55 protein-coding genes and 1 riboswitch (1 of these 56 running past the window's edge) are annotated in these 57,671 nt (G+C 41.6%); of the genes, 4 read left to right on the plus strand and 51 right to left on the minus strand.

The features are described 5' to 3' along the window. Nucleotides 1-330: 330 nt before the first annotated feature. Together Q7A53_RS14835 and hpf are read right to left on the minus strand one after the other, a co-directional pair. Entirely contained in the window at nt 331-531 is a 201-nt protein-coding gene (locus tag Q7A53_RS14835) for a hypothetical protein (protein ID WP_411789964.1), read from the minus strand. Nucleotides 532-767: 236 nt separating this feature from the next. Next, the gene (gene hpf / locus Q7A53_RS14840) at nt 768-1,328 is read right to left on the minus strand and encodes a ribosome hibernation-promoting factor, HPF/YfiA family (RefSeq protein ID WP_411790110.1); all 561 of its coding nucleotides are present in this window, start codon (nt 1,326-1,328) and stop codon (nt 768-770) included. A 482-nt stretch (nt 1,329-1,810) separates the two neighbouring features. Between hpf and Q7A53_RS14845 the strand changes: the two genes are divergently transcribed. Beyond that, complete coding sequence (locus tag Q7A53_RS14845) at nt 1,811-3,907, plus strand: LTA synthase family protein (RefSeq protein ID WP_411789965.1); 2,097 nt, start codon at nt 1,811-1,813, stop codon at nt 3,905-3,907. Nucleotides 3,908-3,964: 57 nt separating this feature from the next. On the opposite strand, the gene Q7A53_RS14850 is transcribed toward Q7A53_RS14845, so the two are convergent. The 16 genes from Q7A53_RS14850 to Q7A53_RS14925 form a co-directional block, all read right to left on the minus strand. Then, nucleotides 3,965-4,357, minus strand: coding sequence for a hypothetical protein (locus Q7A53_RS14850; protein WP_411789966.1), 393 nt, complete (start codon nt 4,355-4,357; stop codon nt 3,965-3,967). 3 nt (nt 4,358-4,360) lie between these two features. Then, a complete protein-coding gene (locus Q7A53_RS14855) occupies nt 4,361-4,714 on the minus strand; it encodes a flagellar protein FliT (protein WP_411789967.1) in 354 nt (117 codons plus the stop codon). Continuing rightward, nucleotides 4,714-5,103: a flagellar export chaperone FliS gene (gene fliS / locus Q7A53_RS14860; protein WP_411789968.1), complete on the minus strand. Its 390-nt coding sequence runs from the start codon at nt 5,101-5,103 to the stop codon at nt 4,714-4,716. The genes Q7A53_RS14855 and fliS overlap by 1 nt, the downstream gene beginning before the upstream one ends. A gap of 15 nt (nt 5,104-5,118) precedes the next feature. Next, entirely contained in the window at nt 5,119-6,666 is a 1,548-nt protein-coding gene (locus tag Q7A53_RS14865) for a flagellar hook-associated protein 2 (protein ID WP_411789969.1), read from the minus strand. 12 nt (nt 6,667-6,678) lie between these two features. Further along, nucleotides 6,679-7,044, minus strand: coding sequence for a flagellar protein FlaG (flaG, locus tag Q7A53_RS14870; protein WP_411789970.1), 366 nt, complete (start codon nt 7,042-7,044; stop codon nt 6,679-6,681). A gap of 112 nt (nt 7,045-7,156) precedes the next feature. After that, complete coding sequence (locus Q7A53_RS14875; protein WP_411789971.1) at nt 7,157-8,890, minus strand: flagellin N-terminal helical domain-containing protein; 1,734 nt, start codon at nt 8,888-8,890, stop codon at nt 7,157-7,159. A 125-nt stretch (nt 8,891-9,015) separates the two neighbouring features. After that, the gene (csrA, locus tag Q7A53_RS14880) at nt 9,016-9,243 is read right to left on the minus strand and encodes a carbon storage regulator CsrA (protein ID WP_411789972.1); all 228 of its coding nucleotides are present in this window, start codon (nt 9,241-9,243) and stop codon (nt 9,016-9,018) included. Beyond that, nucleotides 9,230-9,688, minus strand: coding sequence for a flagellar assembly protein FliW (gene fliW / locus Q7A53_RS14885; RefSeq protein WP_411789973.1), 459 nt, complete (start codon nt 9,686-9,688; stop codon nt 9,230-9,232). The genes csrA and fliW overlap by 14 nt, the downstream gene beginning before the upstream one ends. A gap of 14 nt (nt 9,689-9,702) precedes the next feature. Next, nucleotides 9,703-10,350, minus strand: coding sequence for a DUF6470 family protein (locus tag Q7A53_RS14890; protein ID WP_411789974.1), 648 nt, complete (start codon nt 10,348-10,350; stop codon nt 9,703-9,705). A gap of 322 nt (nt 10,351-10,672) precedes the next feature. Continuing rightward, entirely contained in the window at nt 10,673-11,551 is an 879-nt protein-coding gene (flgL, locus tag Q7A53_RS14895; RefSeq protein ID WP_411789975.1) for a flagellar hook-associated protein FlgL, read from the minus strand. A 9-nt stretch (nt 11,552-11,560) separates the two neighbouring features. Continuing rightward, nucleotides 11,561-13,114 carry a flagellar hook-associated protein FlgK gene (gene flgK / locus Q7A53_RS14900; protein WP_411789976.1) on the minus strand — a complete coding sequence of 518 codons (1,554 nt, stop codon included), beginning with the start codon at nt 13,112-13,114 and terminating at the stop codon, nt 11,561-11,563. Between the two features lie 19 nt (nt 13,115-13,133). After that, nucleotides 13,134-13,628 carry a flagellar protein FlgN gene (locus Q7A53_RS14905; RefSeq protein ID WP_411789977.1) on the minus strand — a complete coding sequence of 165 codons (495 nt, stop codon included), beginning with the start codon at nt 13,626-13,628 and terminating at the stop codon, nt 13,134-13,136. A gap of 12 nt (nt 13,629-13,640) precedes the next feature. Then, nucleotides 13,641-13,907 (minus strand): flagellar biosynthesis anti-sigma factor FlgM, encoded by a 267-nt coding sequence (gene flgM, locus Q7A53_RS14910; protein ID WP_411789978.1) that lies wholly within the window; start codon nt 13,905-13,907, stop codon nt 13,641-13,643. Nucleotides 13,908-13,974: 67 nt separating this feature from the next. Next, on the minus strand, nt 13,975-14,403 hold the full coding sequence (locus tag Q7A53_RS14915) for a TIGR03826 family flagellar region protein (protein WP_411789979.1): 429 nt from the start codon (nt 14,401-14,403) through the stop codon (nt 13,975-13,977). A gap of 64 nt (nt 14,404-14,467) precedes the next feature. Continuing rightward, nucleotides 14,468-15,139, minus strand: a complete 672-nt coding sequence (locus Q7A53_RS14920) for a ComF family protein (RefSeq protein ID WP_411789980.1) — start codon at nt 15,137-15,139, stop codon at nt 14,468-14,470. Further along, nucleotides 15,136-16,251, minus strand: a complete 1,116-nt coding sequence (locus Q7A53_RS14925) for a DEAD/DEAH box helicase (RefSeq protein ID WP_411789981.1) — start codon at nt 16,249-16,251, stop codon at nt 15,136-15,138. The genes Q7A53_RS14920 and Q7A53_RS14925 overlap by 4 nt, the downstream gene beginning before the upstream one ends. Here Q7A53_RS14925 and Q7A53_RS14930 point away from each other — a divergent pair. Beyond that, nucleotides 16,210-16,437, plus strand: coding sequence for a hypothetical protein (locus Q7A53_RS14930; RefSeq protein WP_411790116.1), 228 nt, complete (start codon nt 16,210-16,212; stop codon nt 16,435-16,437). The genes Q7A53_RS14925 and Q7A53_RS14930 overlap by 42 nt on opposite strands. Before the next feature lie 532 nt (nt 16,438-16,969). On the opposite strand, the gene Q7A53_RS14935 is transcribed toward Q7A53_RS14930, so the two are convergent. The 3 genes from Q7A53_RS14935 to Q7A53_RS14945 all read right to left on the minus strand — a co-directional run bounded on the left by Q7A53_RS14935 (nt 16,970) and on the right by Q7A53_RS14945 (nt 19,973). Further along, nucleotides 16,970-17,815, minus strand: a complete 846-nt coding sequence (locus Q7A53_RS14935; RefSeq protein WP_411789982.1) for a DegV family protein — start codon at nt 17,813-17,815, stop codon at nt 16,970-16,972. 176 nt (nt 17,816-17,991) lie between these two features. Further along, a complete protein-coding gene (locus tag Q7A53_RS14940; RefSeq protein ID WP_411789983.1) occupies nt 17,992-18,669 on the minus strand; it encodes a response regulator in 678 nt (225 codons plus the stop codon). Between the two features lie 164 nt (nt 18,670-18,833). Further along, nucleotides 18,834-19,973 (minus strand): sensor histidine kinase, encoded by a 1,140-nt coding sequence (locus tag Q7A53_RS14945; protein WP_411789984.1) that lies wholly within the window; start codon nt 19,971-19,973, stop codon nt 18,834-18,836. Between the two features lie 162 nt (nt 19,974-20,135). Between Q7A53_RS14945 and Q7A53_RS14950 the strand changes: the two genes are divergently transcribed. Together Q7A53_RS14950 and Q7A53_RS14955 are read left to right on the plus strand one after the other, a co-directional pair. Next, entirely contained in the window at nt 20,136-20,768 is a 633-nt protein-coding gene (locus tag Q7A53_RS14950; RefSeq protein ID WP_411789985.1) for a YigZ family protein, read from the plus strand. A 114-nt stretch (nt 20,769-20,882) separates the two neighbouring features. Further along, complete coding sequence (locus tag Q7A53_RS14955; RefSeq protein ID WP_411789986.1) at nt 20,883-22,340, plus strand: APC family permease; 1,458 nt, start codon at nt 20,883-20,885, stop codon at nt 22,338-22,340. A 178-nt stretch (nt 22,341-22,518) separates the two neighbouring features. On the opposite strand, the gene Q7A53_RS14960 is transcribed toward Q7A53_RS14955, so the two are convergent. The 30 genes from Q7A53_RS14960 to Q7A53_RS15105 form a co-directional block, all read right to left on the minus strand. After that, nucleotides 22,519-23,814 carry a TcaA second domain-containing protein gene (locus Q7A53_RS14960; protein WP_411789987.1) on the minus strand — a complete coding sequence of 432 codons (1,296 nt, stop codon included), beginning with the start codon at nt 23,812-23,814 and terminating at the stop codon, nt 22,519-22,521. 118 nt (nt 23,815-23,932) lie between these two features. Continuing rightward, nucleotides 23,933-24,055, minus strand: a complete 123-nt coding sequence (locus Q7A53_RS14965; protein WP_411789988.1) for an anti-repressor SinI family protein — start codon at nt 24,053-24,055, stop codon at nt 23,933-23,935. A gap of 24 nt (nt 24,056-24,079) precedes the next feature. Further along, nucleotides 24,080-24,183, minus strand: a riboswitch (cyclic di-GMP riboswitch). Between the two features lie 86 nt (nt 24,184-24,269). Continuing rightward, entirely contained in the window at nt 24,270-24,479 is a 210-nt protein-coding gene (locus Q7A53_RS14970) for a YkvS family protein (protein WP_411789989.1), read from the minus strand. Between the two features lie 335 nt (nt 24,480-24,814). Further along, entirely contained in the window at nt 24,815-25,768 is a 954-nt protein-coding gene (locus Q7A53_RS14975; protein ID WP_411789990.1) for an LCP family glycopolymer transferase, read from the minus strand. A gap of 84 nt (nt 25,769-25,852) precedes the next feature. Beyond that, nucleotides 25,853-26,296 (minus strand): hypothetical protein, encoded by a 444-nt coding sequence (locus Q7A53_RS14980; RefSeq protein ID WP_411789991.1) that lies wholly within the window; start codon nt 26,294-26,296, stop codon nt 25,853-25,855. A 218-nt stretch (nt 26,297-26,514) separates the two neighbouring features. Next, entirely contained in the window at nt 26,515-27,309 is a 795-nt protein-coding gene (gene cysQ / locus Q7A53_RS14985) for a 3'(2'),5'-bisphosphate nucleotidase CysQ (RefSeq protein ID WP_411789992.1), read from the minus strand. A gap of 122 nt (nt 27,310-27,431) precedes the next feature. Beyond that, a complete protein-coding gene (gene cysC, locus Q7A53_RS14990; RefSeq protein ID WP_411789993.1) occupies nt 27,432-28,028 on the minus strand; it encodes an adenylyl-sulfate kinase in 597 nt (198 codons plus the stop codon). Nucleotides 28,029-28,039: 11 nt separating this feature from the next. Further along, nucleotides 28,040-29,812 carry an SLC13 family permease gene (locus Q7A53_RS14995; protein WP_411789994.1) on the minus strand — a complete coding sequence of 591 codons (1,773 nt, stop codon included), beginning with the start codon at nt 29,810-29,812 and terminating at the stop codon, nt 28,040-28,042. Nucleotides 29,813-29,825: 13 nt separating this feature from the next. After that, nucleotides 29,826-30,989, minus strand: coding sequence for a sulfate adenylyltransferase (gene sat, locus Q7A53_RS15000; RefSeq protein WP_411789995.1), 1,164 nt, complete (start codon nt 30,987-30,989; stop codon nt 29,826-29,828). Between the two features lie 36 nt (nt 30,990-31,025). Beyond that, entirely contained in the window at nt 31,026-32,333 is a 1,308-nt protein-coding gene (locus Q7A53_RS15005) for a UDP-glucose dehydrogenase family protein (RefSeq protein WP_411789996.1), read from the minus strand. Nucleotides 32,334-32,347: 14 nt separating this feature from the next. Continuing rightward, complete coding sequence (gene galU / locus Q7A53_RS15010; RefSeq protein WP_411789997.1) at nt 32,348-33,232, minus strand: UTP--glucose-1-phosphate uridylyltransferase GalU; 885 nt, start codon at nt 33,230-33,232, stop codon at nt 32,348-32,350. A 77-nt stretch (nt 33,233-33,309) separates the two neighbouring features. Beyond that, the gene (pssE, locus tag Q7A53_RS15015) at nt 33,310-33,789 is read right to left on the minus strand and encodes a PssE/Cps14G family polysaccharide biosynthesis glycosyltransferase (RefSeq protein WP_411789998.1); all 480 of its coding nucleotides are present in this window, start codon (nt 33,787-33,789) and stop codon (nt 33,310-33,312) included. After that, nucleotides 33,786-34,256 carry a PssD/Cps14F family polysaccharide biosynthesis glycosyltransferase gene (gene pssD / locus Q7A53_RS15020; RefSeq protein ID WP_411789999.1) on the minus strand — a complete coding sequence of 157 codons (471 nt, stop codon included), beginning with the start codon at nt 34,254-34,256 and terminating at the stop codon, nt 33,786-33,788. Before pssD ends, pssE begins: the two co-directional genes overlap by 4 nt. Then, a complete protein-coding gene (locus Q7A53_RS15025) occupies nt 34,257-35,369 on the minus strand; it encodes a glycosyltransferase (RefSeq protein ID WP_411790000.1) in 1,113 nt (370 codons plus the stop codon). 6 nt (nt 35,370-35,375) lie between these two features. Next, nucleotides 35,376-36,833 carry an O-antigen ligase family protein gene (locus Q7A53_RS15030; protein WP_411790001.1) on the minus strand — a complete coding sequence of 486 codons (1,458 nt, stop codon included), beginning with the start codon at nt 36,831-36,833 and terminating at the stop codon, nt 35,376-35,378. 115 nt (nt 36,834-36,948) lie between these two features. Then, nucleotides 36,949-37,842, minus strand: coding sequence for a PIG-L deacetylase family protein (locus tag Q7A53_RS15035; RefSeq protein ID WP_411790002.1), 894 nt, complete (start codon nt 37,840-37,842; stop codon nt 36,949-36,951). A 4-nt stretch (nt 37,843-37,846) separates the two neighbouring features. Then, nucleotides 37,847-39,370, minus strand: a complete 1,524-nt coding sequence (murJ, locus tag Q7A53_RS15040; protein WP_411790003.1) for a murein biosynthesis integral membrane protein MurJ — start codon at nt 39,368-39,370, stop codon at nt 37,847-37,849. A 150-nt stretch (nt 39,371-39,520) separates the two neighbouring features. Beyond that, complete coding sequence (locus Q7A53_RS15045; RefSeq protein WP_411790004.1) at nt 39,521-40,393, minus strand: hypothetical protein; 873 nt, start codon at nt 40,391-40,393, stop codon at nt 39,521-39,523. Nucleotides 40,394-40,416: 23 nt separating this feature from the next. Next, nucleotides 40,417-42,651: a cell wall-binding repeat-containing protein gene (locus Q7A53_RS15050; RefSeq protein ID WP_411790005.1), complete on the minus strand. Its 2,235-nt coding sequence runs from the start codon at nt 42,649-42,651 to the stop codon at nt 40,417-40,419. A 165-nt stretch (nt 42,652-42,816) separates the two neighbouring features. Further along, nucleotides 42,817-43,152, minus strand: coding sequence for an EamA family transporter (locus tag Q7A53_RS15055; RefSeq protein WP_411790006.1), 336 nt, complete (start codon nt 43,150-43,152; stop codon nt 42,817-42,819). Then, nucleotides 43,139-43,486 (minus strand): EamA family transporter, encoded by a 348-nt coding sequence (locus Q7A53_RS15060; protein ID WP_411790007.1) that lies wholly within the window; start codon nt 43,484-43,486, stop codon nt 43,139-43,141. Before Q7A53_RS15060 ends, Q7A53_RS15055 begins: the two co-directional genes overlap by 14 nt. Next, nucleotides 43,479-45,230: a DUF6020 family protein gene (locus tag Q7A53_RS15065; RefSeq protein WP_411790008.1), complete on the minus strand. Its 1,752-nt coding sequence runs from the start codon at nt 45,228-45,230 to the stop codon at nt 43,479-43,481. The genes Q7A53_RS15060 and Q7A53_RS15065 overlap by 8 nt, the downstream gene beginning before the upstream one ends. After that, nucleotides 45,214-46,158, minus strand: coding sequence for a glycosyltransferase family 2 protein (locus tag Q7A53_RS15070; RefSeq protein WP_411790009.1), 945 nt, complete (start codon nt 46,156-46,158; stop codon nt 45,214-45,216). The genes Q7A53_RS15065 and Q7A53_RS15070 overlap by 17 nt, the downstream gene beginning before the upstream one ends. 254 nt (nt 46,159-46,412) lie before the next feature. Next, complete coding sequence (locus Q7A53_RS15075) at nt 46,413-47,237, minus strand: sulfotransferase family protein (protein ID WP_411790010.1); 825 nt, start codon at nt 47,235-47,237, stop codon at nt 46,413-46,415. A gap of 286 nt (nt 47,238-47,523) precedes the next feature. Further along, complete coding sequence (locus Q7A53_RS15080; RefSeq protein WP_411790011.1) at nt 47,524-49,992, minus strand: cell wall-binding repeat-containing protein; 2,469 nt, start codon at nt 49,990-49,992, stop codon at nt 47,524-47,526. Nucleotides 49,993-50,048: 56 nt separating this feature from the next. Continuing rightward, nucleotides 50,049-54,020, minus strand: coding sequence for a cell wall-binding repeat-containing protein (locus tag Q7A53_RS15085; RefSeq protein ID WP_411790012.1), 3,972 nt, complete (start codon nt 54,018-54,020; stop codon nt 50,049-50,051). 400 nt (nt 54,021-54,420) lie between these two features. Continuing rightward, nucleotides 54,421-55,308: a UTP--glucose-1-phosphate uridylyltransferase GalU gene (gene galU / locus Q7A53_RS15090; RefSeq protein WP_411790013.1), complete on the minus strand. Its 888-nt coding sequence runs from the start codon at nt 55,306-55,308 to the stop codon at nt 54,421-54,423. A gap of 292 nt (nt 55,309-55,600) precedes the next feature. Next, nucleotides 55,601-56,293 (minus strand): CpsD/CapB family tyrosine-protein kinase, encoded by a 693-nt coding sequence (locus tag Q7A53_RS15095; RefSeq protein ID WP_411790014.1) that lies wholly within the window; start codon nt 56,291-56,293, stop codon nt 55,601-55,603. Beyond that, nucleotides 56,265-57,032: a YveK family protein gene (locus Q7A53_RS15100; RefSeq protein ID WP_411790015.1), complete on the minus strand. Its 768-nt coding sequence runs from the start codon at nt 57,030-57,032 to the stop codon at nt 56,265-56,267. The genes Q7A53_RS15095 and Q7A53_RS15100 overlap by 29 nt, the downstream gene beginning before the upstream one ends. Nucleotides 57,033-57,211: 179 nt before the next feature. Further along, on the minus strand, nt 57,212-57,671 hold the final stretch of the coding sequence (locus Q7A53_RS15105; protein WP_411790016.1) for a cell wall-binding repeat-containing protein. Its footprint extends 3,710 nt past the window's final position; 460 of the gene's 4,170 nt are visible here — the last part of the coding sequence; its start codon lies beyond the right edge, outside the window; it ends in the stop codon at nt 57,212-57,214.

Below are 57,671 nucleotides of genomic sequence, written 5' to 3' on the forward strand. Positions count from 1 at the left end.
AGGTTGGATAAGTGTCCAACAATCGGGGGTCAGTGTATTTTGCCTTCCGGGATCTCACCTTGTCCTATCCTCCCATAGGAGTCTCGTCATTTCCCCGACCTCTTTATGGTTATTGTGAGAACGGAAATATTAAAAGATGTAGGACTCATAATATCTATTACAAAAAGAAATCTATACAGTTTTCCTCTAAATACTACTGCCACCCTATCGAGAATCGTTTCCCCGTCACCCTTATACTTAACCAGGCAACGAACCTTAGTTATCTCCAAATCGGATACTACGAACAAAAAGGCAGCCCGAGGGAGGACTGCCTTTTTGCGGAGGCGTTTATTAAAGGGGATTGGAAGGGGTAAAGCGGGGTGAATGTTCACGGACTAATTGATGCTCAATTCCTGACTGACGCTGATCCAGATCATAAATACGCCGGTTCGTAACAGCCATCATATCAACGAGCTGAGCGATCGTTTCCTCCTGCTGCTTCATGCGCTGGTAAAGATAGTCACAGTGTGAACATTTATAAGTATTCTTCAAGCTATCGCCTCCCTGGAAGGATAATACAATTTAGTTATACCACGTATGCGAGAATTGCCGAAATGCGAAGAAAAGGCTTTTCCTATGTTTGAATTCTATGAAAACAGGCTTTTACTAGAGAGATTTACAAGCTTCCTTCTGACTCCTCCTTTGGAATCCCCGCCTTTATACCCAAATGAACGATAAAACTAAAAAAGCACCCCTCTATTGAGGAGTGCTTTCATCCTATGAGCTTATCAAGTTTCGATTAAGCCATATTTGCCGTCACGGCGTTTATATACAATGTTCGTTTCATCCGTATTTGCATTTGTAAATACATAAAATGCATGACCCAGCATATCCATTTGCAAAGCAGCCTCTTCACTATCCATTGGTTTCAGATCGAAGCGCTTGGTTCGAACGATTTCAATATCAAAGTCACTTTCCTCGTGTTCCTCCAGCTGTTTTTGAGAAGCTTCTCTTTCTAATTCTGCAAACACATACTTTGGAGCACCCTCTTGGCGGAACTTTCGATTTACTTTCGTTTTATGCTTTCGGATTTGTCGTTCCAATTTATCAACCACAAGGTCGATGGCAGCGTATAAGTCTGTATTGTGTTCTTCAGCGCGAAGAAGTAGATCCTTCATTGGTATAGTAACCTCGATAGTCTGCTCATCATTATAGACACTTAAATTGACGTGTACCTCAGAAGACGGCGGAGTATCAAAGTAGCGCTCCAGTTTGCCCACCTTTTTCTCCACATATTCCTTTATGGAATCCGTCACCTCTAAGTTTTCACCGCGAATGTTGTAACTCATCATAGAAGTGTCCTCCTTTCATCCTTATGTGTAATATATTCTACCATACCACACCCCATTCCTGCACAAACTATCTAAATATTTTGACGAATATATGTCGGAAATTGTTGGAAACCCACGAAAACCTTATGATATTAGTATTTTCAGAAGTTTTAAGAGAGAGATAAAATTGAATAAAAAAGACGGCAAATGCTGATATTTGGTACTTATTCGTACATTTCCAAACCTTAAACTAAACTGTCCATTTGGTTTATGTAAAACAGAGGAAAAAATTTGAGAAAAGAATAGAGTAGGAAATAGTTATCGTTTTCTCCCATTGATATCCAGCCATTCAATAGAATGTTAATCAATTGTAAATCATGTTAAAATGAAGTTTACACTACTGTTATCATATCTTTACAATTTTTCTATGAAAATGCAAAACTGCGATTACTTTGTTCATAGCGTTTACAGATAGAGGATCTGTTGAAGGAGGAAGCTCATTGAAGCCATACTATCGTTTATTACCTTTACTGCTGGCTTATATATACATCACAGCAGCAGGCTATATGTTCATTACCTGGGGAGTGTCCGGAGATTTTAATGTCGTTTTTGACTGGGCGCAATTTCACACTACATTACTGGTTCTCCTAGTCTTTGGAGTTTCGATACTCTTATGGATACTGACACTCTGGCTAAGTAAGAATGAGTTTTTAACTAAACTATCACTCTCTCAAGCTTACGCCTACTTTACTGCTTTGCTGTTTTCGATCACAGTAGGTTTGATATCCGCTGGTGTATTTTTAATCTATCAAATTGATATCAAACATCTAGTGGATACAACGGAGTGGATTCAGCATAATTTAAGTACCTTTCTATTTAGTGCCTTTCTATTATCTCTGCTTACTTTCGGCCTAATGCTCGTCATCGGCGAGGCGTTTCTTACGTCGGGGATCGCTTTGGTGCTATACTTTATCTTCGCGATTACCAACCATTATAAGCTGATCTTTCGAAATGAACCGCTGTTTCCGAATGACCTGGTGCAAATCGGCCAAATGAAAGATGTCATTCCATTAATCAGCGATAGCATTTCGCTGCCGATCACGATCGGAATTATTGCGGTCTGCATAGGTTTACTCGTTCTATGGTTCTTTCTGCCGAAGATTAAGCTTAAACTAATTGCCCGGATCATTGTGCTGATCCCGGTCATCTTTTTAATCAAATCATTTTTCATCTATGATGGTACTTTTGCAGAAAAATATTATTCCGAATATGCGAGTCTCATGCCATGGAACCAGAACGCCAGTTACGATCATAATGGCCCTGTGATTGGTATGGTATCTAATCTTAAATTGAATATTCTAGAGGAACCGGACACGTATACGAAAGGTTCCATGGAAAAAACGTTAACCTCTGTTAAAACGGTATCTTCCGCTTCGACTCAAACAGCTTCGTCCGTATTTGCATCGATGCCGACACAAGCTGATTTGCCGGTGAAAGCCAATATTATTTTTTATATGAATGAAACGTTCTGGGATCCGACTAAGCTTGACTTGAAATTCTCTGAAGATCCATTGAAAAACACACGCAAGCTGATGGAAAAATACCCTTCTGGCTCCATTCTCAGTCCGGCGTTCGGGGGGAATACAGCAAACGTAGAATTCGAGGCGCTGACCAGTTATTCCATGAACTACGTAAATCCAGGCGGTCTGCCTTATGAGCACGTACTGTCTCATAAAGACTACCCATCCTTTGCTTCTTATTTAGACCAGCTGGGTTACTTTACAGAAGCGATCCATCCAAACGGAGGAAATCTCTACCGCCGGCAAACCGTTTATCCGAATATCGGGTTTGATAAAGCCGAATTCATTGACGATATGAAGTATACGAAAAAAGACAACGACCGCTTTGTTTCCGACGATTCGGTCGTGAATGAAATTTTAGATGTCGTGAAGCAAAAGAAAGAACCTGCCTTCGTCCACGCGGTCACGATCGCGAATCACTTGCCTTATGGCGGGAATAAGTACAAAGATGGAAGCTCGATAAAAGTATCAGGCGGAAATCTATCGCCTGATTCCAAGGAAAAAGTCGAGGTGTATTCAGAAGGGATTAAACGATCCGATCAGACGTTAAAACGATTGGAAGAAGAAGTACAATCGTTAACGGAACCAACTCTGGTTGTCGTTTGGGGGGATCACCTGCCGTCTCTCGGGCCGAACCTTAAAGCCTATAAAGAAGCGAACTATGGCAAAGGGCAAAAGCAATCAACCAACCCTGATTACTATGAAACGCCATTGCTCTTTATTTCAAATTTCGATACCGGTCTTCAAAAAGACGTGGGCGTGATGAGCCCGATTTACTTTGCTCCCACCATCGTTCATGCACTCGATTACAAGAGCAACCTGTTCTACAACTATTTAGAGGAAATGAACAAGAAAATCCCTGCCTTCAAAGAAAACCTGTACATGCAGGAGAACGGACGCATCGTTAATTCGCCCGATGACCTGCCCGCTTCTACACAGAAGCTGCTGCAAAATTATCATGAAATGGAATTTGATGTGCTCTCCGGCGACCAATATATTAAGAAAAAATTATATTAAGCATAGAAAAAGCTAGCCGCTTGGGCTAGCTTTTTTCTATGTATGTACCCCGTGCATTTAGTGAGCAATGTAAGGCTTCACAAACAATTGCATTTGGTCGCGCCAGCTCTCATAGGCAGGAACCACCTTTTCAGCCAGCAGCAGCCGCTTCTCTTCCTGCTTTTCCAGCTCAAACCAGCCCTTTAAATGCTCAATCATTGAATGGAAATCCTCAATCAGGAAATTGGCCTGATTGTCGCCATCAAATAGCGTCACCATCTGCTCATGCGTGACACTCATTTGCTCAAAGGACAGCAAAACATCTTCAAACACCTGCTGCACTTCTTTTGGAGCTTCTTCGTTCATGTTCTCCTCTAAATATTCAAATGCCTCACTCGTTACAATGAGTAATCGATCGTATTCTCTCAGCATATGATGCTGCTCTGCAGTTAATTCTGACATTACAATCACCTACTACTTCCTATGGTCCATAAACTTACCGTCATAGCTGGAAACACTTTGATAAGGATTCGTATAGCGCTGATTGCTGGATTTCTTTTTTTTCATCGTTCTCATAGCGGCCTTTAAATCCTTAAATAAACGATCCAATCGCTGTTCCAGCTGCGGTTCCTTTTGGAGCACTTGATCAATTAGCTGACGCTCTTCCCGCGTGCTTGCTTGAGGTAATTCTTTCACTAAATACTCACGTTCGTCAAGAATTTGATTTACTTTTTTCAAAAGATCGTCCCGGTTCGCTTCCGTTACCTTTTGCCCAAGCAGAGATTCGAGCTGATTCGAAAGCTCAGCGAATTTTTTCCACTTCTCCATTAAGCGTTGCCGCCCTGTCCGTACTGAAGTTTTCTTGTTTGCAGGATAACTTCCTTCCACGTGTCTCTGAACTCCACAGCCATCCCGTGAACTTCATCAAGGATCGCTGCATCATTTTTCACATTTGCTTCCATTAAGCGACGGTTCATGTAGTCGTACAAAGGCAGGATTTCTTTCGAGACCGCGTACTCCTGATTCATAGTCACCATCAGCTCTTGAATAATGTTCTGCGCTTTTTGAATATTGGTGTTCTTCTTCTCAATTTCTTTATTTTCCATCGCTGTTTTTGCGACTTTAATGAACTTAATGCAGCCATTGTAAAGCATTAAAGTCAGTTCACCGGGAGACGCCGTTTCTACTGAATTATTTTGATAAGCCTGAATAGACATTTTTACATTACCCCTTTATGATCCAAAACTTTGTGACAGGTAGGCAGATTGAGAATTCAGCTTGGAGATCGCTTTCTCCATGGCACCAAATTGCGACCAGTAGCGGTCTTCAATGTCACTTAACCGGTCCTCAAAAGCATTCATGCGATCATCCATATTCCCTAACTGGCGGCCGAGTGTATAGCTCTCCTCGGTACTGGAAGTTTTCCCAGCTTTGCGCTCTATGTTATCCATCGTGGTAGAAATCGACGTCTTCAGCTTTTCCACTATCCCTTTTTCAGTGTCCGTGCCGGCAAAAAGGTCGTGAACGGCATCAGGGTCCTTCCGTAATGCTTCTCGTAAGTCGTCCTCGTTGATTAACAGCTTCCCTTTGTCCATGTAGTTAGCCGAAGTTTTAATCCCAATCTGCGAGAGCTGCGTATACTCTCCGCCCGTTTCGACATTGGAATACCAGTCCTGTCGCATCGAAGAAAGACCACCGCGGATATTAGCGTCACTGTACAGCATCCCGCTTTTCGCCTTCTCATTCCAAAGCTCGATTTCTTTCTCGTCCATATCTTCCTTTTGCTTATCCGTTAACGGCTGGAAGTCGCGGTGACGCCTTTCGTCCACCTGCTTATTCAAATCTTCAATCATCTTATTATACTTATCAACAAATTTCGTGATCGAATCAACCGCTGAGTCGACGTCGTTTGAGACGTTCACATTCACCGCCTTGTCCATGACGCTGTTGAATTGGAAGTTCACGCCGTTTAGGGTGTAATTATTATCATGGGTGTTGATGACCAGATCGTTGTTATAAACGAATTGAGCGTCGGTTCCGCCTTTTTCATTTAATTCCCAGGTGCCGCTGGAATTGTCGCCGTTCTTTAATCCAAGAGTATTGGAAAGAAAACCAGCCGTCGAACCATTAAAACCAATTTCTGCTCCTAAAAACTTAGATTGATCGGTATTAAAATCTCCTGTTTCTGTCCGTTCAATCATCACTTTGTCCGCACTTTGATCATAGAAGGCCCGGACCCCTAAATCGGAATCGTTAATTTCTCCTAAAATATCATTTAAAGATTTATCCATCGTGACATTAAAGTCTTTGGAAACGGGTCCATCTTCACTATAGGTTTCAATCGTGAACGTGCCTGTCTGAATCGCGTTCGTAAACTTGCTGGATTGAGTGGACAACGCTTTTGTAGGATCAATTTTATCCGCTGAATCTTTTGATAAAGAAGATTCACTTAAGTTATAAGCTGCTGTCGCAAGCTTTTTCACCTGAACATTATAGTTCCCATTTCCCGCACTAGCCGTAGCTTCCGCTGTGATCGCAGTTGTGGGTGAAGACGTCTTCTTCGTGTTATACGTCTTTTCAAGCTTCATATCTAACGTCATATTATCCAGCTCAAGCAGCTGCTTATTGACATCACGGTAAGCGTCCCGCTGCCAGGTCATCCACTTTTTGTCCTGTTCCATTTTGTCTAACGGCATACGTTCCGCTTTCATCAGCTTGCTGACGATTTCATCCGTATTCATCCCGGAAGCTAAACCGCCGACTCTCATTAAATCACTCATGTTATCACCTGCTTATATTTTATGATCCACAATAATTCCAAGAGACTCCTCCATGGCTGCAAAGAAATCGAGCATTTTCTTCGGAGGAATTTCTTTCACTACTTGATCTGTTTGACTATCGACGATTGTGACATAGTATTCTTCTAATTTTTCATGGTATTGGAAGCGAATCGAGGTTTTGACTGGTTCTAAAAACTTGTTCATTCCCTCCACCGCTTTTTTAATATCTTCTTTATGAAATTTTTGTTCACTTTGAGTTTGATCGTCTCTTTGTTTTTTAGTATCTGTCTTGTTCTCCTGAACAGATGTATGAAGCACTCGCTGTTTCGTATCTCTCTGGAGAAGTTGTGATTGGGTCTGTATTTTTGCTACGTCCACCTTCTACAACTCCCTAACCTATTCTGTTTCTTTTTATATCGGATCTAGTAAAGAAATATTAAGGGTAAAAGAAAAAACCCTTCCGGATTGGAAGGGTTTTGAATGATTATTATTAACGTAGTAATTGAAGTACACCTTGAGGCTGCTGGTTTGCTTTTGCAAGCATGGCTTGAGAAGCCTGAGAAAGGATTGAAGATTTTGTTTGATTCATCATTTCTTTCGCCATATCAACGTCTCTAATGCGTGATTCAGCTGCAGTTAAGTTTTCTGAAGAAGTTCCAAGGTTATTAATAGTATGGTCTAAGCGGTTTTGGTATGCACCCAGGTTTGAACGCTGAGCAGAAACTTGTTCAATTGCATCATTAATTGCTGTAATGGCAGCAGAGGCACTATCATGTGAAGATACATTAAGTGCTGCTTCAACTGCAGTGTTATTTGTTCCATTTGTAACATTATTAGAAGTTGTATAGTCACCAGTTCCAGCTTTTCCAGTCAGACCAAGGGCATCTGCTCTCATATCATTAATTTCAATCGACATACTTTGGCCTTGATTAGCCCCAACTTGAAAACTTGCTTCGAAATTTTTTGATATTCCTCCATCACGGATAGTAATCTCATTACCAGATGTACCACGATCTTTAGCTTCTACTACTAAATTAGAAGCTGTAGAACCTTCTTTTAAGATAACATCTTCTAGTTTACCTCCAGCTTGAGAAGTTAAATCAGCTACGACATCTGCACCACTTGCTGCATTATGAACATCTACTCCAAAACCATTCCCACTATAAGCACCATCTGCAGCATCATAAAATTCAATTGTTTGATCTCCAATGGTTAAACCTTTACCTACTAGAGATTGAACATCACTAGCAGTTGAGATGCTACTAAAATCTATGTCCCCTGAACTTGCTTTATTTCCAGCTACCACTGTTCCTGCAGTTGGAGTAGTAGGACTTGAAATTAAAATACTACCATCAGTTGCTGCAGATATTTGTCCATTTGAACCATCTGCGTCACTTCCCGCTACTGCACTGATAGTTAATTCATTATTAGCGTCAGAGGAGCTAGTAGCCGTATATTTGCCTCTCAAATTATCATTATTATTTATTGCATTATTTAACAGGCTTGCTATTTTATCAGATCCTGTGCCATCTGAAGCCATACCTGTACCTGCATCACTAGTACCTAAAGTAATTGTTTTACCGTCATTTGAAACTGCACTAGCTGATACAGTAGAGGAGGAGTCTAAATTAACTGTAATTGTTTCTCCACCTATATTAAAGTTCATTGAACCAGTATCATTATTACTTAAAGCTTGTATAGCATCTGTGACGGTTGTCTGAGTAACAGAATCTTTAGTTCCAGCTGTGCCTGCTCCTACAGTGGAAGGTAAAGTTAATCCTGTATCACTGACTTTTGAAGAACCGTCTCCACCTTTTAATAGTTTTTGAGTATTGAATTCAGTAGTATTCCCTACGCGGTTAATTTCAGAAGTTAACTGATTTATTTCTTTTTGAATTTCACCACGATCGGTTTCAGTATTAGTATCATTTGATGCTTGAGTTGCTAGCTCACGCATCCGTTGTAAAATGCTATGAGTTTCATTCAGAGCACCTTCAGCTGTTTGGATCATTGAAATGCCATCCTGTGAGTTACGCTGTGCTTGATCTAATCCACGAATTTGCCCACGCATTTTTTCGGAGATTGCAAGACCAGCTGCGTCATCTCCAGCTTTATTGATGCGCATACCTGAAGATAATTTTTCCATAGAATTGGCTTGAGCATTGTTTGCCTGCCCTAGTTGACGGTAAGTATTTAAAGCCGCGATATTGTGATTAATTCTCATTAGTAAATATTCCTCCTTGAATTTTACGTTCCACGTCCTTGTGGAACAAGTTTTACAAAACAAAAAGCCGGCCGGCTAAGTTGTAGTGTTTTACATACCTTATATCGGACGACTTTTAGTTTGGTTTAATCTTTTTTATCATTTTTTAATAAATTCAGGAGATCTGCTGAAAAGTTTGCCGCTTCTGCATTCTCTTTCTGAATAGCTTTATAGACTTCTTCCCGATAAACATCCAAGCTTCTCGGTGCGTCTACCCCCAGTTTCACTTGCCCGCCTTCTACCGATACAATCTTCACTTCTATATCGTCACCAATGCGAATGGATTCACCTGCTTTTCGGTTAAGGATGAGCACGGCGGCCACCGCTTTCCTGTTTTTGTATCAAAGGATGCTTAGTATGATACTCACCATTCGTTAAAATCACCTGACGCCCTTTTTTTGTTTCCGCATTGATGACAATCGGTGCCTGTAAATTAATCGTGGAAGTGTTAAAAGGATCCTTCAAGGTAAGCACATTATAAACCGCTACTTCTTCCCTTTTACTAATGTTCAAATCGTTTTTCACTGGCTCATCCAAATTAAACTCATAATCACTGTAAAATAAATAAGGATTTGTAATAATTAAGGCAATAGCAGCTTCATCAATTGACTGCAAGGCAAAATACACAGAAGCCTTATCTACAGGAAGCATCGCATACGTTTTATATTGTTCCAGTCCAGGAATCCCCTGTTCAAAGCGAATCAGTTCATTGCCATCCACTTCTACCGTTCCAAAGTGCTTTGTTTCTATCTTCATCATTTATCCATCCTTTTTTAAACTTTCCAATCTATATTCACATCTGGATATTGTTCAAGCTCCATATTCACTTCACCGGGCTGATAGGTAAACTCCTTGTCTCTTTGTTGAGCATGAATCACCGGGTCTTGTTTTTCAATAGAAATTTGCGTCGGGTGAGGAGTGTAGTGAAGATCGACCAGATCATAGGCGGGTCGTCCTCCTGGCTGAATGTCAAATTCATAGTGCGAGTTACGCTCTGCCTGGGCAGCGATCGAATTCCCTTTATTTTCAATTCTCATCAGTTCGTCGCCTTCACTCGCCACCCGACCAATGCCTTGCAAAGCTAACTGTACGGATTCCGAAGCCATCTCATCTGTTCGGACAAAGATACTTTTCAAATCAATATTGTGCCAAGCCTTTGTCTGATCAATCGTCAGCTGTCCTGGTCTCTGTTCAATCCGCACCTTGGCCTCTGGCTGCTGAATCGACATCTCCGCTTCCGGCTGCCGAATCGTCTGAACCGCATTCCGTGTAGAAATCCCCAGCCGCGCCTGGTTCGTCTGAATACTAAGTCTTGGCATCATCTTCCCTCCACCACCTTTTCCAATATTTAAAATTGACCCGATTGCATTGAAGCACAATACTTGAGGATGATGAGTGATACCTGCTAGTTTCTCTCGCAATATAGAGAGCTCCACAATCTTTCTTATCATCAACACAAGTGTGGCCTATTTTTGAAAAGATCAAGAAGCTTCCTACATGCTAAATACTAATGAAATTAAGGTGGTTCCGTAAACAAAATAAGGAGAATGGGGAAGGGAAACAGGGAATCTCCTGTGGGAGGTGCGGACTAGGTGAGACCCCGGAAGGCGCAGCCTGAGGAGGCTCAACGGACGCCCACGGAAAGCGAGCTGTTTCCCTGACCCTGAACTACTATTTCCAGTAACGGAACCCTGCAAATTTTTTTGAGAGTCATATGAAAAAGACCATCCTAAAGAGACAGCCTTACCTTAGAAAATCCATCAGTGTAGGCTGAATAATCCGTGATCCTACACTCAGCGCCGCACGATGCACACTTTCTTGAGTTTTTAAATTCGTAATCACTTTTTCAATATCCGCATCTTCATTATCAGACATCATCTGTGTGGCCGTCACTTCCTGTGTCTGCAGGCGGTCCTCAATCAAATCAACACGGTTCATCCGCGCCCCAAGATCCGCCCGTGTATTCACAATATTGTTAATGTGGGTATCAAACGTATCTAAATACCCGTCCAAATCTTCACCGGTAGAATTCGGATCTTCCAAAGCATCCGCAAATTTGTCGAGATCATCAAATAACTTCTGACTGAACACTTTGTCACCCGTTACATTCGCATTAATCGATACTCCGGCGGACACGGCAATATCGACATTTGAAGAACTACTGTTCACGGTAGTCGTATCCGTATCTACAGGCGCTTCTGTCGTGTTGGCACCATTAAAAATATACTTATCGTTCACTTTTGTATTGGCAATACTCGCCAAGTGATCCTTCATCTGGCGGATTTCTTTCGCGATATTGCCTCGCTGTCCGGATTCATAGGTGTCATTGCTAGCTTCAACGGTTAATTCACGAATCCGCTGCATCGCTTGAGTTGCTTTATCGAGCGCAGAATCACTGTTATCCATCCAGTTATGTACTTCTCCGATATTCCGCTGATACTGCTTAACCTCAGTTAACTGGGAACGATAATTGATCCCCTTCATCGCGACCACAGGATCGTCGGACGGTTTAGAGATCTTTTTCCCTGTCGACAATTGCTCCTGATATTTGCCCATTTGGCCGTAGCTGTTGCTTAAGTTACGCAGCATGTTGTTCGCAAGCATCGATTGCGTTACGCGCATCTGTCATCCCTACCTTCCTACTCGTCCCATTTGATTGATGACCCGGTCCAGCATTTCGTCGACCATCGTAATATTTCGTGCCGCCGCATTATAGGCGTGCTGATACTTGATCGTATTGGTCATTTCTTCATCCAAAGATACCGAACTAACGGACTGCCGGGATTGGTCCACGGATTGCTTCAGCGTCTGTGAGTTGTTGGAGAGCCTGGACGCTTCCTGAGCATCTACCGCCATCCCGCCGATCAAAGATTCATAGAAGCTGTTCAAATTGGTTTCTTCTCCAAGCAGCGGATCGGACTGCTGCTGCACTTCTGCCAGCGCCTGGGCATTATCACCATTTCCCGCAAAAGCTTCCGAAGAACTTGCCGCCGCAATATTATCTAGGTCGTCCATTTCCTCTGTAATGTCGATCGAACCGGCTAACCCCACCTGAACACCGTTTTTCAACGTTGACCCTTCTAATGAGAAAAAGGCTGGCGGAGTATTGTTATTATCGAGCGTATTTAACGATTCGCCGCTCGTCTGCACTTCATTAAACTGATTCGCAAATGATGTCGCCATCGTATCAAGATTATGCAGCATCGTTGAGTAAACGCCCTGTTCTTCGCCGTTTCCAGTTGTGTAGCCAGCTGTATCCATCAGCGCGCGCAATTTCCCTGGCGAGTTAAACGACTCGGCGGAGTAGCTGGTGTTTCCCACCGATACCGAACTTGCCAGAGCCGAATTGTCTGTGGAATATTGGATGTCAATGTCCTGTACCGAATTATCGGCCCCGTTCACGAGCGTTGCTTTTGAAGAAAGGTTTTGACCATTATCATCAACGAGTGAAATCGTTGCTTTCCCCATCGCCAACGGGTCAGCGGAACTCGGCGGGTCTTCATAAGAAACATTGATGTTCACAAGTCCGGACATTTGATCAATTAACCGGTCTCGCTCATCATACAAGTCATTCGGAACGTAGCCATGTGGTTCGACTTCCGCAATTTGTTTATTGATCGTATTGATTTGGCTGGAGAGCGAATTGATCTCTTTTTTCGTTACATCCGTTTCACTCTTAATATCCTTTTGCATCGTATTGATCGTATTGGATAAGTAATTAAACGTCTCCGCGACTGCTTTTCCACGCTGACGGACGACGGAGCGTGCGCCGGAATCTTCCGGATTGACGGATAGATCCTGCAATGATTGCCAGAAACGGTCCATCGTTTTGGACAGTCCGTTCTCAGATGGTTCATTCATTACTTGCTCGAGCCGCCCCATCGCACTGGAGATGCTATCATAATAGCCCGTACGGTTATTTTCCCCGCGGTACTGATCATCCAGAAATTGTGTACGGACGCGTTCAATCGAGCCTGCTTGAACACCGCTTCCGATCTGTCCGGCAATCTGCTCCCGGTTCCGCGCCGGTGATGGATAAGGGCTCGTCTGTTCAAAATTCACGCGCTGGCGGGTATAGCCAGGGGTATTCGCATTAGCGATGTTGTGGCTGGTTGTATATAAAGCGGACTGCTGGGTGAAGAGGCCGCGCTTTGCGACTTCCAGTCCATTAAAGGTTGATACCATCTTGATTCTCCTCTTTCATTCAGGCTTTCGAATCAAATACAGAGCGCTTTTGTTCCGTATCTTCGTTCGGTTTCGAGCCTCCACCGTAATTTAGGTTTTGCAAAGACGGCTGAAGCATATCCAGTGATAGATTAATAAATTGCAGCGACTGTTTCGTAAGCTCGCCATTGAGCGCTTCCTGCTTCTTCAGGTCAGCGAGGACTAGAATGAAAGCTTCATAGGCTTTTTGAAGCTTTTGCTGTTCTTCTCCCTCAGCGAGCTCGATCATCTCAGAAATGGTGGGATCATTGGCCCGAAAACTATGCGCTGCATACCATTGCTGAACCGCTTTGATCCGCTGCTTTTCCACTTTATCAATCGCCTGAACATGCTTACGCTCAGCAGCAAGCAGCTGACTGAGCGCTTTCGTTTCATTCTGTTTTAAGACGGCTGTTTTCTTCTTAGATAAAACGAGCAGGCTTTCATGCAGCTGTCTTAGCTGTGTCATCGATGTAACGATAGGATCGATTGTCACGGTTATTCTCCTCTACGATTTGTTCGACCAGAAATCGAGCATCTTCTTTGCCGTTGCTTTTGCGTTCACTTGATAATTTCCTGTGTCGATATCGTGTTTAATTTGGTCAATTTTCTTCTGTCTTGAAGGATGAGTCTTTTCATTTCCTTGCATATTTAGGGCCTGCTTGGAAATTTCCAATCGGTCCTGCTGGCCGCTGCTTTTCTTCGGTTCCATTTGCTTATTCATTTGCTTTTGATAAGGATTGAAATTTGAATGGTTCGGGCCGTTAATTTTCATTACGCTCACCTCATTCCTAATATCGTTCAGTTAGTTGCTTCTATTATCGGCTTTTCATCTAATTAGTTTAGCTCTTCTTATGACTGTTCACAGAATAGTAGGTTAGTCCTGAGCTTAAATTCTCGCGTTTCTTTTGCTCAAGGGCCTGACTCGTCTGTTCATGAGCCTTTAGACCTTCTTCTAACGTTTTTTTGCAGCTGACGCATAAGCGATCCTCTTGTATGGATGCTCCGCATTTCTCGCAGGAATAAGCGAGTGCGGGAAACTGAGCTGGATGAAGCCGTCGTTCTTTCACAAACTTACGAATTAATTCTTCGTCTACTCCTGTTGCTTTCGTAATATCCTCGACAGTGGCTGTCCGATTTTTCTTTTTCCGAATAAAACGATAGACCGTTTGAAAGTCCTCTTCTTCTTGTTTTCTGCAATTCAAGCAAACCGTTGCGGTCCCTCTCAAAAAGATCGCATGACAGTTTGGACAATTGGCTAATTCCCCCATGAAAGTCGCCTCCTAAATCTCTTTACTCATTATATCGACAACCTAGAGCAATTCCAAAGGGGGATTAACGAAATAATGTGAGCGAATACACCTGCCTGCTGCCTTGTTTTCTCAATAGGGATGCTGCGTGGCGGAGCGTGGTCCCAGTCGTATAAATATCATCTACTAACACAACCACTTCTGGAGGTGACTCGATAAGAAAAAAAGGATTCTCGGAATGGATTCTATTCTTCCTGTCTTTCTTTGCTTGCTTTTCCGTGTGCCTTCGCTCAAGCAGACGATACGGTTGACCTTTCACACTTTCAATTACAGCTTCTGCCTGATTAAACCCTCGTTCGACTTCCCGTTCCTTACTTAACGGAATAGGAACAAGCGGAAGATCTTTGGTCTTTGCATCAGCGAAAACCTGATGGAGTTCCTTTTCAAATGCCGTAATCAGCTGGTAATCCCCGCGATACTTCCAGCGGGCGACAACTTCTTTAGCAAAATCGTTGTAGTGAAAGACGGAGCTGTTTCTGCTTAGCACTCCTTGCCAGACAGGATGCTGCTCCCAGCGTTCACAATCAAAACAAATCCCTTGTGAATCATTTCGCGAGCACAGAGGGCAGCCCTTTTTGTTTATTCGCTCAAACTTTTGGCTGCAGTGGTCACAAACCCATTCCTTTTCTGGAAGTTTCCAAACATTCCCCCAGCTTACTTCAGGAACAATGGCGGTAAAACAAATCACACATCTCATGTTTTCTTCCCCAATCGATTCATTTTGCCAATCGAGTTCACAGCATCAACCATGGCATTCGTTTTTCCACTATGAAAAAAGAGGACATCACCTTTCGGATCTTCCGGACTACGCCCTGCTCGTCCCGAGATTTGCACCAGGGCGGCTTCGTCGAATACTTCATGACCGGCATCCAGTACAAACACATCAACTGACGGAAACGTAACGCCTCGCTCTAAAATAGTCGTGGTCACGAGGATCCGATACCTTTTCTCACGGAAGGCGGAAATTTTGTCTGCACGGTCCGGATCTTCGGCATGAACAAAAGGGACAGCAGAGTCATGGGTGTTTAGTAACTTTGCCACAGCTTCTGCTTGAGCAATAACCGGCACAAAGATAAGCAGCTGCCGGGGGCTTTGCTGTTGTTGATCGATCAGGGTGAGAATGGAAGCAGGAAGCTGATGGTTTTCCATTTTTTTGTGAAAGGTGGGGAGTAATTTAAATTGAGGCACGGGCAGAGGATGGCCATGGAACCGTTTCGGAATAAACACGACCGGCAGTTTCTTCATTTGAATTCGGCGGCGCTGCTGTTTTCTCGGCGTCGCGGTTAAGTAGAGGACCGCTGCCTGCGGTTTAGCTGCTCGCCTGGCAGCATAGTGAAGAGAGGAATCCTGGTGGTAAGGGAAAGCGTCGACCTCATCAATGATCATCACATCAAAAGAATGCGCATAGCGGAGCAGCTGATGGGTCGTCGAGATAATCAACTGAGCCGCTCCCGCCTTATCAGGACTGTCTCCGTACAGAGCTTCAATAGGAACGTCGGGAAATGCCTGCCGAAACCGTGGCAGCAGTTCACGAACAACGTCCGTTCTCGGGGTGGCGAGACACACCCGCTTTCCCTGCTGCAAAGCGAGCGTCAGCCCAGGGAAAAGCATTTCCGTCTTTCCAGCTCCGCAAACCGCCCAGACGAGCAGCTCACCGGCACCCTTTTCGACCAACTCCGAAATTGCGGATGCGGCGACTTGCTGAGCTGGAGTCAGCTCTCCTTGCCAAGCACACGGAGCTTCGTAACGTGTCCAAGTTGAAAATGGGTGTCCATAATACAGGGGTTCACAGTCCAGCACCCTTCCCATTTTGATGCAGCTGCGACAGTAGCAGCAGCGCTTGCCGCACGCCGTATGAGGCAATTGCGCAAATTTGTAATTGACTTGATTGCCGCAGCGCCGGCAGCGACGACCCCAGCGATGCTTTTCTATGGAATGAATAGGAGTAAAATAGTCTTGCCGATGCTCAAGGGGAATTTCAGCTTGAAGCAATAGTTTACCAGCATATTGCGGGAGAGATTTTTCCGATTGAACCATAGGAATCCAGTCATAGTCTGGAGAAAAATAGGAGCGGATCATAAGATCACCTTTCTTTGTGGGGAGGAAGCGGGGAGATCCGCTTCCAGATTAGGGGGAGTGTATCGTTGATCGCGTGCAAATCTTTATTTCTTGAAGTTGATTATAATATATTATTTTAGTTGTGTTCATATGAATTGCCGTTTGAATTTTTATAATTGTTAAGTTTGAGTAGTGTATAGACTATAGTACAAACCACCCAAATATTAAACGCAGAAAAAATAATCAACGAACTAACATGCTCAAAACTAACTAACGGCCAAAAGTAGTAATCAAAAACTAATCCAAAAAGAAAAGCTCCAATTAAGTTGTGTGTAATATTTGTCTTTTCGTTCTTAAATATCCTAGTATACACACGAAAACCTCCATTAAAATTCCATATATTTACATAAATTTTAGCATATTCAGGAGGATTTCGCAGCGAATTCAAAAAAGTCACGGCTATCAAAAATTAAGACTGACGGTACCAGCCCATGCCGATCGCCCCTTCGCCAAGGTGCGTGCCAATAACCGGTCCGAAATGACTGACGTACACTTCTACATTATCAAACTCAGCTTCGATCTCACGTTTAATCTGTTCCGCTTCTTCCAGCCGATTTGCGTGAATCACACTCGCTTTTACGTGCCCGCCTTCACGGACCGATTCTTCGAACAACGTAAGAATTCGTTTCAAAGCTTTCTTTCTCGTGCGGATTTTTTCAAAAGGGACAATCTTTGTATCTACAAAATGAAGCACCGGCTTGATTTGCAGCAGACTGCCGACGAAGGCCTGTGCACCGTTCAGGCGGCCGCCGCGGGCCAGATGAGATAAATCATCCGCCATAAAGTAGGCGTGCATTCCAGTCTTCATTTCCTCTAAGCGAGCGATAATCTGCTCAGGTGTTGCCCCGTTGCTGGCAAGCTCTGCCGCTTCTAAAGCGTAAAACCCCTGCATTAAGCAGCTCATTTCAGAATCGAACACATGAACATCAAGATCCTCTACCATATCTCCGGCTGCAACCATACCCTGATACGTCCCGCTGATGCCGCTGGAAAGATGAACGGCAACAACGGCATCATAATCGGCCGCAAGTTCTTTGAGCTTCTCTGCCATCAAGCCGACGGAAGGCTGCGAGGTCTTAGGAAGTTCATTGTTTTCCTTGACCATATCGTAAAAGTCTTCATCGGTAATATCGACTTCTTCCTGATACGTTTCGTGCCCGAAAATCACATTTAACGGGACCATATGAATGTCGTTCGCTTTCCGGACTTCTCTCGGAAGGTAGGCAGTACTATCGGTAAGGACCGCTGTTTTCATGTGCTTTCACTCCTTGTCCTATAGAATATTTTCTACTAGTCTATGTAATGCTTATTCCCATAAATTCTCTGTTTTCATTTTACATGAAGGTCCGGAACTTTGCATTAACTATTAGGTTCGTTACATAAAAAATAAGAGCTCTGGAGAACAATACTCCAGAGCTCTTACTCTATAGATTATATAACTTCTACCCAGCCATTTTTAATAGCTGTTACAACAGCCTGGGTACGGTCGTTTACATTCATTTTCTGTAAAATATTACTCACATGGTTTTTCACTGTTTTCTCACTAATATAGAGAGATTCGGCTACTCCACGGTTACTATTTCCGTCCGCCAGCAGCTGCAGTACTTCACATTCTCTGCGCGTTAATAGGTGAAGCGGCTTGCGGTATTCGATCGTACGGTAAGCATTGCTTCCTTTATTCTCAGACAGACGGCGGTATTCAGCCACTAGATTATGAGTGACTTTCGGATGTAGATAAGATCCGCCTTCGCCGACGACTTTAATCGCCTCAATCAGTGCATCTGAATCCATTTCCTTAAGCAGGTACCCTTGAGCGCCAGTTTTTAAGGCATGCGTGACATAGTTTTCATCATCATGGATGGATAAAATAATAACTTTTAACTCTGGATAGCGGTTAATTAATTCTGCCGTTGCTTCCACGCCGTTCTTGCTTGGCATGTTAATATCCATGAGTACTACATCGGGAGTGTTTTGATCAATTAAGTCTACAGCCTGGCTTCCGTCATCGCCTTCTGCTACTACTTCAAAGCTTGATTCAAAATCCAGGATTCTTTTTACACCTTCGCGAAATAATTTATGGTCGTCAATCAGGACTATTCTGGTCGTCATGGTTTCTTCCTCCTATATCATTACATTCCATTGGCTCAAAGTTCCCCTAAGCCTAACCTATTTCTATCTCTGTTTTGGTTTTTTTATCTATTTTTGGTGTCTTATCCTAAACCTAATTCCTATTATAAACGATTTACTTCTAATTACATAGGTAATCCTTAAAATTAACTATTTATTGGAATTTGGATAGTCACTATGGTCCCCTCACCGGGGCTTGAATCTATCGTAAGTTCTCCATCTAACATATCAACACGCTCGCGCATGCCGACTAACCCAAAGGATTTATCCTTTTTCTCTGTGGGGTCGAATCCTTTTCCATCATCTTTCACGATAATCATCGTCTGGGTCGGTTTCATCTCTATTTTCACCTGGATATGGGAAGATTCCGCATGTTTTACCGCATTTTGGACTGCTTCCTGGATTAAACGAAATAAGGCGACTTCATATTTACTTTCAAACCGCCGTTCCTTGCCAATAGAAGCAAAGGAAATTTCCAGACTGTTGTACTCTTCCACCGTAGCTAAATATTTCTTTAACGTGGGGACGAGTCCTAAATCATCAAGCGCCATTGGTCGAAGGTCGTAAATAATTCTCCGGACCTCGTACAAGGCTGAGCGCACCATAGACCGCACACTCTTCATTTCTTTTCTAGCTTCTTCCACTCCATATTTACGGAAGGTTCGCTCCACCAAATCGGAACGGAGCATCACATTGGCAAGCATCTGTGCCGGTCCATCGTGAATTTCCCGTGAGAGACGGCGCCGTTCTTCTTCCTGGGCTTCAATAATCTTCAAGCCGAATTCCTGTTTCTCTTTCGCGTCCTCAAGCGCGGCTGATACATGCTGGAAATCTACGGTTAAATAGTCAAGAACGACCGATATCTTTCCAGCCAGCGCTTCAGCGCGGGCAATCGTTTCGTCTAGGTTACGCAAACGGAATTCAATATCATCCCGGCGTTTTCTAAGCTGTTTCTCTTTCTCACGTTTCATCGATAGGTCCATTTGCAGACCATGTGTCTGCTCATAAACTCTTCTAATTTCATCTTCTGAATACTGTTGGAATTGCTTACTGACTTCAGACAAACGCATACGTGAGAAGCGGACTTTTTGTTCGAGCTTGTCCCCTTCATCAATGAGTGAAACGACTTGTTTTTTTATTTCAGTAAGTTCGTTATTTAATTTTTCAAATTCGTTTCGGGACTCTTCACCAATTTCAAATATTTCATCTTTGCTATTCGTGACGGTATCCACCATCTCATGGATGATATGGTCAAGTGCTTTGTCCCCAGTTTTACGATTGCTCATGACAAGACTCCTCCATCAATATTCACATACTCATTCGAATTATATAAGTCGTTTTATGGGGGTTACCCCGAGATTGTTTTCACATGTAGAACGATTGGTCGATATCATTTGCTGGACGAACGACACAATTATATAATAATTCACTAGGAGGCTGAAGCCAATATGTTAGAAAACTATTTTACGGTAAAGCGTGAAGGCAGTAAAGAAATCATCATTCAGAAATCCCGATTCATTGGATATGTGAAGCGCTGTGAAACAGAGGAAGCCGCGCAGGAATTTATTGCTTCGATAAAAAAGAAACACGCCGATGCTAATCACAATTGTTCCGCTTATATGATCGGAGAACAGAATCTTATTCAAAAAGCGCACGATGACGGAGAACCGAGCGGCACAGCTGGCGTTCCAATGCTCGAAGTATTAAAGAAAAAAGAGTTAAAAGATACTGCCGTTGTAGTGACTCGTTATTTCGGAGGCACCAAGCTTGGGACAGGCGGACTCATCCGCGCTTATTCCTCTACCGTCTCTGAAGCAATAAATGAGACTGGAATCGTGGAAAGACAAAAGGTTCATATGATGAAAGTGAAAGCGGACTATACTCTGCTTGGGAAACTTGAAAATGAAATTCGCAACTCCCATTTTCACCTATCTTCCATTGAATATTTGGAGCATGTGGAGATTTATACTGACGTAATAAGCGGGGAAGAGGATGAATTCACTTCATGGATCACTGATTTAACAAGCGGACAGGCTGAAATTGAGCCGTTGGATTATTCTTATAGGGAAACAATTATTTAAATGAATTATCTATTTTAGGTTTGGCGGGTCTCCAATTCGTCTAATACTGTAGGTGTATGTTTTTTTACATCTTAGGCAGGATTACTGCATGAATTAGGAGGCTCTTATAGAGTTATGGCAAACGAAGAAAGAAAAGAATTAGAACGATCATTAAAGCCTCATTGGGTATGGGCCATTGCCTTTGGTTCAGCGATAGGCTGGGGAGCATTCGTGCTGCCAACAGATTGGATTAGTCAAGCAGGGCCAGTCGGTGTCATCATTGGCATACTATTAGGTGCTGCTTTAATGATGGTTATAGGGGTAAGCTACGGTTTCTTAATTGAAAAATTTCCGGTTACAGGCGGAGAATTCGCCTATGCGTATATAGGTTTCGGACGCCTGTTTGCTTTTATTGCCGGCTGGTTTCTCACCTTAGGCTACACCTGTATTGTAGCGCTGAATGCTTCAGCACTCTCTTTGCTTGCTAAGTTTTTATTTCCCGATCTAGTCAAGCAAGGGTATATGTATACAGTAGCAGGCTATGACGTGTATTTCGTCCAAATACTAATCGCTAGTTTAGCTCTTATCATTTTTGCTTTATTAAATATTCGCGGTGCCAGTTTTTCAGGACGAACGCAATTTGTATTTAGTCTCATCTTGATTCTGGGAATTCTGTTGTTAGGAATCGGAGCGATCTTCTCAGATGGCCCAAGCCTGTCCAACCTGGAACCAGGATTTACTCCAGATAAATCAGCGATTGCCTCCATTTTAACGATTCTCGCAATCGCACCATTCGCCTATGTCGGTTTCGATAACATTCCGCAGGCGGCCGAAGAATTTAACTTTGAATCTAAGAAAGCGTTCGGATTAATTATCTGGTCTCTGCTCGCCGCAGGTCTTGCTTATGCAGCCATGATTACGATTACTGCAAGTACTATGCCTTGGCAGCAGCTGCTTGCGCAAACCCAGAATTCCGTGTGGGGGACTGGAGATGCGATCCAGAGCTACTTAGGAAAAGCCGGCGTATTCATTATCGCCATTGCCGTTATGATGGGAATCTTCACCGGTCTGAACGGATTTTATATTTCTTCCAGCCGGTTAACGTTTGCGATGGGACGTGCTCGGATTCTCCCTGATGCTTTCAGAAAGCTTCATAGTAAATACAACACTCCGTATGTAGGAATCTTATTTACGATGGCTCTTTGCCTCGTTGCTCCATGGTTCGGAAGACAAGCTCTGCTTTGGGTTGTGGATATGTCCTCGACCGGAGTAGCCATTGCTTACTTCTTCTGTACTGCCACGGCTTATAAGTTCTTTAAGTGGTCTGAAGGACAGCCGAGTAAGCACGCATCAACCCAGACTTCTCCCGGCAGAAAGCTGCTTTCTTTAATTGGGATGATCAGCTCGATAGGTTTCTTGCTCTTACTTCTCGTTCCTCAATCCCCTGCATCGCTAGGCAAAGAATCTTACATTGCCCTTGGGATCTGGATCTTGATCGGAGCAGTATTCTACCTGGCTAATCGTAAACGGTACACTTCTTATGATAGAAAAGAAATGAACTATCTCATTTTGGCAAAAGAAGAAATCGATTAATTCGTTAGTGCCATGGGATAACATCAGTCCTAATTTAAAAAAGATTGTGCCATTAAAAAACGTTGGACGGAAGGGCAAAGATTTGGACCCGGCGTAAATTTCATTAAAAAAACCCGAACCATTGATTTGGTTCGGGTTTTCTAATGTGTTAAGTTGCCCTGGTGCAGCTTTTTTTTAATTATTCATTTCCTGCTACGACAGCTAAATTACTTTCATTGATCTCATCAAGAGATTGACTGCCGGTAATCATCCACTTTTCCTTGTCAAGATTATAAGTGAACTGATACTTGAAATCTTCTTCCCCAGATTCCGTATTCACATTTTCAGGGTCACGATCGGCAGAGTAATAAGCTTTATCAAACGTCAGCGCAGCATCTACAGAGGCTTGGAAATTATCTTTTCCTTCTTTAGAGAATCCAATGCTGTCCCTGTCAATGGCCACCTTAGCTACATCCCCTTTAAATTGCAGGTTGTTTGCTTGCAGCAGAGACAAAGATTCTTTGGCACTGTCGATATAGTCCTCATTCTGTATTCGAGTGAAAACCTCAGCATCTTGATTTTTCTGGGCTTTTACCCATTGATTGGCGTGTTCAGCTACGGCTGCCCCTAGATCATCTTCCAGCGTTTTCTTTAAATAATTCTCGGTAACAGCCGGACTCAAACCTTTAAAAGACATCTTTACCGTTTCTCCGTCTTGCATGGAATATGTATTAATTTCAACGTCGGTAACATGAGGAGTGCCTTTCTGGTTATAGCTTCCTGTCAACGTATGCTTCCCTGGAATCAGCCCTTTAAGTACATAATCCTTCTTTTCTTTCAGTGTACTTACTTTCTGATCGTCCACGTACAGATCTACGTTTGGTAAGTTCGCTGTTACACTCACACTCGCAGGACTCAGGACGAAGTGGTAATCAGGGAAAAACAGCCATTTTTTTCCGTGTTTTTCCAAAGTTAAATATCGACCTTCTAATGCTGCTTGATTACCATTCTTAATATGACTGACGAGTGACACCATTGCTTCACGGTTTTCATGATAATAGTCAATGAGTGATTCTGCTTCATTCTTGGTAAACGTTTGATCTTTACCTGGAAAAACAATTAAATCGGTAAGTTTTGCTGCATCACTGTTATTCACAGCCTTTTCCAATGCCTTCGTTGTATAAGCTGGAGAAGTAATCTTCTGAAGAATAAACCAGCCAGTAATTAAGAGAGCAACAATCAAAACGGCAGTAATAAAAATCGTAAAAATTCTCTTCCAATCTCGTTTCTTATACTGCTCGGAGTCTTCTTCTGCATCATAATCATAATCCGGTTGCGAGGCGTTCATCCAGTCTCCCTGGTTTCTCGCAAAATCAGCCGGCTGCTTTTTTACTTTTCTTTCTTCTTGTTTCTTTGTCTGCTGAGGCGCATTGCAAAACGGACACTCCTCAGCATCTGGATAAATAAGATTTCCGCATTTTTCACACTTTTTCATTCTATCCCCCCAGTTTCCACTTTCCAACTATATATTACCATATTCGACAAAGAAACAGGACAAATGACTCACAATTGGCCAAGAAAAAACCCACTTTAGAAGTGGGCAGAAATAGTGTTCACTTATTAATATTTATTAAAAATGCTCGAATCTCTTCTTTACTCATTCCTAATTTCTTTGCTTCCTTCACCAAATCCACCCATTCAGCATCCAGTAATTCCTTCTTCAACTGAGTTGTCAATGAATGATCCCTCCATCATTCATCCTTAGCAGCTCGGCAGTCTTAACTCTACTAATGTAGACAAAAGAAGGAGTTGAAGACCCGTAGTTTTGCGTCCTTACCTTTCGATAAGTTTGCCTTTAAATAAGGAATGGAATAAAAACTTAGAATACTCTGTAAATTAGTATCTTTATTTTACTGGATAATGAATGAAATGTATAGCTTTTTTTTGAAATTATTCTTCTTCAATACGATAATTTGTGTGGGCAACTACTGTTCGTTCGAATTCAAAATCAATATCCTCAAGATTTTCCATAATCGTCAAGTCCACAATGACAGATCTTTGACACTGGCTGGGAATAACTTTTCCTCTGAAAACCATGTCATCTCTCTCAAAGCTTACAATTTGTCCTGGATTTGCAATTCGATCATCTGGTTGTATCATGATAAGAATCCACCCTTTACAAAGTAATGATTATCCTAAACGCTGTATAATTTCATTAATAGCCACATTCGTATTCTCTACTAATCCGTTATCCACACGATTAATGATTGAAGCTAGTATTTCTTTCAATTCTTCATTTGTACACACATACTTCATCCTTTATATATAATTTGTATTTTAATAAAATTATATTTACAGAATATAATACTTCATACGACATAAAAATACAAGTGTTAACAACTACCCTGATATACTTAATAATAAACATGAAAATTACATTCTATTAAAATAGTAAAGCCGTGACAGGAATACCCATCACGGCGGCAGACCCACTGCTATTTTTCATTCATATCTTTCACCATATTATGAACTTTCATGACTTCCTCATCAGGAATGATCAGGTAATAAATTCCATCAATCGTTTTGGCATGACCGCTCATTTCATAGGAGGTTACATCCTTCCGTGTTGACCGGTAATTTAAAAATAGGTTCTTCATATCGGAGAATTCCATATTGGTTTTTACATTGTTTCCAAGGACATCCAGTACGGAACTAATTTTGTTCACTGACCCTACACTGGCACCTTTATCAATGATCGCCTGAATGACTTTACGCTGGCGCTCATTACGGCCAAAGTCTCCTCTCGGATCAAGGTGGCGCATGCGGACATACCCCATAGCTTGTGCCCCATTCAAAGTAAGTTCGCCTTTTTTATAATGATACCCTTTTTTATAGTAGCCTTCATCGTACCAGTCGATCTCATTGTTGACAGTAATCCCACCAACAGCATCCACCATTTCTGCCAGGCCTTCCATATTGATCTTCACATAATAATCCAGATCAATATTCAGGAAATTTTCCACAGTCTGGATGGACATATCAGTGCCGCCAAATGCATACGCATGGTTAATCTTGTCCGTAGTGCCATGACCGACAATTTTAGTTCGGGTATCTCGTGGTATGCTGATGAGCTGCATCTTATCTTTAGAAGGATCAAGACTCATGACCATCAGCGCATCGGAGCGTCCAACGTCATTCTCTCGTTCATCAACTCCAAGCAGCAAAATATTTAGAGGTTTCTTTTCCTTCATTTTCTTTTTCGTCACGTTCGTTTCAATAGATTTCACCGATTTATGAATATCAGTCTGTACGGTTTGTTTAGCATCATTGTATATAGACAACGCATAAGCTCCACCTGCCAGGCCAAGAAGCACAATCGTTGCTACTAAAACCTTTAACCATGTTCTTGATTTTTTCTTTTGTTTCTTTCTGTCTTTTCTACTCGCCATTTTCACACCTCTACCAATAATAGTTTCATCGTACACTTTAACTAATATACCATATTTTTTCAAAGTTCAAGTTGATTCTACCATTTATTCAGGTTGTATTTCTGTTTTGTTTTTCCCACCTATAGGATCATAGATTTTCTTTAAATGCTTATGAACGTAAAGCGTAATCGGATCCATATTGGCCTGACTGCATGTAAAACGATAGTAGGGTTCACCGTCTATTTCCTTATCCATAGAAGCAGAATAAGAACAGGAGAAACCTGTCATACGGCTTTCTACATAATGCTTGGCTTCTTCAGGAGTAACTTTCAGGGCTTGTTCCGGAGTCTGGTTATCCACAGGGGCGTCTGCAGGAGTTTCTTCATTTTTAATAAAAACCCTACTCACAGCAGGGAGCACAGCAAAAAATGACAAGACAATGAGCGTTCCGCTAACGTAGAGGAACGTACTTCTTCTTTTCTGATTCATAATTCCACTAATCAGCGCGATAAAGGTAAGAGTCAGTAAAACAGCAGTTAAGTACGGCATACTCCTTCACCCTCTCATACTATTAGACGGTATCAAAACCCGAAAGTTTCACTTTTTAACTAAAAAATTGATTGGAATTAAACTTCATTATATTGGTATTTGATCATAAACAAAAGAAGTTCGTCCATCTAATTCGGTCCCTCTACTTGAATAAAACTGCGACGATCTCGACACGAAAAAAGCATGACCTCTGTAAATGGTCATGCTTTCTCGTCATCTTATAACCTGGCAAGAAACCAGGGATTTCTTAAATTCTCTTTATTGTAAACTAAAGGTTCAGAGGAATCAGCTACTTCCACTTTGCCCCCTGCCGCTTCAACAATCGCTTGTCCTGCTCCTGTATCCCATTCCATCGTTGGAGCATATCTCGGATAATAATGAGCTGAACCCTCAGCGACTAAACAAAGCTTTAGTGAACTTCCTGCACTCAGCGTTTCTACATCATGCCCCTGATCCTTGATCTCCTGGATAAACGTCTTCGTTTCCTCCGACATATGAGAACGACTAGCCACTACTTTCACTTGAGCTGAAGATTGGCTGATCGGGATGGCTTGTGCTTCCCTTCTAAACTCTTCAAGACTGGCAAGCTGACCCGCCTTCTTTGAAAACTGAGTCATTTTGAAAGCACCCTGTTTTTTATCCCCATAGTACATCGTATCCAATACCGGTGCATAAATAATACCTGTTGCTGGATGCCCGTCCTTGATTTTCGCTATATTGACGGTGAATTCCCCGTTTTTCTTAACGAATTCCTTAGTACCGTCCAAAGGATCAATTAGCCAAAATTTATTCCATTGCGACCGCTCTTCATAAGACTGATGATTTCCTTCCTCGCTTAAGATAGGAGTATCTGGTTCCAATTCTCTTAAGGCACGCACTAGGATGTTATGGGACGCTTGATCGGCTTCTGTTAATGGGGATTCATCTGCTTTATAGTCTACCTCAAAGTCGGTATTGTAAATTTTCATAATGTCTCCGCCTGCTTCATAAGCAGCCTGGATCGCTTTCCACATCTTCAACTCCTCCTCTATCCTCTTGTAAAAAAAAGCATTGATTAGAAAATCAACGCTTTTTTTAATATATTGTCTAAGTTAAATCTTCAGCTATACAGTCCCAGCTTGGCTTTGCTAACCGTTTAGATCAGTCGGTTATCTTTAAGGTGATTCATAATATGTTCCACAGATTCTTCCAGCGTCATTTTGTCTGTTTCAATCACGATTTCCGGGTTGTAAGGCTCTTCATATGGAGCATCAATACCAGTGAATCCTTTGATTTCTCCCGCTCGCGCCTTTTCATAAAGACCTTTTGGATCACGTTTCTCACATTCTTCCAGAGAACATTTCACATAGACTTCAATAAAATCGCCTTCGTCCATAATCTCACGAACGTGGTCACGATCTTCACGATAAGGAGAAATAAACGCTGTCAGCGTCACTAATCCGGCATCACTCATAAGCTTAGCCACTTCTCCCACACGACGGATGTTTTCCGTACGATCCTCAGGGCTAAAGCCTAAGTTATTATTCAAACCGTGACGTACGTTATCTCCATCTAAACGATACGTGTGCGCACCATATTCATAGAGCGCTTTTTCCAGCTCTACGGATACGGTTGATTTCCCTGAACCCGACAGTCCTGTAAACCATAGAACCGGGCTTTTGTGGTCTTTTTGTTTTTGACGATCTTCCTTTGTTACTTTTGAATTATGCCATGTAATATTACTGGATTTCATTAGTAAACCTCCTACATATAAATCATATAAACAACGGATATGGCGGTAACCATAACAATTAACGTTAGTGGTAATCCTGTGCGGACATAATCTTTAAAATGGTAGCCTCCAGGGCCATAGACGATCAAATTGGTCTGGTAGCCAATCGGTGATAAGAAACTTGCTGATGCCGCAATCGCCACGAGGACGGCCATGCCAATCGGTTCAATGCCTGCCGCTGACGCCACTTCATATCCAATCGGAAACATAATGACGGCAGCAGCATTATTAGTAATCAGCTCTGTGAATATGTTCGTCATGATATAGATTGAAGCAAGAATTGCCAGTCCTCCAAGAGGGGCGAGCGCATGAACAATTTGACTTCCAATCCATCCGGCAGTCCCGGTCTCCGTAATCACATTTCCGATCCCAAGTGCACTAGCAATGAGTAACAGGACTTGAAACTGAACGGAGTTTCTCGCTTCATGGGGAGAAATAACTTTTGCAATAAATAGTATACCAACAGCAATGACCATAGCTTTAAAGATGGACAGCAGCTGAAAGGTGACAAGGGCGATCATACTTAGCAGCACAATCAGAGCAATCCAGCCCTTCGATTCACTTTCATAAAACTTCTGTTCCTCAATGGGAGAAGTGGTATAAAAGTCACTGTGATCCACTTGCTGATCAAAATCCGCTCCGGTAACGAGTAACAGCAGGTCACCGGCTTTAGGTGTAATATCGCCGATTTTTCCTTTGACTCGCTCATCGTTACGGTGTACAGCCATAACTGCTGCTTTATATTTTTCACGAAAACGGCTCTGCTTAATCGTTTTCCCAACCAGGCTGGACTGGTGAGACACCACCGCTTCAACGAGCTGCGTCCCGTTTTGCTGAATATCATTCATGGAAAGATCTGTACCGGTATCGAGCTCCAGTCCCTTCCGCTTCTGCAAGTCAGCGATCGTCGAAAGCATGCCGGTAAACAACAGCCGGTCTCCGGCAAGAATTCTCGTCTGGCCGGTAACCGGAGTGATCCGGCTGGAACCTCGGATAATCTCTATTAAATAAAGACCTTTTAAGTTACGAAGTTTCGCTTCTTCTACTGTTTGATTTTGATAAGGGAAATCCTTGGTAACGACCATTTCACTCAAATAGTCTTTGGTGTTCTCCTTCACCTTTTCAATCAGACTTTGGTTATTAGGCAACACACGCGGACCCGCGGCAATTAAATAAATCAGTCCAAGAATGGTGATCGGGATCCCCACCCAGGCTAATTGAAAAAAAGAAAAACCTTGGGAATCGGTATCGAGCAGCAATCCATGCACGACTAAGTTCGTGGAGGTCCCCATTAACGTGATCGTTCCTCCCAAAATCGCTGCATACGATAGCGGAATTAAGAATTTCGAAGGGGAAATATTGTGATCTGAAGCCCATTTTCGAATAATCGGCGTAAGCGTAACGACAATCGGAGTATTATTTAAAAAAGCTGAGAAAGCGGCAATTGGAACGAGTAACCGGACCAAGGCGCCACGCTCCGATTTTGATTTAGCCAAAAACGTCCCCACGAGTCTTTCTACTAAACCGCTTCTTTCAAAAACTCCGGCAACGATGAATAATAGTGCAACAGTGAGCATACCTTCATTTGAAAAACCAGACAAAGCTTGTTCAGGTGTCACATAACCCATCATTAAGAAAAAGAAAAGTGTAAAGAATACAATTAAATCTGGTCGGGCTATTTCAAAGAATAACCCGACCAGCATCAAAACGATAGCTATGATCACGACGATCATGGGAGCTGTCATTTATTGGTCACCTCTAGTTCTGTTTCATTCCTTTAATAAGGACATCAGCCACTTCCGGGCGAGAGAATTCTTTTGGAGGACGTTCTCCCTTGCGCAATAATTCTCTTACTTTCGTACCACTGAGGTGTACATGATTTTCTTTATCGTGTGGACATGTCTTAGCAGAAGCCATGTTTTCACAAACTTTGCAATAGAAAGCATGTTCAAACTTAAAGATGCCAATGCCCAGCTCATCTTCTACTTCTTCAATCAGTTTCTGTGCATCATAGGTGCCATAATAATCACCGACACCCGCGTGGTCGCGGCCGACAATAAAGTGAGTACAGCCATAATTCTTACGTACCGTTGCATGAAGGATCGCTTCTCGTGGACCAGCATAGCGCATAGCCGCTGGATAAATAACTAAGCGAACACGGTCTTCCGGATAGTAGTTTTTCAAAATGACTTGATAACTTTCCATTCTTACATCCGCAGGGATATCGTCTGACTTCGTTTCCCCAACAAGCGGGTTTAACAATAGTCCATCTACAGCTTCAAGTGCCGTTTTCTGGATATGTTCATGTGCTCTGTGAACAGGGTTACGCGTCTGAAAACCAACAATGGTTTTCCAGCCTAAGTCCGCAAACAATTGACGAGTTTCTGCCGGGTCTAAATAGAAATCTTTAAATTCTCCGTGGTCTGGACGGTTAAGCAGGGTAATCGGCCCACCTAAATAGACACTGCCTTTTTCATAGACTTTCTTCACGCCTGGGTGAGCTTCTTCTTGTGTACCATACACATTCTTCGCTTCAAGATCTTTGTCATACGTATATTTTTCTTCGACTGTTAGTGTTCCGTAAACCACCTGATCTTCACCAGTTAAGGCAATCTTTTCTCCTATAGAGAAACGTTTCGCTTCTTCTTCGCTTACTGGTAAAGTAATGGGGATGCTCCACACAACTCCATTAGCAAGGCGCATATCTTTTACAACGCTTGTGTAGTCCTTCTCGTTCATGAAGCCTGTTAACGGGCTGAACCCTCCGATTCCGATTAATTCAAGATCTGAAATCGTCCATTTAGAAATCGTTAAGCTTTGCAGGGATTTCGCTTCTTCACGTGCTTTTGAAGAGTCATCCATACGATTAATTAATTCTCCGCCGTGAGGCTTGATTGCTTCGTGTTTTAATGTCATTACCATATCTATACCTCCAAAAAATTTATTTATGATTGTTATTTAAATTCCAACTGAGGGTCTTCCGATGGAATGGTACTGGACCCCGTACTTCTGCATTTCCTGTAAATTAAAGCAGTTTCGGCCATCAAACAAGACCGGGTTTTTCAATTGCTCATTAAACTTCTCCAGAGGATATTCTTTAATATCCTTCCAGTCCGTCATGATCACAGCAAAGTCCATGTCTTCCAGTGTCTCATCAATGGAATCTTTATAAACTGTGGCTCCCGGTAAGTACACTCTTGCATTCTCTGCTGCAATAGGATCATACGCATACACTTCGGCTCCAGAATCCACAAGTTCGCGAATGACTTTGATGGACGGAGCGTCACGCATATCATCTGTATTCGGTTTGAATGCAAGTCCGAGAACTCCGACTTTTTTATTCGTCAGATCAGGAACGAATTCCTTAATTTTATCCACAATGATTCTTTGCTGTTTTTCATTGGTATCAATGACGCTCTTAATAATCGCCATATCGCAGTCTACACTATTCCCAATTGATAATAAAGCATTGGTATCCTTAGGGAAACAGGATCCGCCGTAGCCGACACCCGCATTCAGGAATTTCTCACCGATACGCTGATCCATTCCCATTCCCTTCGAAACGTTCTCAATATTGGCTCCTAAGCGTTCACACAAGTTCCCAAGTTCATTAATAAAGCTGATTTTGGTCGCTAGAAAAGCATTAGATGCGTATTTAATCATCTCTGCACTGCGGAGATCGGTTGCGAGGATAGGAAGTTCAAAGTCTGCGTAAATCTGCTTCACGCGATTTAATGATTCTTCATCCTCTGATCCAATCACAATTCGATCCCCATGAAAGGTGTCATGAATGGCTGAACCTTCTCTTAGGAATTCCGGGTTGGAAACTACACTGACTTTGTAGTCCTCCTGTAAATGCTGGGTGATCGTTCTCTTTACGTGTTCATTGGTCCCTACAGGAACCGTACTTTTCGTAATCACGATCATATCTCTGCGCATTGACTCTGCGATACTTTTACACGCGTTATTTAAGTATTGTAAGTCTGCTGATCCGTTTTTTGATTGCGGAGTTCCTACAGCAATAAATACGAACTCATTATCGGCAAGTCCTTCTTCATAACTGGAAGTGAAAAACAAGCGATTACGATCAATATTCCGTTTCATCATCTCATCAAGGCCCGGCTCATAAATGGGTGAAATTCCATCTCTCATGGACTGTACTTTCTTTTCATCAATGTCTAAGCACGTAACTTCGTGACCGATTTCTGACAAGCAAACTCCTGTAACTAAGCCAACATAACCTGTTCCTATAACAGATATTTTCATACAATCACCTAACTTTACCGATTTAATTGGTCAAGCTTACTTAATAATAACTGGCGAACGTCTTCCTTCAAATCATCACGATTTAAGGCAAAATCAATAGTAGCATCAATAAAACCCAGTTTATTCCCAATATCATAGCGTCTGCCTTTAAAGTTATAGGCCACTACTTTCTGGCGCTGATTGAGCTGCTTAATCGCGTCAGTCAATTGGATTTCGTCCCCTTTGCCTGGAGCAAGGGTTTCTAGAATTTCAAAAATTTCCGGACGAAGTACATAACGACCCATAATGGCCATGCGGGAAGGTGCATCTTCTTTGTTCGGTTTTTCAACGAGATCGACAATTTCTATGGTGTCATTCGTTAAATCCTCACCGGCTCCCGGGGTTACGACTCCATACTTAGAAACAGAGTCTTCATCCACTTCCTGAACACCCACGACAGAAGCTTCCGTTTCTTCATACACTTCCATCAGCTGCTGCAGGCAGGGCTTGTCTGCTTCGACAATATCGTCTCCTAAAAGGATCGCAAACGGCTCATTACCGATGAATCGGCTCGCACAGGAGATCGCATGACCAAGACCTTTTTGTTCCTTTTGGCGAATATAGTGAATGTTTGCAAGCCCGGAAATGTCCTGGACCTGCTCTAACAATTCATGCTTTCCTTTTTCGTAGAGCTTTTCTTCCAGCTCATAAGATTTATCAAAATGGTCTTCAATTGCCCGCTTGCCGCGGCCGGACACAATGATGATGTCTTCAATTCCTGATGCTACTGCTTCTTCAACGATATACTGAATCGTTGGTTTATCTACAATCGGCAGCATTTCTTTAGGTTGTGCCTTCGTGGCCGGTAAAAACCGTGTGCCAAGTCCAGCTGCCGGGATAATTGCCTTACGTACCTTCATCTAACCCGCTCCTTCAATAATTGGTTACAGTTTATCACACTTACGCATTAAAAACCTAGTAAACTACTATGAAATCATTAGGATTCATTTATAAAATTCTCTATAATGGAAAACATTTTTTGCTTTCCAGATTGAAAGGGCAGCGGATCGAATGCATCGCTCTCGGAGATGACCTCCGCTAAGCTCTCCCCTTCATTCCACGAGAGAATATGTCCTTGCTTTAAGAACACATCCACCAATTCAAGCTGATGATCATCATTATGTTCCCCGTGCTTTTTCAGACGGGCAACTGCAATGACTCTTTTGCCTTTTTTCAAGCCAGTGATGACTGATCCTGTTCCTGCATGCGTAATGATCAGCCGTGCACGGTCAAACAAGTCGTCCATTTCTTCATAGCTGACAAAGGGCTTCAGTGTCATGTAGTCACTCTGGTACTTCGTATTTCCGCTTTGCACAATAATCTCGTCTTCGATTACTCCCGATTGTTTCAGTTCTTCTACTTCCTCAAGCAATCGAGTGAAGGGCAGCTCATGAGTTCCTAATACGACGAAAATCAATAGATAGACCCCCCGTAAATGGCTTTAGGATAAATCTCTTTCATGGATTCCCATTGAACGATAAACAAATCAGCAATCGGATAAACCATGCGGCCGGCAAGTGTCGGGCTCGAAGACTTTGCAAAGCTTTCAATGAATATCACTTTTTTTCTAAAGAGCTTCGCAATGTAGCACATAGGCACAGAAGTATGAACGCCTGTGGTAATAATAACATCAGGACGCTCTCTTAAGAAAATGAACAACGACTTAATAATATTGTAAGAAAACTTAAAGATATAACGAAACGGGTAGTTCCTTGCTCCATACACTAAGAACGAAACAGGGTATTTGTCTTTAAGTTTCCTGGTAATCTCAGATTTCTCTGTTACTAAATGGTAATCATACTGCTTAAATAATGGTTCCAGCTGGAGGAGTTGGGTGAGATGTCCCCCGATGGAGGAAATCAGCAATAACTTTTTTTTCTTCATTTAATTCGCTCCGATCTTCTGATAAATCTCCTGAAGACGATCTACTAATACTTCCTGATCATTCTCACGGGCTCTCTTCTCTCCATTGTTGATCAACAGTTGCTGCAGATTCTTATCTTGAATGACTTTTTCAATCCCTTCTGCTAATGCCCCTGCATCTTTAGGATGAACTAGAACTCCGTGGTCATTCTGAAGTAAATAGGATAATCCGCCAACATCTGTACCAATGACCGGTGTATGACAAGACATAGCCTCTACCGCTACCAGTCCGAATCCTTCAATATGGGAAGGCAGAACGAAGGCATCTGCGGCAGACATCCATAAGGCAACCTCTTCCTGAGGCTTACCTCCTTGAAAATAAACATCTTTAATATTCTCTCGTTCAATGATTTCTTTCATTTGATTTAGAAAGACTTCTTGTTTCGGACTTCCTACTAAATGCAATTCCAGCGTCTCAATTTTTTGCTTAGCCTGCTTATAAGCGGAAAGAAGCTCAAGCATTCCTTTAGCTTCAATAATGTTACCCACAAAGAGGAGCTGCTGCTTATCATCAGATAGTCCTAATCTCTCCTTCGCTTCCGTCTGAGGGACCGGGGCGAAAATTTCTCGATTCACACCCATACTCATCAAGCTGATTTTAGAAGGATTCACGCCAAACTCCTGGATCATTTCTTCCCGGAGCGCTTCTCCTACAGCAATGACATGATCTGCCTGGAGCAGGATACTCTTCGTTTGTTTATAAATAAACGGGCTTTTTTTAGGCATCTTATCGATGTCCCCGCCATGAGCGGTAACCACCAGTTTCGTTCCGAACAGTTTCTTAAACCATAAGCCGAACAGGCCGCTTGGAAAAACGTAATGCACATGAACCAAGTTGTATGTTTTCCCTTTCATCAGCAGTACCGATAAAATTCGGAGCATCCACTTGAGATACTTTCTTAGAACGTTCTTTTTTCCCATTCGAGGGTCTTTCACGGCAGCTACATCGATATTCATACTGCGCTGCCGCAAAGACTCTACCTGATTCTTTACAAAAATACCAAAAGTTGAACTAATCTTCCCCGGGTACATATTGGTAATGACTAATATATTTTTCTTATCCTTCGTCATCATTCCACCTCACTCTTTTTTAAAAGCTTGAGTTGACTCACTAGAATGCAGCAAATAGGCAAGCATTGGGAAGAAGAATAAGGTAAACACGTCTAACTCCCAAACATTATAAACACATCCAGCTACAAAGGCACCAAGAAGCACACTCATCATCAAGTAAGAGAAATGAGGAGATTTATTCCGCTGTTTCCAAATTAGATACAGCATGTTGAGCAAATAGATGGCAAACAGGATAACACCAATCGTTCCCGTTTGGACAATGACCTGAATATATTGATTGTCCGAGTAAAATTCCCTGTCAATATTATATTCGTCGTAAATGGGTGAGCCATATGAGAGAGTTGCGGAATCCCCAAATGTTGCAAAGCCTGTCCCAATTATTGGATGTTCAGGATAGATGGAAAAGCCTTTTTTAATAATAAATAACCGTCCGGAACGCTGGCTTCCTTCAATAAAGTTTTCATCAAAGGTGCCCTTCATTCGATTTTTGAAGCTTCCTTCACTGTCATCGAACTGATTTTGCTTGGCCCGCTGATGGGAACCAAAATTGGTTTTCTCCATGTAATTGGTTGCAAAGTTTGACGGCAGTCCTACCAAGACAATTCCTAAGGCTAGAGTAATCACCCAGTTGAGAAGAACTTTCCAATTCTTCATAAAGGCTACATAAAGAAGCATAGCGATTGTAAATGCAATCCAAGTCCCTCTGGAGTAAGTTAAGAACCACACTCCCATTAGCAGTACAAGACCGACGTTCACAGCCCAAACAGCTTTCGTCTTTTCTATTAATTGGTCCTTTAAATAGAGAACCGTGATAAATGCAAAGGATAAGAAAGCCGCAAGCATATTCGGATTCCCAATTAATCCATAGATACGAATTCTATTCTTAGCAGAGAGTGACATGTCCTCCCAGCTTTGCGGAAGCAGCAATCCTCTTAGAGAGAGCTTTTCAATTAAACCGTGGATACAGATCACAATCGTGACGAAAAAGACCGTCCAAGCAACCTTTCTGATATCCTCTTTGGTTATATCGAGACGCTTTACAATGTAGAAAAGCAAATAGAAAATCATTAGCGCACGTGCTTCAAAAATAATGGCCGTTACAGAAACACCGGTTAAATATGCTGAAATGGCACCGACGATGATAAAACCGAAGTAAGCCAGTTCAAACCAATGAAAATGGAATAATGATTTGATATTCTTTCGATTCATGTAAGCAATCTTCAGCACTAAGAAGATGGTGATGATGTCCCCGATACCTTTTAGACTAGGGTTAAATTCTAATAGAAACGGCCGGACTGGATAATATAAAAAGAGTAATGCCAGGGCACTTTTTGTATTCCATAAAGCATAAATACCAAATCCGAGCGTGATCACAAGTCCTACGACTGCATTGTCAAAAATTCCGCCGATCAGGAAGGCAAGAACGGATATCGGAATAAAAAGTAACTGAGAAAATTTAAACGGCATCTTGGGTCACCTTCCTTACAAAAACGATTGTTGCTAACTTACTATTCTTTCTCCACTCCAACATATTGATGTATCCTCCAGTATCTTAAGTATTTCTATTTTTATCGCCTGCTCCCTATTTAAATAGCCTTTCCTGGTACATCTGTTTTTTCTGAGGGTAGTTTCTGTAAACCGCCCACAAAAGTGTAACCGTCCGGTTCGCTTGTTTAAATAGGGAAGCGTAGGGGTAGTTCTTCTTTCTTAACGTATCAAACTCTTCTATAAATGCTTGAGGGGATAGCTGAATAAACCCTTCAGCGGCGTGAACAGAAGAATCCTTTACTAAGTTCGCTTTCAGGCGATTTAATTCGAGGAAGCCGTCAAACGCAATGACTTGAGACTCGAACATGTCAATGGCTTGTTTCTTTGTGTCGTAAGTTGACGAAATGTCTATTACACAGTTTATTTCATTCGGAGGTATTGGGCAATTGATTTCATACAATCGTATTATTACATCCTTTTTTTGCCATTTCTTCAACGTATCAGCTAGGAGGGCTGTCGTCGCCGTGTGATCGGGATGGGCATCCACGAATGGAGTGCAGTAGATTAGGTCCGGGTCGATTTGTTCCAGCAAGTTTAACAATTTCTGCTGAGAAAGCTCATTACTCTCTACATGACCATCCGGCAAATCCATATAATGAATTTGTTCCATGTTAAGAACGGTATTAACCTTCTCCATTTCGAGCTTCCGCCTCCTGCTTAGCTCTTCCTTAGGTAAATCACTTTCACTGCTCGCTCCATCTGTACTGAAAATACAGTGAACTTCTGCTCCTGCTTCCACGTGTCTGCGGATCGTCCCGCCTAATCCAATGGTTTCATCATCCATATGCGGAGCAAGAACGACCACTTTCTGGAAAGAGCCTAGCTCGCTCAGAGTGAGATTCCTCTGGTAATGATTTTTTAATACTGCTTTGGTAATGGGGTTAATTACTGGTTCCCCAGCATGCATAAGAGTTTTCTTTAGATTCATCGGTTTATTTCTCCTTGCTCTTTGATTTGTTAAAGAATCGATTCAAGAATATTTGGATCGTTTCTACTTTTAATAAGAAGACACATGCCGTATAAATAACCGCACCAACGACAGTGACGACTATAATCTGCAGAAGGTTTCCAAGGCCTGACATCAAGTGCAGGGCACCATAGGCAAACAGAGACATAACGGCAACGGCTGCCATAATTTTCAAATATTCTTTCCCAATCATATTTAAATTTAATCCATCCACAAGTTTTAGAAAAATGATAAAACAGGCGCCTACATAAAACACCGCCATCACGGATGAAGCTAATGGAATCCCGAGATAGCCCATAAAGGAGGTGAACAAATAATTCAGACCAGCGTTCAGCAGTATAGCAAGACCGCCAACCATCATGATTAGATGACCCTTCTTCATCGTGTAAAAACCTTTGTTAATCACGTTATGGAGACTAAAAAAGATCACAGAGCCGAAGTATAGAAACCCTACTTGACTGGTCGCTTTCGTAGCTTCTGCTGTGAACTGCCCCCGCTGATAGAGCAGCTCTACGATATTTGGGAGAACGAGCATCATTCCTACCACGGCTGGAAGTAGAATGAAGAACATCGTAGTCAATCCTTGCTCAATCCCTTTTTTAAACAGCGCCTTGTCATTGCTGGCATTTGCTTTGGAAAGAATCGGAAAGATGATCGTCCCGATGGTCACTCCAAATATTGCTTGAGGGAAATGGACTAAATTCTTCGCATAGTTTACGTAAGTTACGGCCCCTTCTTTAAAGTAACTGGCAAAGATGTTATCGACTGCTAAATTAATTTGACCGACGGCAACAGTTAAAGCAACAGGGATAAAGATAATATAAAACTCTTTCACCTCTGGCCAATCGAGCTTCCATTTAATCTTAGGGATCTTTCGTTTCCATAATAGGGCGAGTTTAAATACTAATGAAAGAACAGCTCCCACTAAGTACCCATAAGCAAGTGCATACACTCCGTATTGATCAGCAAAAAAGACCGCGCCAAAGATCAAGCCAAAGATCACGATGATTTGTGAAACCATCGATAGTGAAAACTTATTTTCAGCATCAAACAACGCCTCTAACACGGCATTCATTCCAATAAAGAAAATAGCAGCAAAATAGATGGAAGTTACCAGAATAGCAATGTGTTCGGCTTCCGGTCTGAAGTCAGGAAATAAAAGCGGGATATAGAACTTAGAGAGGCCTGCTCCTAAGACCGAAATGATAAAACTGATTATGATCGTTCCACTATAGACTTGGTTCAAATGATGCTTGTCTCGTTGTTTTTCCAGCGCTTCTATGTAACTGGGAACTAGAGCATTCTTCATGCCCGTTGTGAAGAACAGAATAATCATGTTAGGAATGATAAATGCCGCTAAATAGGCATCAGCTACATAACTGTCCCCAAAGTAATAGGCAATTACGATATCTCGTACCATTCCTGATATTTTTAATAACAATGTAGCCAGCAGAAATAATGCACTAGCTAAACCTAATTTCGATTTCACAAATAGGACCTCTTTCACTTCTAAATTCTTTTGTTACGCCACCTGCAATATTATAACATTTCTCGTCCTTGCAAAAGACAATTTCTACAAAATAAACCCCTATTCCTAGACTGGAATAAGGGTTTATTTGTTTTCTATTGTAGAATTTAGTTATTTCTTGACACGTTCCAGCTCTGACTTAGACGTATAGCCATTATTTCCTTTGACTTCTCTTGTTTCTTTGATGAGCCCTAAATCTTTGGCATAGTAATCGGTCACGACCGTTTTATTACCAGAACTTTCACTGGTTAATGTTTGTCTGACTACAACCACATGATCAAAGGATTTATAAGGTACTTTCACTTTCTTATCAGTGTTGATAACTTCCCACTGCTCTTTAATGCCTTTCCCCTTCTTATTCATATTCACAATGTTAACTGGGGGCTCATATGGGTCATAGGAGTCTAATTGATTCTTCGTGCTCTCTGGACTCTGTTCCTGATAAACAATGGAGGCACCATCAGACGTCCACTTCAGGATTTGGAGAGTTACAATATCTCCAAACTTTACTACTCGTTGAACAAGCGTATTATTTACTGCCACGGTGTTATAGGTCAGTTCATACTCTTCGTCCTGAACGAACGTTTTTTCTAACCCTTCTTTAGGGCGGTACTGGTTAAAGCCTTTATTTAAGTCCTGCTTAGGTTCTTTCTCCTGATTAGAGGAATTAGACTTACCATCCTCTGTCTGACTTTTATCGTCTGAGTTATTAGAGGACGTTCCATCAGTGGTATCCTGGTCTGCCGATTGCCCCTCTGAATCATCATTTGCTGTATCGTCGCTGGAATTCTTGTCTGCATCACTTGATTTGTCATCAGTATTCGTTTCTTTATCGTCTGCAGTATCTTGAGCGGACTGTTCATCCTGACCGGAGGCATCCGTTTGATCCTGTGATGATTCCAGATTTTCAGGAGATGCTTGATCGTTTGAGCAGGCTGCTAGTAAACAGACCATAATGATTCCCCAAAGCCATAGATGTTTCATATATTCTTACCTCCCAGTCCTCTTTACTTAAGATAACTTGCTGTGTTGTGGATGATCTTGTCACTAAGAACCCCGCCCACTACGCGTAAGTTTTCTACTGCATTTGTTTTGCCGTACTGAGTTAATAAACTTTTCGTCGCCGGATCTATGTTTCTTCCAATTAATACGAGTGGAGCATGGTATTTAACTGCCAGCGAAGACGCGGTCAGGGCATCTGGGAATTTACGCCCGGTAGCTGCAAGCACATAGGAAGAGTGGATATCACTCTGGAAGTAATCCAATACTTTTTCCTGTGTTTGATAACGCTGGGTACCCGCAAGACGAATCACATGATCCTTGCCGTTTCGTTCAATAAGCTGATCCTCAATCTTAGAAGATACAACTCCTGTACCTCCAACAATAGCAAGCATTTTAGAATCTGTATAGGCTAAACTTTGATCATCCATCTTGTCATCGGTTAGGACAATTGCCCAATCGTTAATTGCAGCAACTGGAGCCGCTCCTAAAGCATCTGGAAAGCTTGTACTGGATGCGACGATCGCTCCATCTACATGATCCAGTTGAGCATTAATTTTTTGATTGGTTCCAATGCGGTCTTCTCCTGCAATTCGATCAACTTTATATCCTTTAGACTTTAAAGTGCTTTCAATGTTCGTACTGATCGCATTTGGCCCGCCTAAGAGGATAACTCGCTTCGTACCTAATCGATTAATTTCATTAACAACCTCAGGACGCATTTCGTCTGAAGCGGTCAGCAGGATTGGTGCATTTCCCAGCTGGGCAGCAAGCGGTCCTGCAGATAGCGCGTCAGCATGAGTAGACGCTGTGGATAGCAGTACGGTTTTCTCAGAATGACTGCTTGGGAATCCATTTGGATAAAGCTCTTTCGATACTTCTACAGCTGTTTTTTCCCGATCGTTGGATGCTACTTTCTTGGTGTTGAATTGAAAGGAGTCTTTCTCTGAATTGTTCCAGACGGTGGAACCATTATCGGAATTGACTACTTTCGTATTATCCCACTGTTTAGCATAATCCACTGCGGGTGCTTCATGATAGAACTCTTTTAATGTACCTTTAGATTGATGTTTAACTTGAAACTTCTTCGTTAAGTAGTTGGTCCAGAGTACTTCGTCTGTTTCTGTATTCACGACTGCTGTGTGCTTCCATTTCTTTGCATAACTGATTGCCGTGTCTGCTTGATAACCTTTAAACAAGACGCCATTAGATGGATGGACAACTGTGTACTTTCTTGGCAGGTAGTTGGACCAAAGAATTTCTCCTGTTTGATTATCTACAACTCTCGTGTGTTTCCATGATTTTGAATATTCTAAGGCATCTGCTTCTGTATAGAATAATTGATTAATAGAAGCATTCGAGGAATGGTAGACGCCATACCGTTTAGATAAGTTATTGTAAATACGTTTTTGGCTGATTTTATCAAGTACGTAAACATTTTCTTTAGATTTTGCAAAATCAATCGCGGCGTCTTTGTCATGGAAAATTTCCAGACGATTATTCTGGTAGTCATACACTTCATATACGGAGAAATATTTATCTACCGCATCTCCTACCGCATCCGCAAATTGCTGTTGAAAGCTATTTGACTTAATTAACTTCTCTTCTTGCGGGTTAGACATGTAACCCAATTCAAGTAAAGCTGATGGCATTTGGGCATTACGAGTTACATAGAGATCATTACCTGTAATTCCCTGCGGTCCCTCCGTCATTGAAACATCATTTAAAACTTCACTATGAATAAGATTCGCCAGCCGCTTGCTTTCTGGTGAATATTTAATTTGCATATCATCTGGTGGATAGGTTGGATCAATTCCATTGTCTATGTCGAAATAATAGGTTTCATACCCACGAACTCCTGGTCCGTATGGGGCTGCATTATGATGAATCGATAAAAAGATGGAATTATCATTATTACCTTCTGCCCATTTATTTGCTAATTCCATTCTATTGCGTAGGTCATTATGTACCGGTGTGCCGAAGTCTTTATCCGTTGTTCTAGTCATATGTACGGTGTATCCTCTATCTTCTAGAACATGTTGAATCTTAATTGCAGAGTCCAAATTGGCTTTCTTTTCATAGTATCCTGTCTGTACTCCTGAATACCCTGAAGTTCCTCCGTAAATTCCGCCATGACCCGGATCAAGAATAACGACTTTACCGTTGTCTTCCGCCTCAACCGGGTGGTGTACAAACGAGAAACATAAAACTGTAAACAACAACACAAAAAAGCTTTTCTTCAAAACTACTCCCCCACTCTGAAAATTTTCAACGTACCTTTAGTACATTGTTTACTATATAATAGGAAAGCCCCAATTTCTACATAATCCTACAAGATTTTCTTAAAGATAAGTCTATCGAACTAACAAAAAAAGAAGGCTTTCATTATAAGAATGAAAGCCTTCTTTTTAGAGAATCAAGAGGAATGATCCCGAAATAATAAATAGTACTCCAATAACTTTTTTCACCGTAATAACTTCCTTAAGTAAAAAGTATGACAAAACCATAGTCCAAATGTACGTAATTGAAGTTAATGGGAAAACAATCGTATAGGGTAAATAATGGAGCGTTATGATGTTTAAAATAGCTCCCGTTCCGTAAAAGCAGCCGCCAATAAATAACTGAGTAATAAAGTAACGATTCAACGCTATTCCATGGCTTGTAGCTTTTTTAAAAAAATATCCGCCAATTGCACCTAAAAGGGTAAACAAGAGAACGACTAATAACCACTTAATTGTCCCCACCCCCTATAAGCGCCGCACCGACGATAATAAGAAAGGTTCCCACGTAATTACTTTCCGTGATCGCCTCCTGCAAAATGATACTGCCTAGAAATAAAGCAAAGACATATCCAATACTTAATAGTGGATGCAGGACTGATAAGCTCCCAAAACGAAAGGAAACAATCATAAAGACCGCTCCAAAAAAATATAAAAAGAAGCCTAGAATTAATAATCCGTTAATCCCGCCCCCGGACATTTTCCAAAACATTTGTCCAAGGGCAGTCATTAACGAAGCAAAGACCATTAAAGTCATGCCTAAACGATTTTCTTTCAATGATTGCATAAATTTATTCATACTGATCTATCCGTTTCGTTTTAAATGTTAGGAAGCCGACGGCAATCATCAGGTAAAACACTAAAGAGTTTGCAAGCTGATAACGAAAATCCTGTGCAGGAATAGCTAACAGTAGGGTCATGGTATTCAAAAGAACAGGCAAAGGAATCAGCCATACTCTTAGTCCCCCTTTAAGAAATGCGGCAAATCCAGCTAGAATGATAATTGCCGTATAGACGGCAGGCCGCCACATCAATCCCCTTACATGCTCTTCTGTCGTCTTATTTACAGACAATAGAAATTCATGCAGGGAATCACTTAGCGGAGAAGCTTTTAAATGATAATCATTGGGCTGATGAATGCCTTTAGCATCGATGTTCGTATATCCTTTTTCCGGTTCATTCATTTGCCAGATGATCGATGTTTCATCAAAATAGGCAGCAAAATATAGCCCTGGATTATTTTTTAAAACGGCCGCCCATGTTTTTAAGTAATACGGAAAATCATCAAATATAACTTGAGAATGATATTCCTTTGCGAATTTAATATGGTCGGTTAGATAAGGGTTATAATTTTTCTTCCAGAGCTTAAGAGGCATGATTTCATTTAAATAATTCTCTTGCTCCGACGTTAATTGGCCATCTTCCGTAATCACCCGGGCAAATTGCTGAGTTGGAATTCCAAGTGTCTCATCCGGATCTGCAGGTGTAACATCCAGATAGTTATACAGAGGACCCGTTACAACAAAGTAAATGATGGCGACGGCTCCTACCGTAATTAAAAGCTTTTTGAGATAGGTACGATAGGCAAGAAATAACAGCACGGCCATGACGACGAAAATTGGTAAACCATTATTCCTGATAAAGCTGATGCCCAGTACCGTTACCCCTAATAAAACCATGTGCCAATTAGAGCGCAGCCAGGATCCTTGAGAAGCTACAGCGTTATACATAAGGACTGTAAACAAGAGCACAAATGAATTAAAGAGCACATCTTTCCATAGTATTACTGAATAAATTCCATTGATTGGTGATAATGCGAAAAGTATTGTAATCAGCCAAATCCACTTGCGGGGCAAGCCGCTTCTTTCTAAACTGAACATACCGTATCCAAATATTACAGCGAGAATGACAATTTGAGCTAGAGCTACCACAGCAGGAGATTCCCAAACTGAAGTAAGCAGCATCATAAACCATGTATAAATGACAGGGTGCCAATTGCTAAACTCATGAGTGTGGATCTGCCGCCAATGGGATAGCGAGTCCGGACTCATATTACCCGGGTAAAACCCTGCTAAGTAAAGCAGCCACACGGCTATACAAGGGATCGCATACAAAAGAATTTTCCAATGAGATACTTCTTTCCAATGAAGTTCTACAGAGTGATGCACAAGAAAATAGAGTGTAAAAAGAACCACGATCATTAAGGTAATGGAAACCACAATGTACACTGACGTGAGATTTAACCAAGGATTCTCTTCCAGAGCCTCCATTGACCCTTGCAGACTGACTACAAGAAAAGCAACGAACAATATCGTAAATGTCCAAACGAGCGGGCGTTTCAAAAATTGGCCGACTCGGCTGCTGTTATGAATGAATGCCTGAAAAACTCCAAAATAAAACAGGAAAAAAAGTACAAAGATAAGGCCAGTCACCCAGCCCGGGGTTTCCTCAAAAGAATGATAAAACGGAATAACTGCTGCGGTGCTTGCCAGACTTGCGATTAAACCGACAAGGATCTGTATAGATTTAAGAAATATGGTCATGGCTCTTATCTTCCTGTTTAATTCGATTTAATTCTATTTCATATTGTTTCTTAAAATTAGCTGCAACTGTGTCAAGGATTAATCCGCAGGCAAATGATAGAACGGACAAGATGATTAACCCTACAGCAAGAATGGCAGATGGAACTTTAGAAACAAAGGAGGTCTTGGCAAATTCTACAATAACCGGAATTCCCGATACTAGCCCCAGAACAAGAAATACGACAGCCCAAACAGAAAAGAACAGCATCGGCTTGTATTCTTTAAATAGCGTAAAAATCTTATTCAGTACTTTTATACCGTCACTGAAAGTATTCAACTTAGATTCGCTTCCTTCTGGACGGTCCTGATAATCAATTGGAATCTCCTTAATCAAAAACCGCTTATCCAAAGAATGAATAGTCAGCTCCGTCTCAATTTCAAACCCTGGACTCATAACAGGTGCCGACTTTACAAACAAACGATCAAATGCCCGATATCCAGTCATAATATCTTTTAAATCGCTTTTATACAAAAAGTTAATAAGGCCTCTGACCATATTATTCCCCAGGTTATGAAACTTTCGCTTATTTTCTTCTTCGTAAGTGCCATTAGACAGCCTGTCTCCGATGACAATATTCGCTTCCTGTTTTTGAAGCGGCTCTAATAATTGGTGAACGAATCGCGCTGGGTAAGTGCGATCGCCATCGACCATCACATAATAGTCAGCTTCAATTTCTCTAAACATGGAGCGCACGACATATCCTTTTCCCTGTCTTAACTCTTTCTTCACATTGGCCCCGTGCTCACGGGCAACTTCTGAAGTACGATCTTTTGAATTATTATCATATACATAAATATCGGCTTCAGGGAGCTCTTTTCTAAAATCATCAATGACTCCGCCGATGGTCTGTTCCTCATTATAACAAGGAATGAGAACCGCTACCTTCACATTAACTAACCCCTTTTAGATTATTATTTCTAATTTCTCTATACCTTTTTTTCTCTTACACTATTCTTTCTTGCCTATATCAAGGATGATTAGTCAAGTTAGTAAGGAATTCATGAAGATACAAAAATTATTTTATTATACCAAAGCTGATTGTATCAGAAAACAAGGGGAGGTGACACATAACTACAGATAACTTTACGTAAAAAAACCTGAAAAACAGGAAAGATTCCTCTCTTTTCAGGTTTGAAATGTATTTATAAGGAAGTCTCGTAACCAAATTCTTTCATTCTGCTTTCACAAATCGTTTCGATTTTCCTCAAATTAGTTTCACCAAAAAAGTCCATTTTACTAACTTTTTTATTTCCTGCAGGCTGATACTGGATATCAACTTTGGACGAAATATCATTTGTAGGAACTAAATCTAATTGGCGGGCAAGCTTCTCAATTTCGCCTTCTTTGTCTTTTACAAAATCCTCGTAGCGAATGAGGAGCATATTATCCTTATGTTTCTTATAAATATCGATCGCATAATTCCAGCGATGAGCCATCCACTCAATATAATTCTCACCTTGAATCCCCATCCAGCGGCTGTCAATAACACGTTCCCAGTCTTTCGGTGCCTGTGCTAACTTTTTTTGACTATCTGGATCATCAATACGAGTTAAATCGCCATTAATTTTTACTCGATTTAAAATGCTTCGAATATTATCCCGTGGGTCCCGGACAATAAAGACAAATTTAGAATTAGGAAAATACTTAATTATATCTTCATACAGAAAAGTCAGCGAAGGTTCTTTAATTACTTCTTTCGAAAAATCATATTTATTTCGTTCCACGAAATCGGGGAAGGAAAGCTCATGATTATGAAGTTTTATTTGGGTCGGTTCACAAATGTCTGGAAGGTCAATGGCAACTGTTTTGTCAGCTAAATCAGCTAACAATGCACCTATGGCTGATGTCCCGCTTTTTTGATTACCAATTACGAAAATGGGACGTTCATGAATGGAAGACGTCTTATTTAACCGTGCTCGCTTCACCGTATTCGGCAAATGATACACTTTTCTTAGTAGTTTCTTCACTACAGTCACCTCAATACTTGAGAAAGTTGATCGTTCACTGTGGAATTATACCATATCCTATGGATAAGAACATAATTCTTCCTGACTACAAATGTAAACCATGTTCTTATTATCTGCACCTATCTGATTCAGTGTTGAGGGGACCTTGCCCTTCCTAGCAAGAATCCTTCAATTAGTTTAAGAGAAACCATCATTTAACTCAACTCACAAAAAACCCGAACCAATGGAATTCAAAGGTTCGGGCTTTGCTGTGAATATCATACATTTGTGACAAGCGCTTAGAAAACTATTTTTGTTCTAATTGACCAGATACTTTCTCACTAACTGCTCCAGGTCCGCCTAGAACGTGGAAGTTATGAATATTAAGATCTTTAATAGCTTTTTCAGTTGCTGCTGGAAGCTGATCTTCTTTCACTAGTAAAATGGAAGCATCTTGTTTTGCTGCTAGTACAGAACCTGCCAGTGCATCAGCAAATCCATCTCCTGTTGCAATGAATGCTTTCCCTGTATGAGGTTCCAACTCAGTAGCAATGGTGGTTGCTGTTTCAAATCGATTGCTTCCGTTATAACGCTTGGCATTTGGAAGCATCTCTTTAACAGAATCAGATACCGCATTAGGTCCACCTACGACCACGCTGTTATCAAAACCTTTCAAAGCAATAGACGTAATGTTAGGTAATTTGTTTGGTTTAGTTAATAGAATTGGATAACCATTTTTGGCAGCATAAGGAGCTGCAGCCAGGGCATCCGGAAAGTCTGTACCATCTGCTACCACTGCTTTATCAGGGTTGCCACCAAGACGCGCGGCAATGCTGGCAGCTGTCTTATAACGAGTGTTTCCATAGATTCGGTCTACGTTGACCCCCATGCCATCCAGCTGATATTGCACGTAACTTGAAATAGCACCTGTGCCACCTAAGATGATAACATTCTTAGCACCTAGACGATTAATTTCATCGGCAACTTTCGAATCCAGGTCATCTGTTCCTGTTAGTAAGATAGGAGCATTTTTCTTATAAGCAAGAGGGGCACCTGCAAGCGCATCAGCGAATTTGTCCCCGCGGGCAAGGACTACCGTATCTGCCTTATCCCAGCCTTTTTTAGAAATTTCAATCGCTGTTTCCACGCGGTTAGTACCTTTTACTCGTTCGTTTACCTTTTCAATGCTGCGTCCTTCTCTTTCTGGAGAGACAGGTTTATGGTTCTTTAAATACTCTGTAAACACTTCATAATCTACAAAATACAATTCATTCATCCGGCCATCATCTTTCGCTTCCTTAAACGAAGCATACCCATCGCCGCCATCTGCTACGAAATTGTTTGTCGCAACTGTATAGGTAGCTTCTGGATCGATTGGCTGGTAACCGTCCTCTGTTTTGACCTTCGCGTCTACAATTCGCTCGCCTACATCTTTAGACAGGTCATATACATACTTCACACCTGCCACTTGTGCAAAACGGCCGCCAACATTTTCATAGTCGCTTACACTGTTTTCTAATCCTCTTAATAGTTCTGAACCTTTTAAATCTAATGTTACGAGCGTATTACCGAATGGCATAACAGTTAACACTTCTCCAAGAGAAATTTCTCCCTGATCAATAGAAGCTCGGATCCCGCCGCCATTTTGCAAAGCAATGGTAGTATCAGGATCTGCTGTCTTAGCTTTTTCAAGCATGGAGTCCGCAATTAAGTTACCAAGGTTCGTTTCATGCTGGCGCACATCACCGCGCTCTCCATTCAAAGCAACAGTGGTATCGCCGGCCTTCTGCTCCTTCAAGTCTTCAATAGGCTGACTAAGCTCGTCCAATAATTCCTTTGCTTCCGTGTCTTCTTTAATGACGGGGGTAGCATCCGGTCCAAGGTCGACCAGATTTTCATCCCAGCTTGTTAGGACGCCTTCAGAATTAAAAGAAAGCTGCAGGTCACCTAAAAAGTCATCGTACTGTTCCGCTTGTACAACAATCGTCGGCTCACTGTCCGTCTTATAGGCAATAGCTTCATCAAGTTCCGTATGACTGTGACCCCCGACAATTACGTCGATACCATCTACGGTCTGGGCAAGCGTTTTATCGTAATTAACCCCCAAATGAGTCACGGCAATTATTTTATTTACACCTTCATCTTCAAGCATTTTTACAGTTTCTTTCGCTTTTTCAATATGATCTTCAAAACTAATGGTCGGTCCAGGAGTGGAGAGAATTTCTGTTTCTTCCGTAGTAAGTCCAAACACACCCACTTTTTCTCCATTCACATCGAGTACAGAAGCAGGAAAAATCTTACCATCTTCCCCAGGGGTGCCGATCTTGTCCATATAAAGAGGATCAAGGTCACTATCTGCACTGAAATCAATATTGGAACTTAATATAGGAAATTCAGCTTTTTTAATAAAATCAGCAAATCCTTTAGGACCGTCATCGAACTCATGGTTTCCCGGTACCATAGCATCGTATTTCATCATGTTCATAAATTGGACGTCAGCAAGTCCCTTGTATTGATTGTAATAAAGTGTTCCGGAAAAAACGTCTCCAGCACTTAGCAGAATAGAATTCGCACGATCGCCGCGGATGTTTTTCACTGCAGTTACTTGCCGAGCTACATTGGATAAGTGGGCATGCGTGTCATTCGTGTGCATGATGGTCAAATCAAAGTCTCCGGATCCCTCTGCAGCATGTACATTGTGGCCTGGAGCACCAAGTAGAGCGAGCGCTATGGCACCCGCCGATGCTGCGGTTGCTAAAGGTTTAATCATTTTCATAAAACCCATTCCCTTCACTTATTAGTGTTTATTTATCCCATAAATAATGGACTGTACTACTGATCAAGTTTCTTTGCTAAATCTTCACTGACGGCATTCGGACCACCTAAAATGTGAAGATTCTTATACTCCATTTTCTCAATTAACTGGTTGATACTGTATGGAATATGGTCGGGTTTTACTAGGAGCATTGGTGCACCCTGTTTAGCTGCAAGTACGGAGCCTGTCAAAGCGTCCGCAAAATTTTCCCCAGTTGCTACATAAGCATCCTTGGAAGACCCGACGAGCTGTTTTGCGATTTCTGAAGCTGTTTCATACCGCGTTGTGCCATTATAACGCGTTGGGTTAGGAAGTTTTTCCATTAACTGATTGCTAACCGCATTTTTTCCGCCAACCACAATCGTTTCATCGATTCGTTTTAATGCTCGCTGTGTATCTTTGGGAAGCTTCTTCTCTTTAGTTAACAGAATTGGATAACCGTTCTTAGCTGCAAACGAGGCCGCTGCAAGGGCATCAGGATAATTATTTCCATCAGCAATAACTGCTTTTTTCGGATGACCATCCAAACGTGCCGCAATACTTGCCGCTGTTTCAAAACGATTGGTTCCTGCTACTCGCTCAACAGAAAGACCAAGTCCTTCTAATTGATAACGCACATAGTCGGAAACGGCACCATCTCCGCCAAGGATGACAGCATGAGAAGCACCCAGTCTTTTTATTTCATCCTTAACTTCAGGTAATAGGCGACTGGTTTTCGTAAGTAAAATGGGAGCATCCAGTTTATAGGCCAAAGGTGTACCGGCAAGGGCATCCGGATAGGAATCCCCGCGTGAAATCACTACCGTATCGGCTTTCTCCCAGCCTTTTTTAGATATTTCAACGGCTGTTTTATGGCGATCCGTTCCATTAATCCGCTCTACTGTAGTACTTAGATCAAGCTGGGCTAATACAGGATCATGGTCACTTGCCCTGCCGTCAGCTTCAGAGAAATCAGAATTGATGTTAACACTATCAATTTTCGTACGGTCGCTTAAATTATTGCTAACGAGAATGTGATCGAGAACTTGAGAGTTCCCCTGGTAAATATAAGAATAACGCTCATCTTGAGGAAGCTTATTCATCATGTCAGTCATTACGTCATCGGCTAAGGTTTGAACAGGAGCAGAGAATTGGAAGTCATTTAAATCCCCTAATACGACAACGTTCGCTTGATCTGCATTTTCAACAACTTTATCGACGAATTGATTCACTACCGCTGCTTGTTTTAAGCGCTGAACTTCACTTCCCAAAACAACTGGCTGATCTGCGCCAAATAAGGCACCATCTCCGCCTTTTGAATTGAAATGGTTGGCAATTACTACGACCTTCTGTCCATGGAAATTAAATTCTGCAGCAAGTGATTTCCGTGAATCTTCAAACGCTTCATTTTCAGGGTCAATACGACCAGGATTCAGAGTCAAACCTTTGTCGTTCACATCGACTGCCGTGGAAGCATCTCCATGCGGCTTATCAGGCATCGATACTCGATTAGGATTATAAATAAATCCGACACGAATGTTTCCGCCAGGCTGACCGCCGTCTGTTTTGTCCTTTGGAGAAATATCCGTAAATTTATACGTTGGACCTCCATCTGCTTTAATCGCATCAATTAATTTCTGATAAGACTGATCCGCATCTACCGTACCATCATCCGTCGGACCATTGTTGTCCTGAACTTCTATGAGACCAATAATATCCGGCTGCTTTAAGTTATTATTAATAGATTGAGCAAGCTTGTTTACCTTATCCATTGAAGTATCAGCAGAAAAATTTTCTATATTATAAGAAGCGATATTCAGGCGGTCTTCCGCTGGATTGATTTTTGTGACTTCCCGCTTCGTTCCTCCATCAACAACCTCCGGGAATGTGCCTGTTGGACGAATTTTAAAGTTACTATAGTCATAACTCACTACTCCAGTTACAGGACCATTAAGCTCATCACCCGTTTTAACGTTAACATCCAGGCCATCGACGTCTATTAAGATGCGCTCTGGATTATAGTCATCAGGAGAAATCAGCAGACCGCCTGCATCTGTCATTGCCTGGTCTTCACTTTTATTCACATATACAGCTACTTCATCATATTCCGGTGGAGAAGTAACGTGGGCATCATCCAGCTCAACTAACATTCCTTCTAAACTTTCATAGAAATCGAGCCCATCCTCATTTGGATCAAAGCTTTTCATTCCATCATCTTCAATATTTTCTGTCGGTGGAGTACGGTCTTTACCAAGTACAACTGGAGATGGTACTTTCTGATCTTCTGCCGTTACCTTAACGTTAGAAGCAGAGATTTCAGTTGTTAAAAGGTCATTAGCATCATCGTAGCCACCTTCTTTAAATTCTTTTACCTGGCCATCGACTTCAACCTTGTCCCCAGTTTTAACGGAAGCGTTTGGCGAGTATACATAAATTCCTTCCGATGTAGCAACATCGCTGTCAGGATTATCATCCTGCATAAAGAAACCTTTTGAATTTAATTTTGTGACAATACCATCTACTTTAGCGACATTTTTACCTTTGTAGGGTGACACATGACCGGCCCCTTGAATATCGTGAATATCAAGGTTATCTAGTGCTTTGAGCACCTTATAAGTAAAGGACGATACTTCGCTTACTTCTCCGCTTGACTTTACAGCTACAGCTTTAATCGTAGTGTCCTCGTCAATAGTAATCGCATTTGTGTATGTGGAACTAGTGGCATCAGGTTTGCTTCCATCAAGGGTGTAATGGATAATAGCCCCATCCTGAGGGGTTTTAAGCGAAACCTTAGAGCCTTTTACAATATTCCCCGCGCCAGGTTCAGCTACTACAGAAAAAATGGTCTGCACCGCGTCCGCTTGACTCCGCGGTTTAAGTCTGTACTTATCATAGGAGTAATCCACAACTCCACCGAGCAGCTCATACTTTTGGCCAACCTCAAGATTTAACGAGTCATCTTTCTCGATTATGAATTCCCCAGTGGTATCTTTTCCTAAGTAGTCACCGCCTGAATCTCTTCCGGTGATTTCCACATTAGAAAGTTCTACAAGCTCCCCTTCAATATCTTCGCCATTTTCCTCGCTGAAGTTTGCTGCCTTAACACTCTCTGGCGTAGGAACTCCTTTATTCTCGACAACCGTGGATACTTGATCAGAGGAGGTTTGCATTTGCTCCATGCCGTAATAAGAAGTAATGGATCCTTGAGCAGAAATTTCATCTCCGATATTGACTTTAACTCCAGAAGTACGGACGACTAGTCCCGCTGTATCATCTTGTATGTAATAATTTGTAGCACCTCCGGATGAAAATGAAGCGGTGACTACGCCTGTAACTTTAACCTGCTTGTCACTTCCTGCACTCTTTCTTGCTTCGACAATGGACTGTTCGTCTACGGGACCTGGCGTTGAGGTCTGATCTGGATACTTCCCTAAATACTTAAATGTATCTTTTGGATGGGTAACATAAGAATTACTTACATCAAAAGCATCTTCAGGATTAGTATCTCCACTAGTAATCTCTACTTTCCTTGTAAAAGTATTATCTTGAGCGAATTTCTCCGTACTGCCAATCTGACCTAAGGAATCTATCACTTTATCATTTTGCTTTATAACAACGACGTCATCACCATTAAAATTTATCCCTCCATCAAACATATCTGTAACACTTTTAATCTGTTCATCTACCTCAGGTCTGCTATTTGATAAAACAAATACATCCCCATCTGCCAATGTTCCATTTAGCTGAATTGAAGATCCAGCTTCGGAAGAGCCGTTAGAATAAATTTCTACCGTTATCGTGCTTAAATCAATTTCACTGCCCGTTCCGTTGTACAGCTCCAGCGCCTTATTATAAGAGCTGCCTTCTATGTACTCTGAAATTAGCAGCTTGTCCGGCTTTGGAGCCGATGGAGCAGCTTTAACCGAGTATGCAGGCCCTGAAACTAAACTGAGAACTAATGAACTTATTAATACAGTATTAGTTCCACGAGAAAAAGTTTTCTTTTTCAAATGATTCCCTCCTAATGGTGTCGGATTAAATATTACATCCACAGTCATTATATAACAAAATATGTACAAATTGTGTAAATTATATTAATATTAGACAAATTTAAAGAAAACGTTTACATATCTAGAGTTTCGTCTCTTAAATTTCTCCTAAATTGTCCTTAGTCAGAATATTATTTACCGATTTTCTCTTCCATAACAAATAATTAAAGGGAGTTTTATAAAATAAGTTGTTGATATTTCCCGGGAAATTTGTTTGGAATGTCGAAAATTTAAAGGACAGTCCACCAATCGACTTTCAACATATGGATCAAAGCTTCCCCATTTTTAATTGGAACGACAAAAAAGCTTGCAGAGAAAGTAATCCCTGCAAGCTCATAATCTTCTTTTAGTATACCATTTGTTATTTAGATTCAATCGATTCGTGTTTTTTTAACGTTTCTCTTAAGAATCCTAGCAAATCTTCTTTAAGTTCCGGTCGTTCCAATGCAAGCTCCACGGTTGTTTTAATAAAACCGTGCTTCTCCCCTACATCATAGCGGGAACCTTCAAAATCATAAGCAAATACCCGCTGAATACCATTTAATTTCTCAATGGCATCGGTTAGCTGTACTTCTCCTCCGGCACCTAAGTCCTGCTTCTCTAGGAACATCATGATTTCCGGTGTTAATACGTAGCGCCCCATAATTGCCAAATTGGAAGGTTCTTCACCTTTTGGAGGCTTTTCAACGAACTTCTTCACCTGATAAAGACGGTCCTCTTGAGTTTCAGGATCGATAATTCCATAACGGTGCGTCTGGTCATCCTCTACCTGCTGGACTCCGATAACAGATGAATGGGTTTCTTCATATTTATTAATCAATTGTTTAAGGCCAGGTTCTTCAGCACGAACAATGTCATCTCCAAGTAAGACCGCAAAAGGTTCATCTCCAATGAACTTACGTGCACACCATACGGCATGCCCTAAACCTTTAGGCTCTTTCTGGCGAATGTAATGAATATCCACCTTAGAAGGCTGCTTCACCTTTTCCAATAAGTCAAATTTTTCTTTTCTCATTAAATTTTCTTCCAGTTCAAAAGAATAATCAAAATGATCTTCAATCGCTCTTTTACCTTTTCCCGTTACTATAATAATGTCTTCAATTCCTGATTCAATAGCTTCTTCTACTATGTACTGAATTGTAGGTTTATCTACAATTGGCAGCATTTCTTTAGGCATTGCCTTCGTTGCAGGAAGAAACCGCGTTCCTAAACCTGCTGCAGGAATAATTGCCTTTCTTACTTTTTTCATACTCTACCTCCCAAAATATCCAAACTAGGAATATTGTAACATAAAATTACTATATATTTCACAAAACTATTACTAATTATTCGACGAAGTGATAGAATTTAGGAAATTAAATTTTCAGCTCCTTGGAAATCTGCCAATTACAAGATAAGTCGGAAAGTGAGGATAGCTAATGATACCCTCAAACTAGATAAAAAGCTTGTGAAGTATCTCAATGCAACAATATTATCCCATCTATTTTACCAAGTGAGCACAAAACCCTTTTCCTGAAGCAGGAAAAGGGTTTCATTTGGAATTAAGTACCGTAATAATAATAATTCTGGTTTTTACGATCGACATCATTCAATAGCGTTCCAAGTATTCGTCCATTTGACTGCTCTAACATTTCCTTCGCGCGTTTCACCTGGTCAATTTCTGCTTGTTTATTACGCACTACAAGTAAAGCTCCGTCACAAATGTTTGAAATAATTTGCGCATCCGTAACCGCAAGAACTGGCGGTGTATCGAAAATTACCATATCATATTTAGGCTTGCAGTCTTTAAGAAGCTGTTTCATAGCTTTTGATCCAAGCAATTCAGATGGATTTGGCGGGATCGGGCCGCAAGAAACTGTATCGAGATTATCAATATGGGTTTCGTTCGTAATTTCCTCAAGCGGTTTATCACCGATTAAATAATTACTCAAGCCCACCGTGTTTTGAGTGCGGAATGTGTAATGCACCGTAGGTTTACGCAAATCTGCATCAACTAGAAGTACATTATTTCCCTGCTGAGCAAAAACGATGGCTAAATTTGCGGTCGTTAACGATTTCCCTTCTGCAGGACCGGAGGAAGTAACCATCATGGAATTTAATTCAAAATCGACCGCCGAAAAGTTTAAATTCGTTCGAACCGTACGATATTGCTCCGAAATTGGAGAACGAGGATTAATATCGGTAATTAACGTACGCTTCATTTTATTAGACAGTTTTCTTTTCTTGTTGCGCATACTTCACACTCCTTTGCTGCCTGGGACTCATATTTCTATTAGTTTCTTTAGGAAGATCGTCCTCAATAATATGAGCAACAGATCCTAGGACCGGTAAGCCAATCTTCTTTTCTAATTCATCTTCTGATTTAATCGTGTTATCCAAATATTCGAGTAAGAAAGCAAGACCTACTCCAACCATTAATCCTACAACTAACGCGATCGCCATATTCAAATATGGTTTTGGGCTTACAGGAGAAGGATTACTTGCTATTTCTGCATCAGATAATGTAGTTACATTGTCTACATTCATGTAATCTGGTACTTTGGATTTAAAAACGTCTACTATACTATTAGCGATGACTGCAGCCGTTTCCTGGCTGGTGTCCGTAACTGTTACAGTTACAACCTGGGAATCCTGCTCGCTTGACACCTGCAATTTATTGCTAAGTGCATCTGCATCTACAGCAAGGTCTGCGTCTTGAACGACATCCTCTAAGATAGCGGGACTCTTAATGATAACATTATATGTATTAATAAGTTCGACGTTGGTTCTAATATCATTCACGTCAAATTGACTATTACTTTGGTTGTCCTTCGTATTTACTATAAACTGGGAAGATGCCTGATAAGTAGGGGTCAGTACAAAGTAACTTACAAGTGCTGCTATAACTAAAGCTCCGATCGCAAGTGACGCAATCATTAGCCATCTTTTCTTTAAAACCTGGCCAATTTCCTTCAACGAGATGGTTTCTTCCATTGATGTCCCTCCATTTGTAATAAATCTCACAATTCAATCGTTACTCATTATAGCATAAATCTACCATTGATTTCGTCGAATTATAGATTTTTTTCACTATTTCCCAACTTCAACCAAAAAAACACCCGCCCTTGACTAGATTAGGGACGGGTGTCACAAGTATTATTTAATTGTAACTTTTATTCTGCAGAAAGTTTTTTCAGTAGCTCGTTCTTAACTTCCTGACTGACAGCATTCTCTCCACCAATAGCGACAATATGTTTTACGCCATTTTGGTAAAGATATTTCTGCAAGTAATTATTGACTTCAGTTGGCAGGTTGTCTGGATGAGTCAGTAGCAGTACGCCATCATTAGAATTAACTAATGGAGTGGATGATAACGCATCTGGGTACTTATCACCAGTAGATACATAGAATGTATCTGTAGAGTTGGCAAATTCTTTTAATACTTCTACCAACGTACCATAACGGTTCGTACCTGCTAGACGAGTGGTTGATTTAGACATACCTTCAATTTTATTCTGAACGTCTTCAGATACGACTCCTTCACCACCAAGTACGTAAACGTCTCTGCCGTTGAATACTTTTTCCATACCCTTTGGAAGTTCGTTTTTCTTCGTAAGCACAATTGGCATTTTT

The sequence above is a fragment of the Halobacillus rhizosphaerae genome (genome assembly GCF_046719735.1).
GTDB lineage: Bacteria > Bacillota > Bacilli > Bacillales > Halobacillaceae > Halobacillus_B > Halobacillus_B rhizosphaerae.

Bases quoted from the DNA above. Each gene is read 5' to 3' on its own strand.
- hpf (WP_411790110.1), bottom strand. From the start codon at position 1,328: ATGAGTTACAACATTCGCGGTGAAAACTTAGAGGTGACGGATTCCATA.
- Q7A53_RS14855 (WP_411789967.1), bottom strand. From the start codon at position 4,714: ATGGAGAAGTGGAAAAAATTCGCTGAGCTTTCGAATCAGCTCGAATCT.
- fliS (WP_411789968.1), bottom strand. From the start codon at position 5,103: ATGTCTATTCAGGCTTATCAAAATAATTCAGTAGAAACGGCGTCTCCC.
- Q7A53_RS14865 (WP_411789969.1), bottom strand. From the start codon at position 6,666: ATGAGTGATTTAATGAGAGTCGGCGGTTTAGCTTCCGGGATGAATACG.
- Q7A53_RS14875 (WP_411789971.1), bottom strand. From the start codon at position 8,890: ATGAGAATTAATCACAATATCGCGGCTTTAAATACTTACCGTCAACTA.
- fliW (WP_411789973.1), bottom strand. From the start codon at position 9,688: ATGATGAAGATAGAAACAAAGCACTTTGGAACGGTAGAAGTGGATGGC.
- flgL (WP_411789975.1), bottom strand. From the start codon at position 11,551: ATGCGCGTAACGCAATCGATGCTTGCGAACAACATGCTGCGTAACTTA.
- flgK (WP_411789976.1), bottom strand. From the start codon at position 13,114: ATGGTATCAACCTTTAATGGACTGGAAGTCGCAAAGCGCGGCCTCTTC.
- flgM (WP_411789978.1), bottom strand. From the start codon at position 13,907: ATGAAAATTAACGGCCCGAACCATTCAAATTTCAATCCTTATCAAAAG.
- Q7A53_RS14915 (WP_411789979.1), bottom strand. From the start codon at position 14,403: ATGGGGGAATTAGCCAATTGTCCAAACTGTCATGCGATCTTTTTGAGA.
- Q7A53_RS14920 (WP_411789980.1), bottom strand. From the start codon at position 15,139: ATGAGATGTGTGATTTGTTTTACCGCCATTGTTCCTGAAGTAAGCTGG.
- Q7A53_RS14925 (WP_411789981.1), bottom strand. From the start codon at position 16,251: ATGGGAAGGGTGCTGGACTGTGAACCCCTGTATTATGGACACCCATTT.
- Q7A53_RS14935 (WP_411789982.1), bottom strand. From the start codon at position 17,815: ATGAAAACAGCGGTCCTTACCGATAGTACTGCCTACCTTCCGAGAGAA.
- Q7A53_RS14940 (WP_411789983.1), bottom strand. From the start codon at position 18,669: ATGACGACCAGAATAGTCCTGATTGACGACCATAAATTATTTCGCGAA.
- Q7A53_RS14945 (WP_411789984.1), bottom strand. From the start codon at position 19,973: ATGAGCAATCGTAAAACTGGGGACAAAGCACTTGACCATATCATCCAT.
- Q7A53_RS14950 (WP_411789985.1), top strand. From the start codon at position 20,136: ATGTTAGAAAACTATTTTACGGTAAAGCGTGAAGGCAGTAAAGAAATC.
- Q7A53_RS14955 (WP_411789986.1), top strand. From the start codon at position 20,883: ATGGCAAACGAAGAAAGAAAAGAATTAGAACGATCATTAAAGCCTCAT.
- Q7A53_RS14960 (WP_411789987.1), bottom strand. From the start codon at position 23,814: ATGAAAAAGTGTGAAAAATGCGGAAATCTTATTTATCCAGATGCTGAG.
- Q7A53_RS14970 (WP_411789989.1), bottom strand. From the start codon at position 24,479: ATGATACAACCAGATGATCGAATTGCAAATCCAGGACAAATTGTAAGC.
- Q7A53_RS14975 (WP_411789990.1), bottom strand. From the start codon at position 25,768: ATGGCGAGTAGAAAAGACAGAAAGAAACAAAAGAAAAAATCAAGAACA.
- Q7A53_RS14980 (WP_411789991.1), bottom strand. From the start codon at position 26,296: ATGCCGTACTTAACTGCTGTTTTACTGACTCTTACCTTTATCGCGCTG.
- cysQ (WP_411789992.1), bottom strand. From the start codon at position 27,309: ATGTGGAAAGCGATCCAGGCTGCTTATGAAGCAGGCGGAGACATTATG.
- cysC (WP_411789993.1), bottom strand. From the start codon at position 28,028: ATGAAATCCAGTAATATTACATGGCATAATTCAAAAGTAACAAAGGAA.
- Q7A53_RS14995 (WP_411789994.1), bottom strand. From the start codon at position 29,812: ATGACAGCTCCCATGATCGTCGTGATCATAGCTATCGTTTTGATGCTG.
- sat (WP_411789995.1), bottom strand. From the start codon at position 30,989: ATGGTAATGACATTAAAACACGAAGCAATCAAGCCTCACGGCGGAGAA.
- Q7A53_RS15005 (WP_411789996.1), bottom strand. From the start codon at position 32,333: ATGAAAATATCTGTTATAGGAACAGGTTATGTTGGCTTAGTTACAGGA.
- galU (WP_411789997.1), bottom strand. From the start codon at position 33,232: ATGAAGGTACGTAAGGCAATTATCCCGGCAGCTGGACTTGGCACACGG.
- pssD (WP_411789999.1), bottom strand. From the start codon at position 34,256: ATGAAGAAAAAAAAGTTATTGCTGATTTCCTCCATCGGGGGACATCTC.
- Q7A53_RS15025 (WP_411790000.1), bottom strand. From the start codon at position 35,369: ATGATGACGAAGGATAAGAAAAATATATTAGTCATTACCAATATGTAC.
- Q7A53_RS15030 (WP_411790001.1), bottom strand. From the start codon at position 36,833: ATGCCGTTTAAATTTTCTCAGTTACTTTTTATTCCGATATCCGTTCTT.
- Q7A53_RS15035 (WP_411790002.1), bottom strand. From the start codon at position 37,842: ATGAATCTAAAGAAAACTCTTATGCATGCTGGGGAACCAGTAATTAAC.
- Q7A53_RS15045 (WP_411790004.1), bottom strand. From the start codon at position 40,393: ATGAAACATCTATGGCTTTGGGGAATCATTATGGTCTGTTTACTAGCA.
- Q7A53_RS15060 (WP_411790007.1), bottom strand. From the start codon at position 43,486: ATGAATAAATTTATGCAATCATTGAAAGAAAATCGTTTAGGCATGACT.
- Q7A53_RS15065 (WP_411790008.1), bottom strand. From the start codon at position 45,230: ATGACCATATTTCTTAAATCTATACAGATCCTTGTCGGTTTAATCGCA.
- Q7A53_RS15080 (WP_411790011.1), bottom strand. From the start codon at position 49,992: ATGAAAATGATTAAACCTTTAGCAACCGCAGCATCGGCGGGTGCCATA.
- galU (WP_411790013.1), bottom strand. From the start codon at position 55,308: ATGAAAAAAGTAAGAAAGGCAATTATTCCTGCAGCAGGTTTAGGAACG.
- Q7A53_RS15095 (WP_411790014.1), bottom strand. From the start codon at position 56,293: ATGCGCAACAAGAAAAGAAAACTGTCTAATAAAATGAAGCGTACGTTA.
- Q7A53_RS15100 (WP_411790015.1), bottom strand. From the start codon at position 57,032: ATGGAAGAAACCATCTCGTTGAAGGAAATTGGCCAGGTTTTAAAGAAA.